Raw genomic sequence first — 57,671 nt, forward strand, 5'->3', positions numbered from 1 at the left:
GGAATCTTCCTGCTGCTCGCCATTGTGCCAACGATCTTTGGACATTATCTCTTCAACTGGCTGCTTCAATATATGAATGCCACGACGGTATCCATGGGCGTACTTGGGGAACCCGTATTCTCTTCATTACTGGCCTGGATGCTGCTCGGTGAATCCCTCAGTGCATTACAGATGTCTGCCGGGGTTGTCATTATATTCGGGGTATGGATCTTCATTCAATATGGCAAAACCAAACCTCAACCCATTCCTGCTGATGCTCCTATCGCTGGCAAAGGGCCTGTTGAACCTACCACGGTATAACGTATTTTTTCTTAATGCATAGTAATAAACGACTCTACCACTCTCATAAGGCGGTGTATTTTGATGAAAAATATTGTATCCATGCGCTGGCTGCTCGCCAGAATGTATGAACCGGATGTAGTTATTGCAGATTGCCGATTCTTGCTCGGTCAGCCGGAGACGGGAAGACAAGCCTATGAAGCTGGACATATTCCAGGAGCTGTCTATCTCGATTTGGAAAAAGATCTGTCCGCTCCTGTGTCTTCGCACGGAGGACGTCACCCACTTCCTGATCCGGCTGTGCTCGCAAGTCGTCTCTCCAAAGCTGGCATCGGCTCCAATAGTCGTATTGTTGCTTATGACGATCAAGGCGGGATGAATGCATCTCGGCTATGGTGGCTGCTTCGCTATATCGGTCATGAACAGGTGTATATCATGGACGAAGGTTTCTCCGCTTGGAAAAACGCCAAATTCCCAGTGACCGCGGATGTGCCAGTTCAGATCCCGGCTTCTTTTGAGGTGAATGTGCAGCCAGCCATGCTGGCAAGTGTTGAGGATGTTCAGCAGGCTTCGGCAAATGGCAGTGCCGTGCTAATTGACTCCCGTGATGCTCGCCGTTATGCGGGTCTGGAGGAACCGATTGATGCCAAGGCTGGACATATTCCGGGTGCGGTGAATTATTTTTGGAAAGATGTGTTGGATTGGGATGGACGTTGGACAGATACTGGGGTGTTAGAAGAGCGTTTCAGTAAGCTGGACAAGGATGGTGCGATTATCGTGTATTGCGGTTCTGGCGTCTCGGCCTGCCCTAACGTGATTGCGCTGGAAGAAGCGGGATATACAAATGTGAAGTTGTATTCAGGGAGCTGGAGCGACTGGATTAGTTATGAGGAGAATCCGGTGGCTACAGGCGATGCGGAAGTGCACAAAGACGTATAGCAGTGTATCGATGTTGAATACATCGCCAGGTGGCTTATCTGCCCCGGCGATGTATTTTTCTATTTTTGGTCAACATCGAGTCAACAATACAACCCTTTAAGTATTTAAAAGTACACAGAAGTAGACATCAAGTGGCAGCTTTTTTTGATTCATGATAACGGAAAAAACCGTGATGGATATCTGTCCACCACGGTTGAATAATGAAATCTATTATTGCTTTTTACTTAACGATACATTAGCTGTTAACGTCTTGTCGATCGTCGTCCAATTTACATAAGCACCTAGTATTTCATTAATAACAGAAACCGGAACTACGGTTTCGCCATTTAAAAGCTTTGGTACGTTACTATTGAACACTAGTTTATCGTTAATTGAATACACATCTGAACCAATTTGAGCACTTATATTTTTCGTACCTAATTTGATTTGCGTTGTACGCGTCTTATTATCCCACACTACTGTACCGCCCAATAGCTCCGAAATTGTTCGAATCGGTACGTAGAATTCATTGTTATGAACAACCGGTTTGATTGTCGTACCACCTACATTCATGGCAACATCAACATATTCAAGGAAATCGGTTTTTCGAATGAGTCCATGAACCCCTTTAGTTCGGTCTACCACCTGAGATACTTCATAATCCGTTGCCGCCGATAGGTACGCATAAGCTACACTCCTATCCATATCAAGCTTATCAGATAAGAATTGAATCGATTCACGTACTGATTCTTTCATGGCTTCATCCAAATCAGGGTCCAGTCCAATTGGAATCCAATAATCCTCTGTTTCAGCAAAAGGTTGCGTGAATTCTCCACTGTGTGGTAGTGATGGATCACCTTTCTTTAACACCGTTAACCGAACCGTCCCCCTTAAGGAAGCTTCCAATGCAGTTAACGCTACTTCTCCATCTCCTTGAGCAAAGTGTGGATCTCCAGTATAGAATAACCCGCCTTTAACTTGAATCGGATAATAAATAGTTGCACCAACACCCAACTCATTAATATCCATATTCCCTCCTGTTTCAATAGGTGGGATAGAACTCACAACTTCACTGGTATTTGGTGCAACCCCCATAACACCTAGAAACGGGTTAATTGGAAAACGCACATTTTTGCCAGCTTTTGTTGGTAATACTCCATACCAATTGCCGTTGATTTCTTCAATAGGCGTAAATATAGATACATTATTATATAGCTCCGGTTTTGTTGCGCTAGCTCCCTCTAGTGGGCCTGTATTTTCTGGAAATTCGTTAGGAAGGGCCCCTTTACCATGGCGGTTAGAAATGACACCATACGGAACTCGAGTTTGCAACGAAAGGACTTCTACTTTAAGAACATCTCCTGGCTCCGCTCCCTCAACTGCTACTGGTCCAGTGATAATATGAGGTCCGTCTTTAACATAATCATGCTTCATCTCAGAAGCCGCAATTACCTTCGCATCATCCAACACTCCATCGGGTGAGATACCGAATTTGCCGAAGTACTCCACTGGATTTCTCCCTTGATCTTCTATCAATCCCTCATGCGATACCGTATCAAATGTTACAGCACTTCCCGATGGTACAGTAAGAATCGGAGAGCTGTCTCGATTAGGCAGTGATCCCCAGCGAATGTTCTCAATCGCAGACGTTACATAATAATCACCTTCTACCTTATCGATAGTTGTTGGTTGCAGCGGCATACTAAAGCCCACTGAAGGTAGAGCAAATGTAAGCATACCTATAATCCCTACTGAAACTCCAAATCTCCTAATCGTTCGGTTAATAAACATTACGCTCCCCCTCTGTACTATGTAATATTTTCTAACACAAATAAACACTAACATATAAATACATTTACAACAATATTTTTTTGTTAACAAACATAACATTATAGGGATAAATATCAAGAATAAACTTATAAACAGAAAAAAACGTGTCAATATACTTATCATAAGAAAGACGTGTAAAACTAAAATACTTCTAGTAACTTGAGGATTCTCCTTCAGAGATTTGAACAAACGAAATTAAGTTGCATGGAAATTATGTATGTCTTTCATGTTTCTGAACCCGCCCCAGGAATACTACTGCACTCCGGTTCAGGCTTAATACCTGTCTGCACGTGATTGCACTGGAAAAAGCGGGATGCTCAAACGTGAAGTTGTATTCCAGAAGCTGTATTGACTGAATTAGTTATGAGGAAAATCCGGTGGCTATCGGGGAAGAGTAGGTACGGATCACAAGTCTGCAGGATCTCAAAAACAAATACACCGCCATGCAGGCTGATGCCTGGGGCGGTGTATTTTCTAGTGCCTGAGCGTCACTCGGGAATATGGGAGAGATAGAGGCATGTTTCATGGGAAGACTGATCCAACCAAATCCTTTCTCGCTCAATGAAACAGGATCTGCAAAAGAAAATGAGGAGAAGCATTCATGAGTCCATGTATCAAGATAATCACCCATATTTTACGATAGCGGGCCCATAAATAACCAAGAAACAGACCTGTAACCCCATGATTTGCAATTACTGTTGCCACATCAATATCCCAATGACCATTTCCTTGAATGGCAACATGCCAAATGGACCATAGTATTGAAACTAGTAGTATGGCGGGCCATCTTCCAAGCAACGCCTCCAATCGGGTTTGTAGCCATACCCGATAAAAAACTTCCTCCAATACGCTATTGATCATAAAACCAATCAACACCAAGAGTAGTAATTCTGTCATATCGGTTGCTACGATTGCTCCTTCTGGTTGTGCAATTGGGGAATAAAACTTTAGATAACCCCAGACCACAATAACGATCAGTGGTGCAATGACGTGTCCGCGAGAGCGAGGCTTTGCCGATATAATGTCTTGTTGCCCGGCAGTCATTTTGCGATAAATCAGCAATAAAATCAACGGGATGAACAATAATGTCGTTAACTTGAACGCCAAATAATATAGCTGGAAATGTAATCCTTGCTGGTCTATCGTTATCAGAGAAACCGTAAATAAAACGCCTGACAGCAATAATACAATCGATTGAACGACCAAGTGCTGTTTCTCCATTTGTTGGAAAATTGAGGAATCATGACTTTGATAAGGAATCATATGGATTAGAAAAATACCAAGGAATGCCGGTAACATACTATGCCATATTGGAATCACTTCCTCATGATCAGCCGTGTACCTTATATTCAAATTTCCGGTCCACACTAACCACAATACAGCAGCAAATATAATGATCATACATAATAAGCCGATTGCCTTTCCCCATGCTGGAAGCATTACTTTGAATTGCTGATTCATTCCAATTGCCTCCTTTGAGTGGCATGTTGCGTTTGCCCCATTTTTTTTAATTCAGTTGAGTTAAATAAATTCTAGCACATCCCTTCTTCATCGTCTATTTATTTCAGTTGAGTTAAATAATATGATATTCTGTGTGTATGCCAAAAATCGTGGACCATGAGAAGATGAAGAATATTATCGCTGAAGCTACTTGGAAAATCATTAGTGAGAAAGGCATTCATCATGCAACGTCAAGAACGATTGCGAAGGAGGCCGGATTATCACAAGGCGCTTTAAGACATTACTTTTCAAAACAAGAGAGTCTATTAGCGTTTGCAATGGAGTTAGTTAAGGAAAAGGTACTTACTCGAATAAAAAATCTGAATGCAAGAGAACTGGCGCCTCAAGAAAGAATTGTTGAATACTTGCTCGAACTAGTCCCGACGGATGAACAAACATTATTGGAAATGGAGGTTTGGTTTGCATTTGTAAGCTATGGAAAAACGCAAAAAGGGTTCGACGCCAATTATGAGGACCTGCAAAACGCAATCAAGAACTGCATCATGTACTTGAAAAATGAAGGTCTTCTGCGTACAACCGATGAAGAGAAGGAACAAGAAAAACTGTATGCCTTTATGAATGGGATGGCTCTCAATTTGTATCTAGAGCCGGATAAGATAAATAGAACACGAAGCAAAGAAATGATACAAGACTATATCAATTGGATTATACGTTAAAGGAAAACTTGATGCATAGATCAGAGAGCTAAGTCAGCTGACCCGCGCCAAGCAAAATACACAAGAAAGTCCGGTGGCTACCGGGGAAAAATAAAGACTAAAGAGCCCACGTTTTGTGTGGGCTTCTTTGTGCTTCCATTATATCCATGTAGCATTTTAGATGCTTACATTTCCGACCTCTGTAACGTTCAGATTCAGCCTATGTTTTCGGCATACTTCGTAAAAATCTTTTGAAACAATGGGTTTGAAGATATTTATATAATCCAGCATAAAAAATTCATGCTTGCCAATTCGCTCTTCATGAAGGCAGATTCGAGATACAACTTTGACGATCTTACGTGGAGGTTGTTGTACAGATGCAGCAATGACCGCTTTGCGCCCATATTCCGAACGTTCATAATCAAAAACATCCAAACGATCAAGCTGATGTGCAGTCCAATAGGTTTTTTCAACCGCACGACCGTCGTGGTAACACACCGTTGTCGGAATAAACTGTGTATTTGTTTTCGTTTCCTCCAACAGCGTTTTAAAACGATCTGATACGTGTCTCGTTCCTGTGATCGTCTCAAAATAATCTACGTTCAGGTTACGCACCGTAGGCACTAACTCAACCTCTGCCGTTGCCCCCTCAGGCAACGGATTCTCTATCGCCAAATAATTCATATCTAATTGGGGAGTGAAGGTTGTTCCGCCACTAATAAACCCTCTACGTGGATATTGAGATTCCAGAAAATAATAGTTCAAAGAATGATGTCTCCTTCCGAATGAAGTGCATTTTAATCAATTATACGGGTCAAATAGCGATAAATAAAACACCAAGACAAGTTAGATTCATCTTTTGTTGGTGTACTTTTTCATTTTTATAGACTACATAGAGGCCCACATCGAACGATGCGGACCTTCGTTAGGGTTATATTGTTTTAATGAATCTAGCACACGCTATTTGCTCTCATTAGCACAGGTTTAAATTCTAACGAATCCCAGAGACGTTATTTCGCCAAATTGGTCCATTTTTAAGGTATTGACACCGTTTTATGACGGATTAGCGTTACTGAGGTTCGTTAAACCTTGTATTCGTTAATAATCCACCATTTAAGATGTGCTAGGTTCGTTAACGCTTGAAACGAGGGGGATCGATAGGAGTGAAGTCGCTCCTGCCTTTGCATAGTTATATGGCGAGTATCCATTATTTTAATAGATGCCTTGTTCCATAATAAAAGATGTTCATTGAAATGTAAGATGGCTTCCCAGCTTCTTAAAATCATTGGTCATATATTAGTCAATAGAGAGTCAATTTGCATGCAAAATAGGGGCCGGATCACCCACTAACGTGAGTACCCGACCCCTTGCTTTGATATACATATGAATATACAGACCTTAATCAACACTTTAACAGATCGAAAAGAAACAGTCTATATTTTTGGGAAAATGTTCTATATATTTAGGTTGCTGGCCGGTAAAATACAGTTGAAACGGAGTTTAAGTCGATGATGTCCAACAACCATCTTACTCGTGAAGAATTACAGGATTATGTGCAACATGTAATTGGCGCCAGTTACCTCATAACGCAGAGCGCAAGAATACATGGAGGTGCACAAAAAGTCATTTACAAAATTGACTGCACGAATGGTTTTACTTGTATGCTGTACGTTTGGGATATTTCCAGCAACTATTTTCAGGAAGAGATCTTGAATGAACCCACTTTCCACAGTTCCTATGGCAGCGAACTTTTCTCTTTGAATACTCGCTTTCTCGCTCAACATGGAATTCGAACACCAATCTTGTATGATCTAAATAACGATAGAGACCAGCACTCTTATGATTTTGCTCTTGTTGAGTATGTGGATGGACAGAAAGCCGAAGCGCTTTTCCAGCACAGAAATCACAAAGATCGGGATGAGTTGTTTCAACGGATCAGGGATATGTTGTCTAATATGCATGGAATCCAAAGAAACGTTTATGGAAACGCCAACGATAACAGTAAAAAAGCTGGGCCTTGCTACCAAGTTCAACGGTTGGATGCCGAAACAGCCTTATCCTATGCATCCAAACACATGACAGATATAAGGAAAAATGACGAAAGGTTGCTTGAGAAACTTTGCGAATTGGAAGCAGCAATTCAACCCAGAGATCTCTATAGTTTCATTCATGGAGAGTTAGGTCCAGATCATATATGGATAGATCATGCTATGCAACCATGCCTTATTGATATTGAGGGCGCAGGATTCTTCGATCTCGAAATGAGCATAGCTTTCTGGAGTTTCGATTTGGAGACTTTTATCATTACTTAAAAAATAACGATCTCGACCCGGAGCGGATGACATTTTATCGATTTTGCCATCATTTGTCCTTGATATCAGGAGGACTGAAACTGCTTCACAGACAATTCCCCGATCAGCAATTCGCTAAAGGGCTTGCAGAGTATCATGCCAGATGTGCAGTTCAAATGCTTTCATGAATATGGATATAAGCCTGGAAGGAGATTTGAGCATGGAGTTTATTCACGAAGATGAAAAACTTGCAGTGAGCGTTATTCAAGCCATTCACACTGGAGATATTCCAACGTTAGAGCAACTGCTGGCAGAGAATCCGGGATTGGCAAAGATAAGAATATTGGAAAGAAAGCCTGACAACGTAGATGCAGACTCCAGTATCTCTCGAACGCTGCTGCACGTGGTGACGGATTGGCCGGGGCACTTCCCTAATGGAGCCGATGCCGTGCGAGTATTGACCAAGTTCGGTGCGGAAGTGAACGCTCCTTTTGTCGGTCCAAACATCGAGACACCTTTGCATTGGGCTGCAAGCTCCAATGATGTTCAAGTGCTTGATGCCCTTCTTGATGCTGGAGCAGACATTGAAGCGCCTGGCGCGGTGATCGCCGGTGGCACGCCGCTGGATGATGCTATTGCTTTTGCACAATGGGATACAGCACGGCGCTTGGTTGAGCGCGGCGCGATCTTTGCCCTTTGGCATGCGGCCGCCCTTGGAGATATTCACGCCATACAAGAACATTTTAAAGGAGCCCAACTCCCGGAACGTTATCCTTGGGGAACAAGCACCTCCCCTTCTCCCCCCGATGCAGTAACCGTTGCCTTCTGGTGTGCTTGCCATGGAGGTCAAAGAGAGACAGCAGAGTACCTGCTTGACCGAGGCGCCGAACTGAACTGGATAGCCAGCTGGGATGGAATGACTCCACTGGACACAGCAAAACGTAATTTTTCATTGAAACTGATCCCGTGGCTTGAAAGTCAAGGTGCCAAATCCGCTAGCGAGATTCACAGGTAGATGAATAGCTTGGCATGGAATTGCCAATCGCCAGCGGCTGCGAATACAGTTATGAGGAGAATCCGGTGGCTACTGGGGAAGTGTAGAAGACTCCAACAAATAAACACAACGAAAAGGACATCGCCACTTGAGCGATGTCCTTTTCGTTGTGTGGTGATTCTAAAACCGTGAGAGGCGACAAGGGTCTAATTCATTTCTTGATTTGCCATCAATAATTTCACTTGCAGCCAGATTCGCAATCAGCGGCGCCAGCGTAATTGCAGAATGCATTACCGTCAGATAAAGTCCATTCATGTGATCATGGAAGCCCACAATCGGATAACCGTCTTCAGGCATGGGTCTCCATCCAACCTTTATGCTCTCCAGTTCCAGTTGATTTCCGTGCTTGAGACTGCGACGCAATGTGTCGTAAGCTCGCTTACCGACCGCCTGTGGTCCGTTTTCCTCCGACTCGTCGATATAATCTTCCGCAGCCAGCAGCGTATAATCTGTCAGTTGACGCGCTTCAAATTGCGCATTGGAGATTAATGTGTGTATCCGTTTATTAGCAGTTTTCATCCGAATCAGAATTGAAGGTGACGAAGTTATTGGCACGTGACAACCTAACGGGTTACAAAGTTCGGGTGTACCTGTTCCTGCGGCCAATACCACAACATCCGACTCCACAAAACCCTTGGATGTATGAACACCAACCAGACGGGAACCCTCTTGCTTCAGCTGTGTAACGTTGGTGTCGAACTGAATCTTTGCTCCGTACTCTTGCGCTTTGCTCAACAACAGCTCCGTTACCGCAATAGGGTCCACCGCACCTTCTTCGCTGACAAACATGGCTTCATCCGGATATTCCTTCAGATTGGGCTCCAATGCCTCAAGCTGCTCCCGGTTTAATTTTTGAAAGTGTTGCTCCCTTAGAGGCGGAGTGTCCCAAGTTAGCGCACCATGCCAATGAATTTTCAGTTCGGACAACTCTTGCTGAAGTGTGTGATACTCTTCCACAGCTGCATCGTACAAATGCCAGTATTCAGGAGCCACTCTATGCGTCGTATGTATCCAGGCAAATGATTTTTCCGTGACTTCACGCGCCGCGGCTGAGTGGCGTTCAATAACAGTTACATCTTGATTTCGTTTGGCTAGATGATAGGCCATACACGCCCCAACAATCCCTGCACCAATGATCACAATTTTTTGTTTATTCAAAACTAACTCTCCCTTGTCACCCTATCCCCCCAAGGAATCGATTTTCCGAGGTTCGGATGGGTGTGCTCCTTTTTCGTCTTCTTCGCTGTACAGCTTCTCCATATGCTGCATATGGCCGGCTCCCCAGTCGCTCATTGTCTGGAGCACAGGTTTCATGAGCTGTCCGTACTCCGTAATCGAGTATTCGACCTTAGGCGGAATTTGAGCATATACTTCGCGATGCACAATATCGTGATACTCCAGTTCTTTTAACTGCTGGGTCAGCATTTTTTTCGAAATATCTGGAATGGCTTTTTGTAATTCGCTGAACCGCATTGTACCGTTGCTCAACAGTCGTAGAAGAATCAAAGATTTCCATTTACCCGTAAGGATATCCAAGGCCGTTCCGAATTTACAATATACCGTCATTCTTATTCCTCACTTTCTGACCATACCCAGGTATACTTTTGGTTACCTGGTTAGGTTTAAGTGCCTACTTCCAGATTGGGCCTTCTCACTTTAGTATAGAGGCAGATATTAAAATCGAGCAAGTGAGGGGATAAGAAAAGATGAATGTAACGTTATGGATCGTACAACTTATATTGGCGCTAGGCTTTGTATATTCAGGATGGATGAAAACCATTCGTATCGAGTCGTCAAAAAAGACCTGGGCCTGGGTCAATGATGTGCCAAAAAGTCTAGTTATTTTGATCGGAATCGCGGAGCTACTCGGAGCGCTGGGCCTTGTTTTGCCTTGGGCGCTGAACATCACTCCGGTGCTTACGCCGATCGCCGCAATCGCTTTGGCTACGGTCACCCTGTTCGGGATGCTGTTTCATGTTTGGCGTAAAGAGTACCGGGAGCTCGGCGTTAATATCTTCTTTATAGTTCTGGCATTGATCATAGCCTTTGGAAGACTATAAACATCGCACTAAGTAAACCTTCGTGGTCCGCTATGGCTCAGACGTCTCGGCTTGCCCTAACGGATGTGATCACACTGGAAGAAGCGGGTCACACCAATATGAAGTTGTATTCCGAAAGTTGGAGCGACTAGATCAATATAAGGAGAATCCAGTGCTACCGGGAAAACATATTGAAAAGTGACAAAAAGCCCGCCAGGAAGGCGGGCGAATATGACCAGATTTATTATTCACTTTCCATCAAGCCCAATTTTATACACATCTCCTTTTGGAAAGGTTAGGAATGCAAGACTGTTTTCAACTTGTCCTAAGAAGCGGTCATAATAATCTAAAGAAGCAAATTTATTCTTCTTACCTGTATAGCGATTATAAACATAAATAATACTTTTAGTATTGCCTACTTTGTCTATCGTATTTTTTCGGTAATAGAACTTATTATTCAAGTATGCTAAAGGAAGAATATAACTATCTGATGCAAATGTCTTTTTTCTGGCTCCATCCAACTCTGCAAAGACACCTCTGGAACTATAGCCTCCATCTATCATCTCAGAAAAAAACAACACATTACCATAAAATTTGTATACTGACACACCTTTTGAGGATAATGATTTAGTTGCGGTACCATCTTTTTTCATACGATAAAACAAATCTGTATGCCGCTCCGTATAGTATACATACTCTTTATTAATCTCAAAATTATAAAAAGGAGATACAGGCAAAATAATCTGTTTCTTCGTACCATCTGTCTTCATTGAGCCATAAGACAAATCATCGTACAAATTACCGTTGTATTCACTTTTCACAAAGTAAATCGTATCTCCAGCAACATCAAAACTTGCAAAATTATCATCTCGGGATACGTAAGCGAATGCCGAACCATCTGTTTTAATCTTAGCGATAGAATAATGATCTTCTTCGTCCTCTACTAAAAAATAAATCCAATCCCCAATAATTTTTTGCTGTGAAGCTTGCTTATTATAAATAGATTTCGTTGTGCTTTTTTTGCCTGTAAACGTTGTAAAATTAATACCCACCATTCTTCCGTTGTCGTTATAACCCTCCCATATTAAAGAATTTCCAGAAGTTCCTGCACCATATGCAGGTACCACTCCAAATAACATGATCATACCTAATAGTGCTATTAACAATCTTTTTCCCATCTTGGCTCTCCCTAAAATATGTATTTTTATACATCTGTTATTATAGATCGTTTTTTACCTGCAACACAATTCATTTAGACTTCGGAATATGTATATCGCATTGCAGCAGCTGTATTTCATTTTTTTTTCAAGAAGCCACTAATATTATTATATAATAACCTCACCACATAAAAGGCTGGCTTCAACAGCTCATGGAAGGAAGACAACTCTCTATTGAAAGCAACCTTGAATGTACAAGAACACATACTCATCTGGAATTGTGCATCGCTCAAAATCATGGATGTACGACATATTGTCATACAGGCCGACGAGTGCGTACGTCCTTACCTGTTCCCTGCCAGCGCCTTTCTGTACGTAACGAATGGCAATGCAACCGTGATCTTAGACGGAAATGAGCATGCTACCAAACCATTTTATATGCTTCATGGGGGCAAAAACACCCGTCTGGACATCATCCTAACGGACGAATCCTTTCATTATTACCTGATTTTCTACAAAGCCTCCTTACCGCTACCTGGCAAGCAGCATACACTTCAACAGCCGGATCAACCATTGCCTTTCCACCTCCAGTACGGTTTTATTCCATATCATCCTGCCATCCTCTACGAAATCACTGAGCGAATGCTGGGCGAGTGGAATAAACCGGGACGCTTGGAGCGACTCCATACCAAAACACTATTCTATCAATTTGTATATGAATTGCTCAGACAAATGGATCAACAGCAGGTAAGCATTGTTAGGCCTAACCTTGCTTCTCAGCTTATTCGCTATATGCAGGAGCACTACGCTAAGCCGCTGACGCGGGAAACCCTCGCTCATACATTCCATTACAGCGTCCCTTATCTGTCCAAGTACTTCCGACGTGAAACTGGCGCAAGTCTAATCGATTACTTAATCGGTATTAGGATGAACAAAGCAGTAACGCTGCTGCAAAAGACCGAGTTATCTCTGCAAGAAGTCGCTGCAAGCGTCGGATATGCTGATGTATCCTATTTTATAAGAATGTTCAAAAAACATACGGGAGTCACACCAAAGCAATTCAAGGATGAGTCCGGACAAGTGACAAAAGGTTCTTATCGTCCTATCCTTAGGCTTCGATCATCCATTGCTTCGCGTAAACTCCGTCGTTATATTGATATCAGAGATGATAATCATTATCAACATAGCGAAAAAGGAGATTTACGGATGTATAGAAGCAAACTACCTGTAGGAATTACCCTACTGTTGTGCCTAACTCTATTGGTTAGCGCATGTTCCAGGCCAGCAAACACGAATGGAAGCACTGGCAGTACGCAAAGTCCAACTGTAGGTGCAGAGAGTAATATCAGTAACACCACAACCGGCTCGGAGATGGCAACCTATTCTGCGGTTAACGGTGAAGTACAAATCCCCAAAAAACCTCAAAGGGTCGTAATGGTTGCAGGAGCCTTTACCGGTCATTTGCTAGCTCTTGGCCTTAAGCCTGTTGGAACTGGTGATGAGTCCTTTAACAGTTATACAGAAGGAAAACTCGATGACGTTGTCAACATCGGTAACGATGTACCCTACGAGAAAATCATGGAGTTGCAGCCGGATTTAATTGTCGTTTGGAATGACCCTGAAACGATCGAAAAGCTGTCCAAAATTGCGCCGACCGTCGCTGTTGAATATGGAATACCTCTACGGGAGCAATTGATGGATTTTGGCAAGATGACTGGTAGAGAAGAGCAAGCGAAGGCCTGGATCGCAGAGTGGGATGCTAAGATCGCTGAATATAAACCACTCGTGGAGCAAGCGGTAGGTGATCGCACGGTTTCGATTTTTGATACGGGAAGTGCCAAAGAATTTTATGCCTACGGGAGCTTTGGTAGAGGTGGAGATATTATTTATGGCGAGTTTGACCTGAAGGCACCGCCGATCATTCAGAAGGAAGCCATCGATAGCGGCAAAGGTTGGGCCAAGTTATCACTTGAATTGTTACCACAATATGCAGGAGATTATATCTTTGTAAGTGGATGGACAGGTGATGAGAGTGGAGATTCCGTTTTTGAAGGTCCTATCTGGGATAACCTCCCTGCTGTCCAGAATAATCACGTTTATCGCGAGGAAAGCCGTGGGTTCGTGTTTAGTGACCCAATTTCGTTGGAAGCCCAACTTAGATTTGTCGTAGACAGCCTAACCAAAACAGAGTGAAATTGATTAGGCCACGGTATGTACGAGGCGAGGAGCAATCCTCGTCTTTTTATGTTTTTGTATAGTCCTTATCTTTCATTTGAAGAGAGTTTGAAAACAAAAGCACACACATAAACAGGGACCTCTCACCATGTTGGCAAGAGTCCCTATCTTTAAACTTGTTATATAGCCCATTTTCCGTTAAGTGATGGTAAGGCCGCCACTTGCATATCCCGCTACCGTTGTAGCCACATCAATTCCGGCTGTTACTGATGCTGAGAACACCATAAGCAGGCGGTCACCGGCAGATACCGGAATACTCAGTCCTGTAGTCACCCCGCTGGATATTGTGCCCAGTGCCAAAATGCCGGTCAGTGGAGGAGCTAAGGTTACCAATGCACCTGGTACAGCTGTAAAGGAGTTATTAGGTGTAGTGGATCGGAATAATTGTGCAGTTAAGGTTACTGTAGATCCAACCAAACTTAGTCCGGCTGTTGTGCTGAAATAAGCGGCCAGTGAAGTAATCGTTCCTGCACGCGATGCTGAGAAAGCAAAGTTAAGCAACGTGCCTGCAGCGCCTGTGAGATCAATAATTCCTCCGTTAACACTTACTCCGGTAGAACTGTTACCAAAACCAACTAAACTGGAAGTATTCAAAAGTCCACCCAAAACTGTAGTCAACACAACAGGAAGTCCTGATGCATAAGGAATAATTGTTCCAGAACCACTCGCACCCGTAGCCCCGGTTGTACCGGTTGTACCGGTTGTACCTGTTGCTCCGGTTACACCTGTTGTACCTGTTGTTCCTGTTGCTCCGGTTACTCCCGTTGTACCTGATGCGCCTGTTGCGCCTGTTGCGCCTGTTGCTCCCGTTACTCCGGTCGTACCTGCTGTGCCTGTTGCTCCCGTTACTCCGGTTGTACCTGCTGTGCCTGTTGCTCCGGTTACTCCCGTTGTACCTGGTGCGCCTGTTTCTCCTGTTGCTCCTGTTGTACCTGCTGTGCCTGTCGCTCCGGTTACACCCGTTGTACCTGCTGTGCCTGTCGCTCCCGTTACTCCAGTTGTACCTGCTGTGCCTGTCGCTCCTGTTACTCCGGTTGTACCTGATGCGCCTGTCGCTCCTGTTACACCCGTTGTACCTGCTGTGCCTGTCGCTCCGGTTACTCCGGTTGTACCTGCTGTGCCTGTCGCTCCCGTTACTCCGGTTGTACCTGCTGTGCCTGTCGCTCCTGTTACACCTGTTGTACCTGCCGTGCCTGTTGCTCCGGTTACTCCCGTTGTACCTGCTGTGCCTGTTGCTCCGGTTACTCCCGTTGTACCTGCTGTGCCTGTTGCTCCGGTTACTCCCGTTGTACCTGCTGTGCCTGTTGCTCCGGTTACTCCCGTTGTACCTGCTGTGCCTTGTGCTCCTGTTGCACCTGTCACTCCAGCTGTCCCTGGTGTGCCTGTCGCCCCCGTAGCCCCAGTTGCGCCTGTAGCTCCGTTGATGCTTGGGGTTTCACCCAGCAATTCGGAAGAAACCAAACGATGGGCTGTTACCAATGCGCCTGTGCTGCTCTTACCCCATACGGATACTTGCACAGGATCATTAACCGTCGCTGTTGTTGTAAAAGTAAACTCGAAGGCATCTAAATTGGCAAAATAGTTGTTGGTTACTATTTGATTAGGTGCGATGTCAAAAGACTCACTGACATACAGAACCCTCATTCCACCACTCATGTAATACCCTTGTATTTGTATGGTTGAGGTACTCACATCACTACGGTTATCAATTTTGACTGTAACTGTCTGAGTCGGCCTTACACCGCTAACAGCATTATTTTCTATTGGCCCTGTTGATAAAAAGCTCATCGCTACATCTCCTCTTTTGGGGATTTCTGATCTCCTAGATGTCATTAACTGTTTTTTCGTGCTCCACCACCCGGTGTGCATCTACCAATTGCCCAGAGGCTTGTTTGCCCCACACTGAAATCCCTACTTCCTCCACACCTTCCACGTCTGTTCCAAAAACAAACTCAAAAGCATCTAAATCTGCAAAATAAGTTCTGGTCACTGCTTCATTAGGAGCAATACTGATCACTTCACTCACATATAGCGTTCTTGTTGTGCTTAGCACATAACCCTGAATGGACACTGTTACAGAATCCATCTCAGTCCGACTTGCCAATCTAATCGTTACCTGTTGGGTCGGTCTAACCCCGGAAACCGGATTGTTTTCAATCGGCCCAGTTGACAAAATAGCCATTTTCCCATCCCACCTTTTATGAACCTCTGACTCTAGCAGTATTTGGCATAAGCTCACTAGATAGTAATATTCAAACACTCAATCAACGGTGTGGACAAAACACAGGGGGCACCCCACCATTATCACTTAACAACCTTCTACGCTCAGGGCTTTAGCTATACAAAAACTGGAATATGTACAACAAAGAGAAGAAATTATGCAATGTCAAAGTTGGTCAGCAAGTAAGAGTAGATTTTGTTATATAACCAGGATCGATTCCAGAAAAAAACGAAAATGACCGTTCCCCCGTTAGATTCCAGGGAAACGGTCACAGCTTAAGACGTCTTTTTCTCGTATCTAATTGTTGGCCGTGTAAAGCTATGCTTGAAAGTGTATTTTTATAGAATACGAGATAGTATTTTTACCATCAAGCCCAATGTTAAACACATAGAATAATGATTTTGGTCATCCTCTACTAAAAAATAGAAAAAGATTGTATTATCTTAAAATTGTGATATGATATCGTCAAGTTAATAAACATTTAAAAGAAAATATGAAAGATAATTACATTTAAAAGTGACCAAATCTCTTTCTTCGCCAAATTTCAGTGTTCTAGCCCATTTTATTGAAAGCGATTACAAAAAGAAACCTGACAGATTATAGCTTTTCTAATCGCACCCCCAGATACAGGCTTACTTCGGGTTATAGCCACTCCCCTTGCTGCCGTGACCACATACCCGGTGCACAGGTTGTCTGGCTTAAACCATACATGACAACATGAAGACTTATCCTAACAGCCAACCTAACCATTATTTCAAGAAGGGGGTGACATGAGGAAAATCTTTTCGTTTTTTCGGCATTTCATCATCTCAGCTATCCTGAATTTCAGCTCACCAACTAATCCAATCTCATGGAGGCGAAACGTATGATTCGTAAACCGCTAGTTTTGTTGTTGTCGTGTCTGCTAATCTTTGTCACCCTGCCCGTTGAATCGAGCCATGCAGCCAATGCAGCCGTTGCCAAACTTCCTGGAAACTCTAATCCCCTCATCGATCATAAACTGGGAGCCGATCCTTATGTGCTCGTCCATAACAATCGGGTCTATGTCTACATGACAGGTGATGCATATCTGTACAACAGTGACGGCTCTGTCCGAGAGAACCAGTACAGCACGATTGGGAAAATTAACGTCATCTCCTCAGCTGACATGGTGAACTGGACAGACCATGGTTCCATCCCGGTAGCGGGTGCGAATAATGCCAATAATGGACAAGGAATTGCCAAATGGGCTACCCAGTCCTGGGCTCCTGCCATGGCGAAGAAAACCATTGCTGGCAAAGAAAAGTTTTTCCTGTACTTTGCCAACTCGGGTGGAGGTATTGGCGTACTCACGGCTGATTCCCCCATTGGACCGTGGTCCGATCCAATTGGTCGTGCCCTCCTGACTCACGGTACACCGGGTATGTCCGGCGTAACATGGCTCTTTGATCCGGCTGTACTTGTCGATGATGATGGCTCTTCTTACTTGTATGCTGGAGGCGGCATCCCGAACGATACCAATGCTGCTTCCATTGCCAATCCCAAAACAGCTCGGGTCATTCGTCTCGGTGCCGACATGACCAGTGTGGTGGGCAGTGCTGTGACTATTGATTCTCCTTATATGTTCGAAGATTCTGGCATCCACAAGTATAACGGCAAATATTATTACTCCTACTGCATCAACTTCGCGGGAACACACCCCACTGCATATCCAAAAGGTGAGATCGGATACATGGTCAGCGACAGCCCGATGGGGCCTTTCACGTATAAAGGACACTTTCTGAAAAATCCCGGCGCGTTCTTCGGCGTAGGCGGCAATAACCACCATGCCGTGTTCCAATTCAACAACGAATGGTATGTGGCGTACCATGCGCAAACGGTAAGCAAGGCATTCCTCGGTGATGGTAAAGGGTACCGTTCCACACATATCAACAAACTGACACATAATGCGGATGGAACAATCCAGGAAGTTCAGGGGAATATGACAGGTGTACCTCAGACCACTAACCTCAACCCGTATGTCCGCGTGGAAGCCGAAACCATTGGCTGGCAAGCAGGAATTAACACTGAACCGAGTCAAGCGAGCGGTGGACCTGTAGCCAATCAGAATGTCACTAATATTCATAACGGGGATTGGATCGCGGTTGGCAATGTTGATTTTGGCTCAGCTGGAGCCTCCAAGTTCAAGGCCAATGTCGCTTCTACCGGAAATGGCAACATCGAGGTTCGACTGGACAGTCCGACAGGCCCACTAGTTGGAACACTTAACGTAAGTTCAACTGGCGGTTCGCAAACTTGGCGCGAGATGGAGACCAATGTTACCAATGCTACAGGGGTACATCGTTTGTATCTGGTGTTTACAGGCTCAGGCAATGGAAATCTGTTCAAACTGGACTACTGGCAGTTCACATCCGGTTCGGGCGGCAACCCTAACCCAAATCCTAATCCCAATCCAAACGTTACGCGTTACGAAGCCGAAAATATGACGCTTGGCGGCCAATACGCTGGCGTAATCAGTTCCCCTTTTAATGGAGTCGCTCTTTACGGGAACAATGATTATGCAGCATACAATCAATATTTTGCATTCCCAACCCATCAATTCTCTGTCCGCGGCGCTTCCAACAATAATAGTACAGCCCGTGTTGATCTGGTCATCGGGGGTGTAACCGCTGGTTCTTTCTACTTCACGGGAACGGAGCCGACCGTTCAAACCCTCACCGGCATCACTCACGCTACAGGCAATCAGGAAATCAAGCTGGTCGTAACAACGGATAATGGCACTTGGGATGCTTACATTGATTATCTGGAGTACTCGCTTTAATTCCTAGGACATGATCAATTGGGAGGATAGAATATGTGGAAAAAAATCAGTGCTCTTCTACTCGCTCTTCCTTTGCTTATAACATCATTCCCTTTGACAAGTCCGGTAGCTTCAGCCGCAACGTTCAGCAATCCGGTTATTTACGCGGATGTTCCTGACAGTGACGTCATTCGGGTAGGCAATGCATTTTATATGACAAGCACAACGATGCATATGAATCCGGGAGTCCCGGTCATGAAGTCTTACGACCTGGTCAACTGGAGCATCGTAAACTATGTATACGATACGCTTGGAAACGGGGATATACAGAATCTGAACAATGGACAAAACGAGTATGGGCGTGGTTCCTGGGCGAGCAGCTTGCGGTACAACAACGGTATATATTATGTGGCCTTTGGCTCGCTTTCCACGGGCAAGACGTATATTTACCAAACCAGCAATATTGAAACAGGGCCATGGACACCTTATACATTGAACAGTTATTACCATGACCCCTCCCTTTTGTTTGACGGGAATCGAACCTTTCTTGTTCATGGCAGTGATAACATCAGTATCGTTGAGCTGACACCTGATGCCAAAGCCGTTAAATCCGGCGGGCTCAATCAGGTCCTGATTCCAAACGCAAGCAGTGTTGCCGGCTCCAACATGATTGTAAAGGCAGAAGGAGCACACATTCAGAAGATCAATGGTATGTACTATGTATTCCTGATTGCCTGGCCTTCGGGTGATGGTCGCATTCAGCTTGCCTATCGTGCAAACACATTGACAGGTCCATACACAGGTAAAGTTGTACTCAGAGACTCGGGAATCGCCCAAGGAGGCATCGTGGATACCGCATCCGGCGCTTGGTACGGCTTGCTGTTTCGTGATAGCGGGGCCATTGGACGCATCCCCTATCTCGTTCCAGTCACATGGTCGGATAACTGGCCTGTGTTTGGGGTGAACGGCAAGGTTCCCCTTAACATGAATATGCCCGTTGAAGGTCAGCCTGCTGCCAAAATCTACGGGTCCGATGAGTTCAACGCAACCACATCAGGCACACCCTCAGTAACGCAACTGTTAGTGAACGGCGGCTTTGAGGAAAGCAGCATTCAGCCGTGGACCAGCAACAATACGGCGAACATCACCGTAACAAATGCCGAAGCATTCAGCGGTACAAAAAGCCTGCTCGTCAGCGGCAGACAGCAGACAGCAGGCGGAGCCAAACAGATGGTTACAGGCAAGCTGGTACCGGGAGGAACATACTCTTTTTCGGCAAAGATCAAATACACTACTGGTCCTGCAACCAAAACGTTCAATCTTAGCATCCAGAACGGTGCAAGTTATACCGGAATTACCATTATGGGCAGTGCGACGTTAACCCGTGGACAGTGGGGTACCATTCAAGGTACGTATACCGTTCCGTCGAATGCAGACCTGTCCCAAAGCTTTATTTTTGTGGAAACACCGTATAACTCGAATCCGGACCCGACCAATGATTTGATGGCGTTTTATGTAGATGACGTCTCCCTGACGAGCAATTCATCTTCCGGTACATCCAGTCTCGCTACTTTCTGGCAGTGGAATCATAACCCTGATGCTGCCAACTGGTCCCTGCTCCAGCGGCCCGGTTTCATGCGGTTAACCGCAGGCAAAATCAGCAAGAACCTGTTAGAAGCCCGCAACACGCTGACACAACGAACCTTTGGTCCAAAAAGCACAGGGATGACCGCTTTGGATACAGCCGGCATGAAGGATGGTGATTATGCTGGACTCGCTGCTTTTCAGGCCAAATATGGTTTTGTCGGCGTAAAAATGACGGGCAGCACCAAATCCATCGTTATGGCTAATGCCAGTTCCGGCACCATGACTGAAGTAGCAACTGTGCCATTAAACCAGAACAGAATCTATCTACGCGTCATCTGTGATTTTACGAACCAAACCGACAAAGCCTACTTTGCTTATAGCCTGAATGGCAGCAACTGGACAACCATTGGCAATACACTTCAAATGTCTTACACCCTGCCACACTTTATGGGATACCGGTTTGCACTATTCAATTATGCAACAAAGTCTACCGGAGGATATGCAGATTTTGATTATTTCCGCGTAGAATAAATGTAGTTTTATTCGGTTATTAATTTTTCACTTATTGATCAGGACCTGGACTTCACTATGTGTGGAGCCAGGTCTTTTTCAGTACATTTTTTATGAAGAGATTCACCTTTTAACTTCAAAAATCCCGGAACTGTTTTATATAGCGCATGTATTCTTCAGCACTTCGGTTAATCTCTTCATCCGTAGCCTGGAACGAGGCACCATAGACTGCATAATGCGGCAGCGCCTGAACCCCTACATGATTCATGCTTGCTACGAAAGGTGCAACAAGTTCCTCTACGCTGTAACCGATGGAACCATCTTTCGCATAATTCTCCTGCTTATCCCCTATGGACATGGCCAGTCCCATCCGCTTTCCCTTCAGTCGATTACCTTTCGATCCGTACGCCCATCCATGAGTGAACACGTCATCAAACCATTTCTTTAGCAGCGGTGGGTAACTGTACCAATATAACGGGAACTGCAACATCATATGATCATGCGTCTCCAACAACTCTTGTTCTCGGGAAACATCAATCTTCCAATCGGGGTAGGCCGAATATAATTCGTGAAGAACAATATCATCTGTATGCTGCAACAACTCCTCCTTCCAGCGACGATTGACTCTTGAACTTTCGATATCGGGATGTGCCAGAATAACAAGTGTTTTCATCATAAGTTCCTTTCTTCCCATCCAGGGTGCTGGTTTCTTTATTGAATATGGACCATTATCAGTCACATCCAGTCAAAAGAAAATACACACAATGAAGTAAGATGGTTACCTCAAAGTGTGTATGGACTTCAATGTCAGATCCGTGAGAAAATAAATAGTTACACCCTATATAACACGTAAAATTTAACTTGAGGTGAATCAGGATGAAACAATACAATCTGGGCATTGAAGCAACACTCGAAATTATAGGTGGCAAGTGGAAGGCGCTGATCATCTGTCTATTGATGTCCGGAGTAAAGAGAACGGGCGAATTAGGGCGTAGCATCCCGGGCATTTCGCAAAAAGTACTGATTCAACAATTGCGCGAGCTGGAGCGGGACGGCCTTGTCACCAGACATGTCTACCAACAGATGCCTCCCAAAGTAGAATATGGACTTACAGAATATGGCGTTACCGCCAATACCATCGTGGATGTCATGTGTGCTTGGGGGAGGGACAATATTGCTCTCAGGCAACAACGGGGCGAAGATATCGTTTTGTTGGAGAACAACGATTCCGTATCTTGATTTCACAGTTGCACATTCCCCATACATTATGTAGGACATATGTCTCTTTTTCCACGAAAACGATTAAAAAACCTTTATATTCCAGACAAAATGATCGATATACAAAATGGGGCACTTGAATATCCCGTGTTGAGCATTGGATTCACATCTCACAAAAGCAACACGGGACACTAAATGATACATACGGTAGCGAGTAAGAGAAGAAGAGAAGCTCTGTCTGGTGAGATGGCAAGGGCTAACAAAGGAGTAGTCATATGAAGGTACGAACGAGTCAAAGAGGAAAAACACGCAACATCCACATGAACTTGCTGTTATCTGTTCTGTTGTTGATTAGCAGCATCCCACTGTGGCCGGTCTCAAAAGTGAACGCCGCAGATGAGGAACATCATCTGTTATCCCTGAACCGGCCTGTGTACAGTTCCTCATCTCTGGGCGGCAATACGGCAGATCTTGTGGTTGACGGCAACAAAAACAGCCGCTGGGAAAGCATATGGCAGCAAGATCCGCAGTGGATCTATGTTGACTTAGGCACGGTGGCCTCCATCTCGGGCATCTCCATCCAGTGGGAAAATGCGTATGCTTCCGCCTTTGATCTGGAAGTATCCAACGACGAGGTCAACTGGCAGTCTGTTTACTCGACAACAAAGGGGCAAGGCGGCCTGACAGAAATTGAGGTCACAGCGGAGGCACGATATGTGCGCTTGTTCAGTCATCAAAGAGCGCAGCCAGCCTATGGCGTCTCTGTATACGAATTCAATGTATATGGGACGGGCGGAGCAAATCCACCTCCCAAACCATTAGCAATGAACCTTGCACTAGGACAACCGGTTACAGCGTCTTCGGAAGAAATTGATGAGCCCAGCCGTTCAGCCGAGGATAAAGCCAAAATGGAAAAAGGGAATTACGAAGCACGGAATGTAACGGATGGCCGTCCGGATACACGCTGGTCTTCCATCTACAAGGATCAGGAATGGATTGTTGTAGACCTTGGACTAATCCGGGAAATCGGGAACGTATCCCTACAATGGGAAAACGCTTTTGGACGTGCATACGATATTCAAGTATCAAATGATGCAGACCAATGGACTACATTATACCGGGAACTGCACAGCGACGGTGGACGGGATGAGATTCCGGTATACGCCGAAGCACGGTATGTGAAATTAGCCGGACTTGGCAGAGGAACAACCAACGGATACTCCCTGTACGCATTCGACGTCTACGAGTATATCGAAGGCGATGCCAAACCTGTGCATACAATTCCGAATATCCCTGAACCGTCCTCGGTAAAGGTGGGTTTCGGCAGTTACGCTGTAAATGACATCACCATGCTGCAGCCGAAAAACCCGAAAAATCGCACGACTAACATCACAGCGCCCCTCCCTTCCAATGACTGGTGGCAGTCTATTCTTGTATCCGATCTGGGGGATGGCAACAGTCTGGTCACACTTCCGCTTAAAAGCAGATATACCAAACAAGGACTTCAACTTCTGAATCCCGGAGCTGGTTACGTTTCGGCTGATGGCGGTTCTATGGACGCTGACGGTGAACCGGATCTGATCATGAGCACCAGCAATATGAACCCGGCGGAGGTAAATACCAAGGTGGCGGGATATGGGGATTATTCCGCAACGATCATCATGAGCGATGATGACACAGCCAAAATGAATACCACGTTTGTGAAAGGTTCCCCTTTCCTGTACAACACCTTCGATAACCCGGATACCATTATTGTTCGTTCTCCCAACATCACACGTCTCTTCGATGATCAGAACCGTGAAATTGTTCTGAATGATGGAGAATCGCTGACGGCCGATCATATCGGTGTTGAAGTAACCAATCAGGACAGAGCGCCCACGCCTCAGACCTTTACAAGAAACTACGGGATCTTTGCACCTGAAGGAACCGTATTTATGAAACTTGGCAATACGCTCAAAATCAAGCTGGGCCAGAGCGAAAACTATCTGTCACTGGCTACCCTGCCGTCCGCGGCAGAACTGTCTTATTATTACCGGCATGCCTACGCCTTTGTAACCGATACAACAGTGGACTACAATTATAATGAGAGCACTTCACTGGTAACGACTACCTTCAACTCGGTAACCCGGACGAAGCGGGCAGGCTTTTCCTCCGAGACACTGATGGCCTTGTTGCCGCACCAATGGAAACTAGCGACTACTCCGGTTACGGAGCTTGCTTACCCTTCCATTCGCGGCATGATGAAAGTAAGTGAAGGCAATACGTTTACGACACAAGATCGATTCTATGGCATTATTCCGCAATTTGTGGAGCCAGATGATCCAACCTACTCGCGTGCACAATTAATCAGCTATCTGGATCAGCTTGACGCGGATACGGCAGGCAATCTGATGAGCGAGGATCCTTACTGGCAAGGGAAAAAGCTTCATCCGCTTGCGCTGGGTGTGCTCATCAGCGACCAGATAGGAGATACGGTACGACGAGACAACTATCTGTCCCTGCTTCGAACCATTTTGACAGATTGGTATACCTATTCGCCGGACGAACCTTTGCACTCGTATTATTTTTATTATTCGGATGAATGGGGAACCATCTTCCCTTACGGTAGCGGATTCGGTGTTAATACCGGATTGACAGATCATCATTTCACCTACGGTTATTACGTTTTTGCATCGGCTGTACTGGCCACATATGACAAAAAATTCTTGCAAGATTACGGCGACATGGTTGAGCTTCTGATTCGGGACTATGCCAATCCTTCACGGACAGATGATCAGTTTCCATGGCTTCGCAATTTTGATCCGTACGCTGGTCACTCCTGGGCAGGTGGTTACGCCGATAATCGCAGTGGGAATAACCAGGAGGCCGCAGGAGAAGCGCTCTTTAGTTGGGTCGGCCAATATATGTGGGGTGAGGTGACAGGCAACAAAGCCTATCGCGACACCGGGATCTGGGGCTTCATGACCGAAGAGAAAGCTGCCGAGCAATACTGGTTTAACTATGACGGGGATAACTGGCTGGAGGATTACCAACACGCTACGATAGGTCATGTGTACGGCAGCGCCTACCTGTATGGAACGTACTTCTCTAATGAGGCGGAGCATATTTACGGTATTCACTGGCTGCCGCCAGCGGAATGGATGACCTATTATGGACGTGATCCGCAGAATACTAAGGCTCTCTACAATGGTCTCATTAAGGACCTGGGTGGTCAGCAGGAGCGCACATGGCAGCATATTATCTGGCCATTCCAGTCCATTGGAGACCCGCAAGGTGCTCTAGCCAAATGGAATACGAGCGAGATGCAGCAAAATGAAGTCTTTAACGCGTACTGGTTCATGCACAGCATGGCTTCTACGGGAACACGCACGATGGATATATGGGCAGATGATCCGGCAGCAACCGTGTATGAAAAAGACGGCGTCTATACAGCGCAAATCTGGAATCCGTCCGACACTGTCAAAACAGTTCATTTCTACAATGCCCATGGCGCTTTGGGTTCGGCTACCGTGTATGCCAAAGCGCAAGTAAAGGTTAACCCGCTGGAACATTCCGTCGTTAAACAGCCGGATGCCTCTCAGGGTGTAGTCTATCTCGATCGGAGCCAATGGACCATTACGGCATCCTCCAGTTCGGAGCCGGTAGAGCGCATGGTGGACGGTGATCTGACTACACGCTGGTCATCCGGACAGATTCAGAAGCCCGGCGATTGGCTGCATATCGATCTGGGTAGCGAACAGACTATGGATACGGTATTCATGAACTCCGGCAACAACGGCGGTGATTATGCTCACGGGTACGAAATCTACGTATCCAAAGATAACGAGAACTGGAGCGAGCCTATCGCAGAGGGAGCAGGAACATCTCCAAGTCTGTCCGTTGATTTGGGCATGCAAACCGCCCGTTATGTCAAAATTGTATTGACTTCCTCTGCAGACAGCTGGTGGTCGATCTCTGAACTAAAGCTTGCCCGATTTGGCAAGCTTGAAGCAACACCAGAGCTCCCACAGCCCGTACCGCCTCCAGATCGCTCTTCATGGATCGTAACCGCCTCCTCTACTCAAGGAGCAGATGTTACAGCCAATATGCTGGACGGAAGTTCAGATACACTATGGACAAACGGTAGGAAGCAAACCAAAGGACAATGGATTACCATTGACCTCGGCCAGAAGAGCTTTTTCGATGCCATAGAATTGGACCCAGGCCATGCGAAAGAAGACTATCCGAGACAGTATCGGATTTATGTCTCGGATGACGGTGAACACTGGGGCACATCCATTGCGGGCGGCGAAGGCACGTCTGGACGCATATCCATCACTTTCCCTGAACAGCAAGCACGTTATGTGAAAATGGTGCAGATCGGGGATTCCGATCAATGGTGGACGATCTCCGAGTTGTTTGTTCATCATAATGGAACGGGCAAACAAAAGAGGCTGCTGCCAGATGGCTGGTCCGTGACAGCTTCCTCCGGAGACGATGCAGCGGCTATACTCGACGGCTCGGACCAAACACGCTGGACCTCCGGTCAGACTCAAACAGGCGGCGAATGGATTCAGCTTGATATGGGAGCCTCGCAGCCAGTGAATCGGATTGTACTGGACAGCGCGCACAGCCGGGAAGACTTTGCTCGCGGTTATGAAATATATACTTCTCTGGATGGAGAGCATTGGGGAAAATCCTTGGCTTCAGGTGAAGGATCAGATGCGCTACTTTCTATCGCTTTTACACCGCATGAGGCACGTTATATTAAGGTCGTACAGACAGGTACCGATTCTCATTGGTGGTCCGTGGCTGAATTAGAGGTCTATACCGCTGATCAGACACCTTGGATATCCGGGGAACAGGATCATCTGCTATCTGCTGAACTGGATCGAACATCATGGACAGCGACTGCCTCCACCTCTGAAGATGTTGCGGCGATGCTCGACGACGATCTGAATTCACGCTGGACCTCTTCATCTGGTCAACATGCCAATCAATGGGTCCAGATTGATCTGGGAAGCAAGCAGAGCTTCAGCCGCTTGACAATGGACTCAGGCAGCAGCAGCAACGATTATGCTCGCAACTTCCAGTTTTTCACTTCTGATGATGGCGAACGTTGGGAAGGGGTTACGGAAGCACTGGGAACAGGACCTGTCATCTCACATACGTTCTCCAGACAAACGGCGCGATACATCAAAATTGCCTTGACCGCGGACACTCCCGAGTGGTGGTGGTCCATCGCCGAGTTAAAACTTTACCATTAATGTCATCATGATCTCTCCAACCATCTCTCTCCCGTCCTTGCGGGGCAGAGGTGGTTTTTCTTGATAAGGATGAAGCATACCTCATGTAAACTTCATGTTCCATATATCACCTTTATAGTAAGATATAGATTAATGTAAATATTATTAATTTCTAATCGATAAGGAGGGCTTTAATTGAAAAATATAATTGTCTTTGGTGCAAGCAAGGGATTGGGCGATGCATTTGTCAGAGGTGTGCCACAATCCGGTGATAAGGTCTGGGTGGTCTCCCGCAGCAAGCCGGAAAGTCTGTCCGTGGAGGATGGCGTCGAGCGAATATGGATTCAGGCTGATCTTTCCGAGCTTCAGGCTGCAGAGCAAGTTGCCAGCCAGCTTCAAGGCGAGACGTTGGATGTGCTTATTTATAACGTGGGGATCTGGGAAAAGGAAGGATTTGAAGAGCACTACACGTTTGATAAGGATGAACCCGCAGATATCAGTCAGCTGATCCATGTGAATGTGACTTCTACAATTGTATGTATACAGGCTTTACTGCCTCAGCTCCGCCAGTCTGAAGCAGGCAAGATCATCCTGATTGGTTCAACAGCCGGTTTGAGCAATGCAGGCAGCAGCCAGGTTTCTTTTGTCGCCTCCAAATTTGCCATACGGGGTATTACGGAGGCTCTAAGAGAACATACGAGGAATGACCGCATCGCGGTGACATGCATCAACCCGGGAGAACTGGCGGCAGAAATTCCGTATGAAGACGGGATGGAACGTGCACTGGCCGAGTATGATGGGACCCGCATTCCCCTGCAGGATATGGTCTCCATCGTTCGATGTATCATCAGCTTGTCCAAAGCGGCCTGCGTAAAAGAGATCAACATGCCTGCATTAACGGATACGAACACCTAGATAGCAATGACATCTACACGCCTCAATCGGTCCGTTCACCGGAGTGCGCTCTGTATACACATGCTGGACAGAAGCCCGTTTACATTAATACATGCGATAAGTGCGCAATACCTATAGAATTCAGACGTTCATGCTCAGGGATATTTTCATATAACAAATGGGATTTTCCGGCCTTGTCCAGGTGATCACGCATAGCTGCAATTCGTCCTTTGTTAACATCAATAAAACGAAAATCGATTTGGCGCAAATGCTCCAAACCGGTTAGTCCAGCAAAAGAATCCGCCTTGAGCGCCGTATTCATCTCTTTCAGTTCAATGGACTCCAAAGCACGGGCTGTCCATAGATGTGTGGTATCCCGCAACGATTTCATATAGTCCAGTTCGAGCTGTCTGAGAGAGGTCAGATGGGAAAAGTCGCATAACTGCTCCAGCTTGGGCAAGGACAGATGCAGATATTCCAGCCCACGCATCTGTTCGAGTCCCTGAATACTCGTCAGTTTGCGAACAGAGCTGAGCTTCAACATCGAGATGGTCGACTGTGTCAATACATCCAGTCCCCCTTTTAACTCACAGTGATCCAGGGACAGATACTGAAGCATAGGCAGTTCCGCCAACACATCAGCACTTTCGACCGTGCAGTTCAGAATGAGCGTATGAAGTTGGAGGCATGCCGCAATGGAAGCAAATCCGTTGAATTTGCCACGCAGTTCAAGAAAGGTCAATCGTTTGTAGTGTTTAATAAAATCGAGCACGGTCGCCTTTGCAGGTGAAATCAATCTTAGAAACTGCAGTTGCTCCATCGCACCCAGTATCGTCAAATCCTGAGCCTGCGAAAGATCAAGCTGCAAGGCAGACACATGTTTCAACTGTGCCAGTCGCCCCAAAAATCCGGATGAATATACCCCTTTAGGGTCCATATGTGATATGTGTAGAATCAGATCCGGCCGGGCAAAGAATACTTTGGCATCGAGCTCGGCAAGGTCCTCGTATGTATCCGCGTCAACGCGAAAATGAACCGTTGCTCTGCGACGCAACAGATGCACCGCCTGGTGCATCTTTTCGGCATTCCATGGAACCCCCTGTATTGAAGCATGCCATAACTCACTCACAGATAATCCCCCTTTTCCATCCATAGTTCCAATTCATTCCATTATAAACAAGATCGCCTGGATGAACCACTACCGATCCCGTTTTTTCATTCCTTTCCTCTTTTTTCATCCCTCCCCTTTCACCCTGCTCATACTCATACCTTTCCTTTCCGTCGCTTTCAGGATTATTCGACAGAAATCTACATAAAACTATAGATTAAGCCGACATATAACTTAGACGTTTTGAGCTTTTTATTAATCATCTGGGGAGATGGAATATGTCGAACATGTTGAACAAGTGGGGGAAAACGGGAGCACGGACATCCAGTATGGCAAATACGTTGTCCATTGTGCTGCTGATCATTATCGTAGTTGTCTTTGCCGTGCTGGGAACATTTATGTTTGCAAGCACACGAAACATTCTGGTGAAACAGCAGGAATCCATGCTCCAGACCAAGACACAAGCCATTGTTAGTGAATTTGATGCACTATTCAAGGAAAAAGGTGCACTGGTCAAGCAAATGTCCACCAACACATTATTTCAGCAATACATAGAAACAACAGCATCTGCTGCGGATGCGAAAAGTTCAACCTACGCTGCGGAAACACAGGCGACACTCGCCGCTATCGTTAAGGCAGAGCCTTCGTTTGCCGATGCCTGGGTCGCGGGCCTGGATGGAAAAGGCTTTTGGATTCAAAATGATGGTGTCGTATCTGCACCGGACTTTGATATCCAATCACGTCCATACTACAAGCCGGTTACCGACGCAGACGGACTTTATTTCTCCGATCCGTACATTGATATTGCAGCAGGCGATGTACTCATGGGTATCTTTTATCCGATCAAAGACGAAAACAACACCACGATCGGCTTTGCGGCAGCGGATATTGCATTCAAGGATATCCCGGCGATTATGGAGAGTTATTCCCTTGGAAGCACGGGCTATTCCATGTTGCTGTCCAAGAGCGGGGAAATTCTGTACCATCCAGATCAAGAGAAGGTATTGAAGGAAAACATCCTGAACAGTACGGGGGACATGGGAGACATCGGCAAGAAAATGCTTGCGGGTGAAAATGGCGTACAACTTATGAACGACAATGGGGAACGTCGATATATCGGCTACGCTACCAGCAAAGATACGGGATGGTCCGTTGGTCTGACCATTTCCGAAGAAGAAGTTCTTGCGGAATTAAAAACATTCACGTGGATTACACTTGGCGGTTTTGCTGCAGCTACCCTTCTGCTTGTGATTATCTGTTACATTACTCTTCGCCGTCTGTTACGCTCCATACCACAGCTGCTGGCCAAGATTAAACAGATTGAACAAGGTGACCTGACTGTCAAACTGGATATCAAATCTAATAATGAAATTGGCCAGATCGCCACAGGCTTGAATTCCATGGTGCAGAAAATTCAGGGCATGCTGCAAATGGTCGGCAGCTCGGCGCAAATCCTGAACCAGTCGTCGAATGATCTGCAAGCCATCTCCTCACGAACGGCTGTGACCATGAATGACACATCAACAGCCATCAACGAGATTGCCAATGCTACGAATTATCAGTCCATCGAAACGGAAAATATCTTACGCAAAACAGGCTCATTATCCAGCCAAATTGATGAAATTGCTACCGATGCGCAGGCTATGGGAACGGTCGTGCAGACATCTGCTGATCAAAGCAGCCAAGGACTTGCTGTCGTGGAACAATTATCGAAATGGTCCGAGGAAAACCACCAGTCCACCCAAGCAATGTCCTCTATTATCCAGGAGATTGACCTGAGTCGGAATGAAATATCCAGTTTTGTGGATACAGTCAAACAGATTGCCTCTCAAACGAACCTGCTCGCCCTGAATGCCTCCATTGAGGCTGCACGTGCTGGCGAACATGGAAGAGGATTTGCCGTCGTTGCCGAAGAGGTCCGCAAACTTGCAGAACAGACGGCTCAGGCAACAGAGGAAATCAACAAAAAGGTGAATGTTATTGAAGAGAAAACAACCCTGTCTGTTGAACATACCATGCGCGGTATGAAGATTGCGGAGGAGAATGCCAAATCCGTAGAAGATACCAAACATGTTTTCTTCAGTATTAACAAAGACTTGAAAGATCTGCAGCAACGTATGATGCAGATTACCACTAATACCGCCAATGTACACAAACACAAAGATGAGATATTCCAGGCACTGGAGATAATCTCCTCCACCACAGAGGAGAACTCGGCATCGACGGAAGAAGTAAGCGCCAGCACGCAGGATCAGCTGGATAGTATCGAACAGGTAGCGGATCTGTCGAAACAGTTGAACCAGCTATCTGGCAAACTGCAAGACGAACTAAGTCAGTTTAAAGTAAAGTCATGATCCGCAAGCTTTCCCCTGCTCTTCTCTTTTAGTCTCTGTCCATTTATTATTAATGAATATGCGTACGAAGAGGATTGGAGGCTGAATCATCATCATGAACTTTGCCAAACGAATGGATCATTTCAACGAAGGAATTTTCACCCGGTTGCTGGAGATCAAACGCCGCAGACTGGAGAACGGTCAGCCCGTTATTGATCTCAGTGTGGGTACGCCGAATATCCCACCTGCGCAGCATATTATAACTGCACTATGCGAGGCCGCTGCTGATCCGGCTAATTATATATATGCTGTGAATGATCAGAGTGAGTTGCTGCAAGCTACAAGCGATTGGTACAAGCAACGCTATCAGGTCGAGTTAGACCCGGCAACACAGATCTGTTCCTTGCTCGGTTCACAGGAAGGGCTGGCACATATATCCCTCTCCATTGTCGATGAAGGTGATCTGGTGTTAGTCCCTGACCCCTGCTATCCAGTCTTTGCGGATGGACCGTTACTGGCAGGTGCAGAACTGTATTATATGCCGCAAAAAGAAGAAAACGGGTATGTTATTCAGCTTCAGGATATACCGGAAGATATCGCTCATCGAGCAAAATTCATGCTGGTCTCCTATCCTAACAATCCGACAACTGCGATGGCACCGGATCAGTTCTATCTTGACCTGATTGCCTTTGCCAAGAAGTATGATATTATCGTGCTTCACGATAATGCGTACAGCGAGCTCGTGTTTGACGGAAAGTCATGTGGAAGCTTCCTCGCATTCCCTGGCGCCATGGACGTCGGTGTGGAATTCAATTCCCTGTCAAAAACGTACGGACTGGCAGGAGCTCGAATCGGCTTCTGTGTGGGCAATGCAACCATGGTCTCCATGCTGAAAAAGCTGAAATCCAATATGGATTACGGGATGTTCCTACCGGTCCAAAAAGCCGCAATTGCCGCCATTACCGGTGATCAATCCGAGGTTGAACGGGTCAGAGCAATCTATGAACAGCGAAGAGACATCCTCTGTGATGGATTCAGCAATCTCGGTTGGCCCATCGCTAAACCTGAAGCAACGATGTTCGTCTGGAGCCGGATTCCGGCGCACTACGACAGCTCGGAGCAATTTGCCATGGATCTGGTTACACATGCAGGAGTCATCGCAACGCCAGGCAGTGCCTTTGGTCCTTCAGGCGAAGGTTACGTTCGCTTCGCCCTCGTTCAGGATAATGAAATATTGCAACAAGCGGTACAATCCGTCGATGACAGCGGGATTCTGAAATCCAGCTAACGGGAGCACAATTCGAATGTGCTCAAACCAAAATCCCCTCAAGGTCCACAGGGAGTAAGAGTTTCACGTTTGATGAACGTGGTCTCTACTTCTTGTAGACGTGAGGGGGATTTTGTCATTTTCAGAGGACTAAACATTCATGAGGTGATGGTGTATGTGTTGTGCCGGCTAGGGGGAATACAAATCATTATCTGTGCAAACACGTTAAACAAGATCGTAAGATCCTGGGCGAATGGTGCCAAGTGACAGCAAAAAGCCTGCTCGGGGAGCAGGCTTCAGGTTTGAACTTTTTATACAGACTTGCGCCAGTTGGAACGATACATCAGATACAGGAAGTACGGCGTTCCGATGATCGCAATGAGTATGCCTGATGGAATCTCTGTCGGTGCCATGACGGTTCTGCCGATTGTATCGGCGAGCACCAGCATGACTGCACCCGCTAATGCGGATAGGAACATGGATCGTCTTAACTTATTCCCCGTCAGTAGCCGTACCATATGTGGTGCAATCAGGCCGATAAAACCAACGGTTCCTACACAAGCAACCGCACCTGCTGCAAGTAATACACCAACTGTCATGGCTAATAAACGTGTACGACGTACTCCGAGACCAAGCCCGGATGCACTATTGTCGTCAAATACCAGCAGTTCGAATCTGCGCGCCAGCCACCAAGCCACCGGTACCAAAATAACTAAAAATAATCCGATAACCCTCACCTGTTCCCAGGTACGAGCATAGGTGCTTCCTGTCAGCCAGATATATCCGCTGCTACCGTATACCGCACCACGGACAATCAGAATCTGAATACCTGCTCCAGCAATGGCAGACATTGCGATCCCTAGCAACACAACCGCCGAAGGGTTCAGTCCTTTCTTCCAGGCGAGGGAGAACACCACCACTGCAGCAATGGCTGCACCGATGATTGCCGCAATTGGCAGCAAGTATATCGGAAGACCCGGCCATAAGATGATGACCATCATCGCTCCAAGCCCTGCACCTGAGGACACACCAACAATTGAAGCATCTGCCAGCGGGTTACGTACCGCCATCTGAATGAGTACACCACTGATTGCCAGTGCAGCTCCTGCACCTGCGGCAACAAGTGTACGCGGAATCCGAAGCTGAATCAGCGCGGAGAACAGTCCATCCGATTGGAACAGACTTGGTAACCAATCGGCCAGGGGAATTCGCATACCGCCAAACATCGTACTGAGCAAGATAAGCACGACCGTTATGACTGAGAATAATACAGCCATCGGGCCAAATGCAAAGCGACGCGCAGCTCCTCCTGTGCTCATTGAAGTTGACATGCCTGATCCGTTTGCAGCCTTCATGCGTGTAAGAACAAGCCAGATGAGCCACGGTGCACCAATGATCGCCATAACAGCACCCGTTGGCAGTTCCATGCTGGAGTTATGCACCATCTTGGCGAGGACATCTGCTCCAACCAGGAGCGCTGCGCCCCATATGAACACACCGGGTAAAAGTAATCGATTAGAACGTACACCACTCAATCGAACCAGATGTGGTGCGACCAGTCCCACGAAGCCAATCGGCCCAATTACACTTACAATCACAGCGGCCAGCAATACAGCAAGAATTAACCCTACTGCACGAGCCAATGTAACCTTTTGTCCCAAGGAAGAGGCTGTTGATTCATCCAACTCCAGCATATCCCACTGTCTGGACAGGATTAACGCGAGAAGGGTAATACCAACCACCCAAGGCAAAGCATAAAACACACCACTCCAGTCATTCTGGACAAGTGTTCCGGAGCCCCAAAGGAACAACCCTTGTGTCTCCATGGAGAAAAAAATATGTAATGCACTCGTAAATGAACCAAGCACCATCGATACAATCATACCGGACAACGCAAGTCGAACCGGGCTTGATGTTCGTCCGCCGCCCATGAAATAAGCCGCAAATGCTGCCAGCAAACCACCTAGTGCTGCGAAAAGAAAAGGCGACTGACTTAACACGCCTGGAAAAGCGATAGCTCCCAGCACCACCACAAAGTACGCTCCTGCATTAATGCCCAGCGTATCTGAAGCAGCCAATGGATTACGAGTAATCGTTTGCAGCAAAGCGCCCGCAACAGCCAGTGCGCCACCCGCAAGAATACCGATCACTGTACGCGGCATGCGCAAGTCCCAAACCATATTGTGCTCTAATGAATCCTGTCTACCTGTAAGAGCGTCCCAAACGACATGCAAAGGAATGGAAGCTTCTCCATAACACAGACTTACAAAAAAAAGCACGATGAGAGCGGTTAGACCGCCCCCATATATGCTTATTGTGCGCCAATTCATAGCTGGCTTAGATCCTTGAACCGAACTCATTTGGTAATCGCCTCGACTACCCCATCAACCAATACTTTGGAGGAGATCGGTCCACCAAATGTCCATGTTGTACTATCAAGTTGATATGTGCGTTTTTCCTTCACAAAGTTCAGTCCGTTCCATACCGAGTTATCTTTCATGGCTGTGCCAAAGACGTCATCGTCTGGTTGTGTAATATAAATGAAGTTACTGTCCTTTACATCGGTTAAGGATTCAATACCTACTGTAGAGAAGCCATAGTTCTCAACTTTATCCGGCTTCCATTCGTTAACCAGTCCGATTTTGTCCAATGTACCAATCACAACCGAGTTATCGGTAAACATACGCAGGCTGACTGCATTTTGATATGTGAACGCTTGTGTCAGTGCAAAGTTGAAGTTTTCTTTCCCCGCAGCAGCCAGTTTTTCTTTGGCTTCTACATAGTGTTGATCGAGATCACTAAGAACTTCTTTTGCTTTGTCTTCTTTACCGAGAGCTGTTGCAATGTTATTAAAGATCTCTGTCATCTTGTCATAATCATAGCCGTCACCATCATACGGATCATATTCAATCGTTGGAGCAATCGCGTTAAGCTGATCGTAGACCGCCGTGTTATTATCTGCATTAGCAATGATGAGATCTGGCTTCAATGCAGCAATAGCTTCCAGATTTGGTTCACTGCGTGTTCCGATATCCGTTACACTGTCATCCAGTGCTGCTTCGGATGTTACCCACACTTTATAGTTAGCGTTATCTGCGTTACCTACTGGTTGAACACCCAAGGCAACAACATCTTCCGTATATGTCCATTCAAGCGTAACGACACGTTCTGCTGGCTTGTCCAGCTTAAGCTCTCCACGTTTATGCTTCACGGTAACAGGACCTGCTGTCTCTTCAGCCGGAGCACTACCCGAGCCACTACCTTGACTTGTATCAGTTGTAGTCGTGGTTTTACCACAACCCGCCAAAACCAGCACAAAGGCCAGCATAATCAACAGTCCATTCAACCCTTTTTTCATATCTCTTTTCTCCCCTGTTAATATGTATTTATATGATAACAATTATCATTATCACTATTGGATTATGCCGTAGGAATGGATTTTTGTCAATGGAAAGTACCTTATTCCCATTCTTTTATGAAATAAAAAAGGAAAGGATAGCTCAAAAGGCATCCTTCCCTTCTATTGATTGCTGTTAACTCAACTGCATCGTAGTGATGCATGTATTATCATTTTCGTATGTAGACAATTGCGTTTCTGCAACCTTTCCATCTCCAACAATACGAATCAGATAGGTTCTGTCTCTAGGCACCCAAAAATCCATAAATCCGTTTGCACCAGACTTCATCACTGCATCTTTCATAAAAGTGTTGCCTTGAGAATCGTGAATGGTAACACTGAATTCCTTATTGCTCATTTCCCCCTGACAACCGGTCAAGCTATGAATTGCACAGGGATGGGTCTGGTCCACATAGGGTGCAATGGAAAGGAAAAATTCATTTTCAGGCAAATCATATGTAATGGTTTTTTCATCTTGATCGGTGACGATTAACTGTTTGGCATTAATGGAGGCAGATTCCGGTGTTTCTTTTCCTGTGCTGATATCTTCCACCAATTTTCGGATGTTGGGCGCATTGGCTGTACCCGCCTCTTCCTTGCCCGTATTGCTTGCAAACAGATAGGTTCCGATTACAATCACAACTACAACACTTGCAATGATCCACATTTGTTTTTTCATTTGGAGTCCATCTCCTCGTCCGTTTTCATCAAGTATAATGGAGAACAAACCATCATGGACTTAAACATCGAGAAATTCACCAGATATTCACATATATGGTTCGCTCATTTCGGGATATGCATATATGATATCTGGTCGATAAGTCTTACAGTTCATTGCGTGAGCGACAATTAATATGCCATAATCCGGTCTGCCATTTCCTCGGCTTGAAGTACCGCAGACAACGGGTCGGATAGAAAATATCTATTCCAGTCAAGGCTAATAATCCGGCAGTGATCTGTCTCGATGGACTTCTGCCATGGTTTGCCTGAAGCTTGATCAAGTCCGTGTCTTGGACCATTATCCAACACCAACAGGTAGTCCTCCAGGTACCCACCTACCGCACTCCGCGCAATATCCAGGTATTCCAGGCCCGGCTCCAATAGTTCCTGGCGAACCTTGCCTGCTGGCTTCAAGTTCAGTAACCCGTAGGCTGCCTTACCTCCACGAGTTCCCGTATTTCCCACAAGGGTAATATGTTCTCCCCAGTTCGGATCAATGACGGTAAATGTCTTCTCTGCGGAGACCTTGCCCGGGATCGTTTGCTGCAAAGTATGTACTCTCCGCCTGTATTCCTTAATCCATGTTTCGGCTTCTGTCTGGCGATTCAGAATACGTCCCATCTCTCGAATCTCCTCCGCGACAGAGCCGTAACCAGTCTCTCCATAGACCACCGTAGGTGCAATTCTGGCATAGGAAGCGTAGGCAGCAGGATTCCAGGTGATAATCAAATCGGGCTCCAGTTCAAGCACTTTTTCGAGCGAGATAAAATTATGATTGCCGATATCCTGTACTTGATCATAGATATAAGGCTCCAGCATTTGGTTACTTTCAATGAGTGAATGCGGCGCTCCAAGAGGCGTCACTCCCAATGCCAGCACTTCTCCCAAATTCCAGTCCACGACAACACGGCTAGGCTTGGTCGGTATCGTAATCTCGCCCATGCTTGTGGCAAGTTTTCGAGTTCTGGCTCTTGGTACCTCGGGCGCTGGGGGCTTCCTCACTTGGACTCCTTGTAGATCTATAATCTTCTGTTTTGGCTGGTTTTTGTCAGCTTCAACTATAGGTACCGTTCGTTCGCTCCATCCCGAATAATGACTTTCCAGAACGGCAAGTGGTTGGAATGTTTGCAGGGCTACATCTGGAGCACTGCACTCTCGACGCTTTCTGTAAAACTCAGGAGATACACCATAATGTTTCTTGAAATAACGACTTAGCGTGTAGCCGTTCTCATAGCCTACTCTCTCCGCGATTTCCTGTAAGGTCCCATTCGTGCTCACCAGTAGTTTTAATGCCTGTTCCATCCGAATCTGTGACAGCACACGGCTGGGACTCGTATTTAATTGAAGCTGAAACAATTGGTTCAGATACCTTGGACTACAATTCAGCATTTCAGCTACCTGTTCTATCTTAAGTGGTTCTCCGTAGTGACGTTTCATATAATGCACCGCCTGATCTACCCGATCCAGCTTAGCATCGTTAAACCTCTGCTCCTGCATTTGTTTCAGCATCTCGGCGAGCCATTGGTAGAACAACGCCTTGGTTTGAATCCGGCCTGCTGACTGTAGTTCATTCCATTGTCTGTACATCAACTGCATAATCTCAATTAATGGTATCGGATCTATTGGTTCAAAACCAAAACTTACTTGCAAAGACTCCACCCCAGTATATGTTTGGGATCGTTCAGTCTTTGGCTTCTCTGACTCTGGTGACGAATACGACAACACATGTATTTCCATCGGCTTCTTAGCCAGACAATCCAGACGCGTTCCTTTGGAGGCGTGCAGAATATATGTCCCTTTGATGTGATGCATTGCCTGACCGAGCCAAATCTTTCCCTTGCCATTCGTAATTAATAAAAAAGCATTCGAGGGAAGCGTCCACGTATTAGGATCTTCAGTGATGTTAACGGTAATGATTCGAATATCCAGTAATCGGATCGTTATATGCTCCCATAATGCCCCGTATTCTTCTATGTTCATCGTCATGGACCTTTCTTTGTGTTTCCTCGTTACTACTTCCAAAGCTTCGCCTCATCATATATGATAATCATTCTCAATTCAACCTGTCGATTGAGTTCTGAAATGGTTATGCTTTCGCTTCCGAATCGGTTATTGTGAAATCGCAAGATTCCCTCTACAGTTATATTAAATGAAAATCATTATCAATTAGAAAGAGGGTTTGTCATGTTGTTTAAGAAAGCTTGGTATCGTATGGCCCTGCCTGTTTTGCTGATCATGGCCATTTTCATTAGTGGTTGTAACCAGAAAGAGACGATGAAACCTGGGGCGACAGATACAGGAAACACCACACCGCAAACAAGAACACTCTCCACGATGATGGGAGACGTTACAGTTCCCCTCAACCCGGAGCGGGTTGTCGTTGACTGGAATATAGGACATGTTCTGGCTGTCGGCGTAACACCTGTTGGTGTGCCGAGCAGCCTGCTGGATTATGGAATGTTCCTGCGTGACAAACTTGTGGATAGCGCGGATTTGGGTAACCATAGTGAGGTTTCACTTGAGAAAATGGTAGAGCTGGAACCGGATCTGATTATCACATGGGACCAGGAGAAATTTCAGACCTATTCCAAAATCGCTCCGACTGTCGTATTCGTACCCGATCAGTATGATTCCATGGAAGCAGAAGTGACAGCCATGGGCGAGATTCTGAACCGCAAAGCAGAAGCCATAACTTGGAACGAATCGTTTAAACAACGGATCGTAGCTGCTCAGGCCAAAATTAAAGGTGTAATTCCAGACGGTGCCACCTTCACCGTTGCCGATTTTAACTTTTTGAAGAACCCAGCCATTATTGGCAACAGCGCCAATCGTGGTGGAAGAGCAGCCTATGAATTGCTTGGACTAACTCCGGCACCCAAGGTGAAGTCAGATCTTCTGGACCTAGGCAAAGAAAATCTGGAAGCTAGCGCGGAGGTCTTTGGAGAGTATGTAGGTGATTACCTGCTGATGATGGTTACAGAAGGCACGAAAGATCACTCCCTGTTGCCTAATGTCTGGGACAATCTGCCTGCGGTGCAGAACGACCATATCTACAAACTGGATATTCATAAATATTTCACTGCTGATCCCTATACCTCCATTCTACAAGCCGAAGAGATCGCAGATCGACTCGCAAGTGGACAGACTGAGCTGAATTAGCGCGAGTTTTCAAATCTAGTGAGACCCGAAACCGAACCTGAACGTGTTCAGCGTAGGCAAGCGCACTGAATCCTGAATGTGTGAGAACGTGCCCTTCAAGTGAGAGCAAGCACTGACGAATCTGAGACGTCTTATTCAACGATTTGAAGCGCCTACAGAAACCTAAAGAACTTGAGACACTCTATATCCGATTAACAAGCCGTTTTCAGTGTTTTTATAAGGGGATTTTGGTAGATAACGTGTCTGATGTTCCTTACAATTTAAGAAGATGAGCTGAAGGCCAAATAAGATGTCCTGAGCTCCTTAGAAAATCATCTATCCATTCGCCAAGATCGGCAGTCTGGAGATTCAAGACCGTTTATCCATCTCAGCGTATCCTTATTGATAATAGTGACATGTTCAAACCAAATAAAACAGCGCCACCTCGTTCTGGTGGGCGCTGTTTGTGTAAACTTTTTTTGAAGCCCGAACAATTTCGAGGAGATCTCGAACTTGTTCGGGCTCTTCAGATTGCCTTCCCTCCGTATAAACCTATCTACGTATTGGAGAGCGCTTTGTTTTTTTCATAAAACCGGGCATTGTGAGAAGATACACCGGCCATATCGGAAGCAGCAGGTTCCAAATACGTCTTGGCACTGTTGACTGCGAGCACCGCATCGTTAAAAGCACCTGCGATCAGCCTGACTTTGCTTCCATAAGTGATGAAATCACCCGCTCCGAATATGCCTGGAATGTTGGTACGCATGCGCTGATCAACGGATACGCCGTAATCTTCCCGCGCCAGTCCCCATTGCACAAGGTTACCGAAATCACGATCATACCCATGGCTTACAACAACTTCATCCACTTCAACAAGTGTGATCTCACCAGTTTCTACATGGGCTAGCTCAACACGATCGATTTTGTCACCTGTACCGTATAAGCGTGAGATGTTAAATGGCGTCATGACGCTCGCTTGAGCTTTCATCTGAGCAACTGGCGACTCGTGTCCGGTAAACTCACGACGTCTGTGTGCTACCGTAACTTCACTTGCGATCTTGCCCATTTCATTCGCCCAGTCGACTGCGGAATCACCGCCACCCGAGATCAGAACACGCTTCCCGGCAAATCGGGACAGGTCGGTTATCGTATAGTGCAGATTTGACAGCTCATACCGATTGGCACCCTCGACATCCAGCTTTTGCACCTGAGTCATGCCTCTGCCCGCACATAACAGGATGGTACGTGTGTAATGACGCTCCCCTGTTTTGGAAATGAGTTCAAATACACCGTCCTCACGTCGTTCAAGCTCAGCAATTTCCTGCCCAAATACAATCGTTGGATCGAACGTTCTCGCCTGTCTTTCCAGCGATTCAATCAGTTTCTCACAGCGAATCGGATCAATCCCGCCTACATCCCAGATCAGCTTCTCCGGGTAAGTACGCATGAATCCACCGAGTTCCTGTTTGGCTTCGATGATCTTGGTACGCATGGCTCTCATGCCACTATAAAAGGAGGCGTACATTCCAGCAGGTCCCCCACCAACGATGGTAATATCGTAGATATCCAATTGTGTCTCCATCGTCATCTATGGCACCAACTTTTCAACAACGTAGTCCATCAATTTTACAGAACCAATCGGACCCACACCGGATACGAATTGGCTTGTCTTCAACGGGAAGACATGATCATTCTTCACAGCCTCCAGATTCGACCACACCTGGCTTGCTTTCAGATCTTCCATGGATTTCTTCGTGTCATAACCTACGAGGGTTCTGTCTTCCAGGAAAATATAATCCGGATTCATCTCGGGCAAGAATTCCAGGGAGAACTGGCTAAACCAATCTGTAGAGTCTTTGATCGCTTCAGGACTATTCAGACCCAGGATATCATAGAAGAAAACACTGCTGCTTCCTCCTTTGGGACCCATGAAACGGTAACGATTGTGCTCAACCCGGAGAACCAATACGGTCTTGTCTCCCAGGGCTGCCGCGATTTTCTCTTTCGCTTGTGAGGCTTTCTCATCGAATTCAGCCAGTACTTTGGCAGATTCTTCATTCTTGTCAAATATGGCAGCCAGCTTTGGCATAGCACGTTTCATTTCACTGTTGGCATCCAGTGCCACCGTAGGAGCGATTTTGGACAATTCATCATATACACCCTGTTCCATACCTTCGCCAGCTGCAAGGATCATATCCGGTGACAACGCAAGCAACTGCTCATAATTATATTGATATTGCTCGACTTCAATGATTTGGACCCCGTGTTCTTTCAAATAATCAGGGCGGTATTCCGCTTCAACTTCTGGAGTTAACAAAACGATTTGGGGTGTAACACCCATTTCAATCAGATACTCGGCATAAATCGAATCAAACACAACCAGATTTTGAGGATGAGTTGGAATCGTTACTTCTCCAAACTGATCCTTCACCACCTTAGTCCCACTTTCAGTCGCTGTTTCTTCTGCAGTACTCGCTGCTCCTTCAGTTGAAGCCCCTGCTGTTCCAGCTGTAGCATTCTCTTCCTTGGTTCCACCGGAACATGCCGCCAACATCATACTGATCACCAACAGCATGATGCCCAACCCTTTAAATCTTCGTGACATGATATACTTCGCCCCTTATGTATATTGATAATGATAATTATTATCAAATAGTATCAAATAAGAAGTGTTGCTTCCATAGCATATCGTGCGTATTCAGTTGGATTATTGTGCTCTCTCATGAAAAGATTCCGCAAAATGGCGAATGATCTGATTAAGAATCAGAGTGTGTCCCGTTATTCCGTGACCGTCTACCCACAGGTGAGTATCTACGTAAAATACCCGATTATTTTTCACAGCCTTCAGCTCGTTCCATTGCGGACTCTCCCATAGTTTCCTCATATTCTCTTCAGCACTGAAGTGCTGCATGATCCGCTTCTCCACAAACAGATAATCGGGATTGGCTTGTGTGAGCAGTTCAAGCGAACAAGGGTTAAACCATGCTGTACCTGAATCCAGTGCTTGCGGCAGTGTTAATCCAAGCTGTTCATATAACAAATGTGATACCCCGTGTGAATGCCCACCCAGATATCGATAACCAAACGCTTCTACCCTCAGCAGCATGACAGTGGACGCGGATTGGATGAAGGGTTGCAACTGTCGCTTAGCTACGCTGATTTCGTGTTTCATCTGCTGATGCAGTCTATAAGCCTCATCTTCTTTATAAAACCAGGCTGCCAATTGATCGAGCATTGGTTCTACATCTTGATGAAGTCCGGTTAGAATCGGTGCAATTGTGCGCAGTTCCCTTTTGACCTCTTCCGTCAATACGTTTCCTATCAACATCTCCGGTTGAAGCTGTCGAACAAGTTCTATCTCCACCTCATACTGTGTTACCTCCAGCATCTCTACTCCATACGCTGTAAATTGTTCATGGTGATGTGGGGACAGCAGGATTGGGGTGACCACTACGGCATGGGGGATGACACCCAGATGAATCATAATTTCTGCACAGATTGGAGAAAGTGACACCATCTTGCGCTGCGTCATCGTCTGCCTATATATCTTAGGTGATACGCCAGTCAGTTGTTTGAAGCGTCGGCTAAAATAATGAGCATCTTCAAATCCAGATTTTTTGGCAATATCCTGTGAGGTTGCATCTGTTAATAACAGTTCTTCCTGCGCACGGTAGATCCGGTAGTGTGCCAGATAATCCAGAGGTGGCTTACCATATCGTTCACTAAATTTGCGGGAATAATGCCATGGACTAATACCGGCGATCTGAGCTAACTGTGTACGTGTAATGACCTGATCATAATGCTGCTGCATGTAGTCAATGGAGCGAAGTATACCGTGTTCTGGCTTCAACTCGTTATCCGGCTGTTTCCGATATAGATTACTTAACAACTCATATAACAAATGCTGATGGCCAACCCTTTCTGCACTCTGATCCTGTGTATGCACTTCACTCCAATGCTGAATGATACTTGCCAGACTTCCACCGGACAGTTGCACTTTCTGATACGCCTCTCCTGATGGTAACCGCCATTCGAACTTCTCAGCTTCCCGTCTATCATGCAGCACCGAATATGTATCGAACTGAACATGCCAGCCTGCCAGATCTAGGTTGCCACCTTCAATGACCTCCATTACGGAGTTCTCTTCAACCGCAATTAATTCTCCATAGGAGACGTGAACTCGGTGTCCATTTATATTCCAGATCGCTTTTCCATCAATGATAAATATCAAGGTGTGACTGAAAAAGTGATGCAGCTCGCCTTTTGTTATCCATGCGTTGCTTAGTGCATTCGTTGACTTCCATTGAGCAATCCATTCCATGTTGTCAGACATAGGTTATCCTTTCAAAGGGATTAGTAATCCAGATTTATAGTTTTCACTATATCAAAATACATGACAACTCCATAACCAACAAGGTATGGCTTGAATAACATGGAGGACAGCGATTATACATTTCATAATTACATTAATCAGAAAAACACAACAAAAAAGCCCGTACCACAAGGCACAGGCTCTTTCTTACAACTTTAATACTACTTTTCAATGCTACGTTTTACGTATTACTCAATGCTGGCTTTCGGTGACCCCTGTCCCCGTTTCTGTCCTTTTCCTGCCATCCAATACGTTAGTCCACCTGAGACACCAAACGCGATAACCACACCAATGCAAGTGTGTAACAGATTCAGGCTACCCTCTTCGATGAAGAGCGGGAGGCTGACCAAGCTCGGATTCCCCACCATAGCAAATGCCTTGACAGATAACAATCCGAAATATAGTCCACCCGCAGCTCCACCCAGCAATGCCGCATAGAAAGAGGATCTTTTTCTCATGTTGACCGCATACAATGCAGGCTCTACAACTCCAAGGAGGGCTGTTCCAGTAGCCCAGAAAGCAAGTCTTCTGGATGTTGGCTCTTTCGAGCGGATTCCGTTTGCAAGCGCAGCCCCCGCTTGTCCAACAATCGCCACTAACATGGCAGCAATCACCATAGAACCACCATTCATAACCATTTCATTAATGATGATGGCAATCAGCCAGTAGTGTAATCCTATAATTAACATCAGTGAGAAGACAGCTCCCAGTAACATCACCGACAACACTGGAGCATTAGCTACTAGTGAATCCAATGCCTCCGGAAGATACTCATCAATCCAGGTTCCGACTGGACCAAGTATCATCAATACTAGCGGAACAAGAATCAGTAACGTCAGGAATGGAGCAACCATCCCTTTGGAGAATTTTGGGCTCCATCGTTCAACGACTCTTTCCAAGAAGGCGGCTGCACAGATCGTTAGAATGACCCAGATGGGCGTAGAGTAAAAAGCAGGCTGAGACACAAGTGGCAAACCCAGGAAATGCACCTCTTTTTCCCCTGACATCAGCATGGTCATCTCCGGATAAAACATGAGTCCGCCAATAGATGCTGCAACATAGATATTGCTCTTCAACCGATAAGCTATGCTGATTGCTACCAATATAGGCAGTACATAAAATACACCGTCTCCAATGATCCTGAAGATCGTAAAGGTCTGGCTGTCCATCAACGCAGAAGAGTCCGCAGAACTGTACGTATCCATTAACGCAATAATGGCGACTATAATTTTAATAACAGCGGCTCCGAGAATCGCAGGCATCAAGGGCCTGAATACATCGGATACAAAATGTAAGATCGAGAATCCGTTTTTCTTCGCGTGTCCCGCTTCCTGCAACGCTGTCCCTGTAGATTCCCAAGCGTTCATACCCAGTAACGTATTGTAGATAAGTGAAGATTCATCTCTTATTACCAGACGGCACTGCTCACCTGTTACCCGAATATCTGCTACAACATCTGCGGAGGCAAGAACCGACATGTTCAATTGTGTACTTTCCTTCAGTGCTAGCGTCGTCGTGCCCTTAACGTGTTCTACGAGCTTGATGTTCTCCTTGCCTCCTGCGAGTTTCAACCAATCTTCAATCTGTGTGTCATGCATTATGTACGATCTCCTCATATTACGGTAAACCCGTGTTTTGTGATGTGTTATGATCTAATATGCCTCTATCTATATACACATTTCCATGAAAAAACTTCAATAGGATAAAAAAACTAATTTCCCTGACATTGCATGTTCATTTATACAAGGTATATGGACCTATGAAAGTCGAAAAAGCAAAAAAGCCTACTCTTATGTAGGCTCTTATCCATCTGTACTTATGAGTCATACTCTTCATACTCACAACCGACATTCGCAGTCATCAGATGGCGATGCACGTAAATATACATCCTCATCCTATGACAGTGCCAACATCGCGTTCATATCTTCTTCTGCCGTTGTAATTAACTTCAGACCAAACATATCTACGAGTACATCCAAGACACCTTCCGATATGAACTCAGGCGGCTTTGGTCCAATTCGAATGTCCTGAATGCCAAGGCTAAACAGGCCAAGCAGGATTGCAACTGCTTTTTGCTCAAACCAGGACAGCACAATGCTGACAGGTAACTCGTTCACGGTACAGCCAAAAGCATCCGCCAAAGCCATTGCAATTTTCACCGTAGAACCGGAATTGTTGCATTGACCCAGATCGATATAACGCGGTATACCCGTGTCTCCAACCGTACCATAATCCACATCGTTGAAGCGGAACTTACCACAGGAAGTCGTCAGAATTACAGTATCATTCGGCAAGGATGTCGCGAGTTCACGATAGTAGTTGCCACCTTTCCCCGGCGCATCACAACCTGCAATAACGAAGAATCGACGGATATGACCGTCTTTTACCGCTTGAATAATCTCGGGCGCAAGCCCAATTACGGTCTCATGATGATATCCTGTCGTTAAGACTTGCTCCGACTGTACATTAGCCGCAGGCAGAGACAATGCACGTTCAATCAGCGGTGAGAAGTCATCATCCATGATCTTAGCCACACCGTCCAGACCCGCCACTTCGTAAGAGTAAAAGCGGTCTGCATATGTGCCTTTGATCGGCATGACACAGTTGGTTGTTGCAAGAATAGCACCCGGGAATTGTTCGAAAAGTCTTCTTTGATCGTACCAGGCTTTGCCGATATTACCCTTTAGATGGGCGTATTTCTTCAACGCCGGATAACCGTGCGCAGGCAACATTTCCGAGTGGGTATAGATGTTGATTCCTTTCCCTTCAGTTTGACGAAGCAACTCCTCCAATGCATACAGATTATGCCCTGTTACCACGATGCACTGTCCTTCAATCTGGTTCTGGCTAACCGTAATCGGTTGCGGTACACCAAAGCGATCCGTGTGCGCACGATCCAACACATCCATAATGCGGATTGCTGCATTACCTACCTTCATCGCCATCTCCAGATGTTCCTGTACATTAAAATTCGAGTTCGTTAATGTCATGTATAATGCCTCATGTGTAATCCGATCCACCTCAGGATCAGAATATCCCAACTGGCGTGCATGTGTCGCATAAGCAGCGATGCCTTTTAACGCAAAAATCATCGTATCCTGCAAACTTGCGATTGTTTCGTTTTTGCCGCATACCCCTACCACGGTACACCCGCCACTCGGCGTCTGTTCGCACTGATAACAAAACATATGGTTTCCCCTCCAAACATAGATTAAACGCAGTTCGTTATGTAATAGCGTAACAGACCCTGATATGAGCTAGTGTGATGGTGCACACAGTTTCTGATCCAACATCTATATATGGTTCTCCAGACTATCATCCAAACTGGAAATAATAACATTCAAAAAAAGGCATATCTCGGATCATTATGAAAAATACTGTGTACAGCTAAAACGTATAAATCCATAATCTTAAAAAAATACGAAAATGAAACGATTCTAGATTTTGCCCGTAAGGGTAATACACAGAGAAATCTAATATTCAAGGAGCTGGTCAATTGCAACATTACAGACACAGTGCGGAGGAAACCCTTCAGGATGTACAGAGTTCCTCCAAGGGACTTACGACCTCCGAAGCTGCCAAGAGAATTGAAACGGAAGGATATAACGAGTTAAAAGGTAAAGATGCAACACCCGTCTGGAAACTGTTCCTCGAAAATTTCAAAGATCCGATGGTCATCGTGCTGCTGATTGCAGCCGCGGTACAGGTTGTACTTGGACATCTGATTGAATCATTGATCATATTCCTGGTTATTTTGCTCAACGCGGTGATCAGTGTAGTGCAGACCAAAAAAGCCGAGAGTTCGCTTGACGCGCTGAAACAAATGTCTGCACCCGAAGCCAAAGTCATTCGTGACGGGCAGAAAAAAACCATTCCAGCGAGGGAACTCGTTCCCGGTGATATTGTTATGCTGGATGCAGGTGATTATGTCCCGGCAGACGGGCGTATCCTGGAATCAGGAAGTCTGAAAATCAACGAAGGCATGTTGACCGGAGAATCCGAAGCTGCGGAGAAACACGCCGATACCATCCCGGATGAGGCTCCAATCGGAGATCGTCGCAATATGGCCTTCAGTGGCTCACTCGTCGTATATGGACGGGGTATGCTTGTCATTACAGGTACGGCTCTCAAAACCGAAATCGGCAAAATTGCCGAATTGATTGAAAATGCCGAAGCCAAGAACACGCCATTACAACGCAAGTTGGAATCATTCAGCAAAAAACTGGGCTTTTTCATCCTAGGCTTGTCGATTCTCATCTTTGGCATTGAAGCGGGTCGTGTATGGTTGACCGAAGGTACGGAGAATATCGGACCATCCATCGTGAATGCACTGATGTTTGCTGTAGCTGTTGCAGTTGCTGCCATTCCTGAGGCGTTATCCTCCATTGTGACTATCGTATTGTCACTCGGAACAAATAAGATGGCCAAACAACATGCGATCATTCGCAGACTGCCTGCCGTTGAGGCGCTCGGCTCTGCCAGTATCATCTGTACGGATAAAACAGGAACACTAACTCAGAATAAGATGACTGTTGTTGATTATTACATTCCCCATGGCACCAAGGACGAATTCCCGGATGATCCTGATCAGTGGTCAGAAGAGGAACGACGTTTGTTACATATTGCAGTGCTCTGCAATGATTCGAATATTAACCAGGAAGGCAAGGAATTGGGTGATCCAACCGAAGTGGCCCTCATTGCCTTCAGCAACCGGGTGAACAAGGATTACAATGAAATCCGTGACCAGTTCCCGCGTGAAGCTGAGCTTCCTTTTGACTCGGATCGAAAGCTCATGAGTACGGTGCATACCTTTGAGGGACAGACGGCTTTGCTGACCAAAGGTGGACCGGATGTGCTTTTCAGTCGCTGTAGTCATGTGTTTATCAACGGTGAGGTTCAGCCCCTCACACCCGAGATTCGCACACAATTTGAAGAAAAAAATGAGGCCTTCTCCAAACGTGCCTTCCGTGTGCTGGCCTACGCGTACAAAAAATTCGATGATAAAAACCAGGTCACCATTGATGACGAGCATGATCTGACACTGGTTGGTTTGACAGCGATGATTGACCCACCGCGTGAAGCGGTATACGGTTCTATTGAAGAGTCCAAAAAAGCGGGCATTCGCACCATCATGATCACCGGAGATCACAAAACGACGGCTCAGGCGATCGGTGTGGATATCGGCCTTGCCGAACCGGATGATCTCGCCATTACCGGAGCCGAACTGGACAAAATGTCTGATGAGGAGCTGGATCAACAACTCGAACATATCTCGGTTTACGCAAGGGTATCTCCTGAAAACAAAATCCGGATTGTGCGTGCTTGGCAGCGTAAAGGCAAAGTGGCAGCCATGACCGGAGATGGAGTTAATGACGCACCCGCGCTGAAACAAGCCGACATCGGCGTAGCGATGGGTAGCGGAACAGATGTCGCCAAGGATGCGGCTGCCATGATTCTGACGGATGATAACTTTGTCTCCATTGTAAATGCGGTCAGTGTTGGACGGATGGTATTTGATAACATCAAAAAAGCCATCGCATACCTGTTTGCCGGTAACCTCGGCGCGATTATCGCCATTTTGTTTGCCTTGATTGTCGGCTGGGTTAATCCATTTACGGCCCTTCAGCTACTGTTCATCAATCTGGTGAACGACTCCCTGCCTGCCATTGCTTTGGGTACAGAGAAACCCGAGCCAGATGTCATGCGGCGTAAACCCCGTGACATTAACGAAGGCATCTTCGCAGGTGGAACCCTGCAGGCCGTGATTACACGTGGTGTCCTGATTGGTGCAGCTGTTATCGTATCCCAATATATTGGACTTGGTATTTCGGAGGAAATCAGTGTGGCTATGGCCTTCACAACCTTGATTCTCGCACGCAGTCTGCAAACATTTGCAGCACGTTCCAATACACAAACCATCTTCCAGGTGGGCTTTACGACCAATAAATTCGTGCTTGGCTCCATTCTGGTATGTCTCTGTCTCTATGCAATCACACTGATTCCTGGTGTTCGCGGTGTCTTCGCCATCCCGGATACATTCGGCTGGAATGAGTTCCTGATTGCAGGCGGACTTGCTCTTGTCGCCGTCATTCTGATGGATGTCATCAAGTGGATTCGCAATCGCGGCAAACAAGTTACTGCGGCGTAAGATCTGCAGTTATAACATGCACAAACAGGCGCCCGTTATCGGAGCGCCTGTTTATTTACAGTTTTTTTTACACAAAGAGAACAGTCCACACACATACTGATGTTTCTAAAACATCCTCGCAAAATGTTTAAGCATTAAGCTGATATCTATATACCAACCAACAGATGGACAGGATAAGGATACATAATCCCCAGGATACCGAGGGGATGGTCGCCGACCAGTTAAACTTTTCTTTCCCTTTTGAACCATTTGTTAATCCGGATGCTATTAAAGCTATTCCAACAATTAAACCGATCTGGGCAAACAACAATAAAAATCCTTCTACCATTTAGATTACTCCCTCACATACTCCGCTATCAATTTGAACATCATTAGCGATTAATAAGTCCGTTTTCTGCGTCTAATTACCCTTGTTTGATGCCAAAAGCGATCCAGCGTCCATCGATATCCTCGATCACAAACTCCTTGTTATTATAGTCTGTATGATTGAGGGCACGTACGATTTTCACATCTGCGTTGATCAATTCCTGTTGAAGCTCTTCCTGGTTCTGGGTAATAAAATATGCATCATATCCATAGCCATATAATTCTCTGTTGGGTATAACTTTCTGTCCATTGCTTTGGGTTAAAATAATCTCGGTAAGATCACGATACAGGCAGATATGAGGTTCCGCGGCATCGAGATATTCGACGACCCGAAAGCCCATCTTTTCTTCATAAAACTGCGCGGTTCGATTCATATCAAGCGTCGGAAATACGCTGTGGGACATTAATAATAAGTGAGTCATGGGTATAATCTCCTTCATTTTAAACATGCTAATTACTTACATATCTAGTTACCTAACCGCTGATCCATCTGCTTATGTATGTTCAATGATCATTTTAGTTAAATTCAGGAAATCCGTCTATTGTTTATTATTAATATCTTTCTATGCTCATCACATCCGAATGAATTAGTATGACATTATTGCCATATGATAAATTTGGGTGTAAAATTATATATTGCTTTTCATCACATTTTCATCAGAGCTCAATCCGAATTCATATTCATACCCAAGACAGGAATGGTACCGTGAAAGATAAAATTGTCATGCCACTCTGGACATGCTGCTTGTTCATCGTTGTGATGAATACCACCATGTTCAATGTTTCTTTGCCAGTCATTATTCAAGATCTGCAGATTACCTCGGACCTGGGGTCTTGGGTCATCTCAAGTTATTCGATTGGTTACGCCCTGTCGACGGTGATCTACAGCCGATTGTCAGACCGTATCCCGGTACGCAAACTGTTAACGGTCGGGCTTCTGATCCTGGGGTTATCTTCATTGCTGGGGTTGTTCGCGCATAACTTTGCAATCCTGTTACTGACACGTATTCTGCAATCTGCGGGTGCAGGAGTTATGGCCGGGCTGGGTCTCGTCATTGCAAGTCGTTACATCCCGGTGGAACGACGCGGAGCTGCCATCGCGCTGATCTCATCAGGTAGCGCCATGGCTTTTGGACTTGGCCCCATTGTCGGCGGACTCATTAGCGAATACTGGGGCTGGAACGGACTTTTTGCCATAACGGTGCTTGTCTTGCTCGCCCTGCCTGTATTGCTCTATTTCCTTCCACGGGAAACAGTCAAAACAGATCAGCCGTTCGATGTTATTGGTGCCATACTAACCGTCATTAATGCCACTACACTTCTCGTCGCGATCACCCAGCAATCCTGGTTATGGTTTGCCGTGGGCGTTATTTCACTTGTTGCACACCTCCTGTATATTCGAAAAGCGAGTCTTCCGTTTGTGAATCCACAAGTATTCCGAACGCCAGGATACACCCGGTTAATCCTTATCGGATTCTGCGTGCTGGTGGTGAATCTGGGCAATCTGTTTTTGATGCCGCTTGTGCTCGCTGATTTATATGGACGCTCTTCGCTCGCCATTGGTTTGCTGATTGCTCCTGGAGCTATTGTTGCAGCATTCTGCACCCGTTTCGTCGGGCGTTGGATCGACCGTTATGGCAATATGCGATTTATGATCATCGGACACACCCTGCTCGCAGCGGTACTTGCTTTATTCATGCTCGGACTGGATCAGTCCGCCCTGATCATTACCAGTGGTTATCTCTTTTTCTCACCGGCACTGTCAGCCTCCATGGCTTCACTGAATAATGAAGCGTCACGTGTGCTGCCCAAAGCGCAAATCGGTTCCGGTATGGGCATGTTACAATTGATTCAGTTCTTCGGTGGTTCGGTGTCTGTAGCCGTGTGTGGGCTGCTGCTACACAGCATTCCGGGAGTCTCGGTCGAGCAAGCTTATCATGTGGTGTATGCTTGTCTGTTGCTCGTCTGCGTTGTTTCACTCGGGTTGACCGTCTGGCATAGCAGAGCTTCACGCTCAGGCATTAAACCTGTTACATTGGACAATTGATAATTGATGTTTAAAGTTCAGAACAAAAAGGCTTGCGCCAAGCGCGAGCCTTTTTTAGTTTGGAACAGAATGCCGTTTTTTTAAAGTAGATCACTCAATGAACTTGAACTTACCGGTTACTTTCCTGATTTCATCCTACAGCAGCATGCCAACTATTTACCGTCCAGTGCGAACTTCCAGGCCTCCATTATGCTAATTGGGGCTTTACTACTGCTCTCGCCGTCACCTTCCTGCGTCCAAAGTGGTGGGTAATACGCAAATACTTGTCCTGTCTGGAGCTGAGACATATCCTCTTGCCAGCCTTTCCAGCGAAAGGTCTGATAGAACTGCTCCAGATCACCATTCGCCAGCCAGTTGATGAATCCTGAATATGCCAGTTCTGTCGATTCCCATTCGAGTGTATCCGGTGCAAAATAATATATGTGTCCCGTGCGGCCATACTTGCCTGTATCCAGTCCGAAGAAACCGCCTGCCGCATCATATGCAACGACCATCATACCTTCCAGCACATCTACCCAAGGTTGCTCACTCACACCATTCCAACTGGTGAGACTCCCCGATGTACTGTCACCACCCGCACCAAGCAGCGTAATCCAACCATGGTCCAGTACAATACCTTCTGTCTCATAAGCAACAGCCCCCAAATAGGATTTGGTGCTTATTTGCAGACGATAGAGGGTATCCTCTCCAGCCTCTTGTTTTGCTGGAACATACACGTATGTATTTTGCCCGCTATTCAGGAGTTCCTTGAGTTCTTCCCATGCGTGATTCTCCCGATCTACTAATTCAGCTATCGTTAATGAATTCATGAGCAGTCTCCTCGCTGATTTTATAAGAGCATATCATGGGTTATTAACCCGTTCAAATCTGCTATAATCTATCTTCAAAGCTAAATTCAAGGGGGAAACGATTTGATTCGCGTAGTTATACTTATGATTCCGATTCTGATGGTGCTTGTATCCGGTTGTCAGAATCATACATCTGCCATGAAGGAACCCGTTTCTGTTCAAAAGTCTGATCCCCAGGTCATCCATTACATATCACCCCAAGGAAACGACTCGAATAAAGGAACGATTCAATCTCCGTGGAAAACGTTGCAGCACGCAGCCGACCATGCTTCGCCAGGAAGCACGATCTATTTGCGTGAAGGTGTCTATCATCAGAAAGTCAAAATCACCAAAAGCGGTAATTCTTCCGCTAATCCAACCCTATTTTCAAGTTATCCTCAGGAGCAGGTTATCATTGATGGTAAGGGTTTATCTGTCCGGGGCATTGAAGGGTTAATTGAAATTGAAAATGCCAGTTATATCACGATTCAGAATCTCGAAATTCGTAATTTCACAACCACACTTGGGGGCCAAGTTCCAACCGGGATCTATGTCCACGGAGCTGGTGAGCATATTCAACTGTTAGGCAACACCATACACGCGATCGCTAGTTACGCAACTCCTGAAGGCCCCGATTTACGGGGCAGGGATGCCCACGGTATTGCCATTTATGGCACAGAGCACCCTCAAGCTTTACGCGATATCATCATCAAGGATAATGAATTGTATGATCTTACACTTGGTTCAAGCGAGTCACTCGCAGTCAACGGTAATGTTGATACCTTTGCCATACAGGACAATATCATCCATGATTCCGATAATATTGGTATTGATCTGATCGGGTACGAGGGTACGTCCGAGGACGACACGTACGATCAGGCTCGGAACGGCATTGTACGAGGTAACGAAGTATACGATATTACGTCCAATAACAACCCCTCCTACGGTAAAGACCTGCCCAATGATACCAACTCGGCGGGCGGCATCTATGTAGATGGCGGGAAAGATCATATCATCGACCAGAACCGGGTATATCGGAGCGATATCGGAATTGAGATTGCCTCAGAGCATGCCGGACGTTCAACCAGCAACATTACCGTGCGTGATAACCTGATTTATTCCAACAGATTGACGGGGATTGCCATGGGAGGTTATGACGAGGAACGAGGAGCTACCGAGGATAGCAAGATTATGTACAATACACTTGTGGGAAATGATACCCTGAATGCAGGCAATGGACAGTTATTCATGCAGTCACGGACAAAGAACAATACGTTCATGCGTAACATTCTCGTATCGGGCAGCTCGGAAGTACTGATATACAACGAATATACTAGCAATACCGGCAATGTGTTTGACCATAATGTCTATTACTCACCAGGTGAGCAGCAAGATGCCCTGTGGGTTTGGAAAAATAAAGCTTATTCCGGCATCGCTGCCTACATCAAGGGATCTGGCAATGACGCACACTCCATATATGTGAACCCGGCATTTATGGATGAACCGAGCGAAGATTTTCGTCCTCAGGCGAACTCTCCGGCTGAGGCGTATGGTTACCTTGCTCCGCGATAAATTAACCCTGAGTCTGCCATCTCAACGTAGTCAATCTTTTTCATGCAAATAAAAGGAGCCTGTGCATGTGGGATCATTTCCCTCATCATACACAGGCTCCTTTTTGCTTTCTTTTAATCTTTTGATGCAATCCAATTCTTAACTTTTTACCATCTGAGCTGCATGTGTCACCCGGTTTCGTCCTCCGGTTTTGGAGGCATACAGGGCGTTGTCCGCTCTTTGGAACAAGGTCTTTTCCGTATCTTCCTCTACTACAGTGGCCGCACCGATACTCACAGTAATGTTATATTCACCCCAGTCGGCTGAAGCAACCTGTGAACGATATCGTTCTGCAATACCGATCGCCTGCTCCTCTTCACAATCTGGAAGAATGACAACAAATTCCTCTCCACCGTAACGTGCAACCACATCCGTACTTCGCGATACCGATTGCAGCAGCCCTGCCAGATTGCCGAGCACCAGATCTCCGATCGGATGTCCGTACGTATCATTAATGCTTTTGAAATGATCAATGTCCACAACCAGAAGGGAGAAATAACGTTGTTTCTCCTGGAACATCATTAAGCTTTCAAGCATTTTTTCCTGGAAAAACCTGCGGTTCTTCAATCCTGTCAACAAGTCGGTGGAGGCCATTGTCTCCAACTGATCATTCACTTTGATTAACGCCTGCTCTTTAATTTTATATTCCTCATGCAGTCGTTCAAGCTCCTTGTTCGCTTCTTGCGTCGCTTGATACAGCTCCTGTAGCTTCGTTTTGGTATGCAAAATATCCTTCTCATGTTCGATTCGCTTACGCATGACTACAACGACACAATCTACCACGCTTTCCCCGTTACGTGTCTGACGAACACCGTTAAGCAGAACAGGAACAGCCTGCTGATCACGGGTACGGAACGTGAAGTACATCTCGTCCACATGTCCATATAACTGGATGTAGGGATAGAAATACGTATGGAAAAACACCTTGTTGCTCACCGACATGGTGGATTCAATATGTTGCCCTATGAGCTCATCGCGTTCATATCCAAGCATCGTAAGCATAGTTTGATTAATCGACTGTAAGACGCCCGAATCAGAGATAGAGAAGTATCCACAGGGAGCCAGATCTAATTGTATATCCATGGAATAACTGCCTTTCTTCCGCGTTTTATGCGCTCGTTAAATAATCCTTAATCATTCGGATGGTTTCTTCCGGTTGACTTAGATGCGGATAATGTCCCTTGGCCGTCATCTGTTGCAATCGGCTATTCTTCAGATGAGCGTGTAAATAATCCCCTACTTCTACCGGGGCAATACTGTCATCCGAGCACTGAAGAATTAATGTTGGCACAGTTGCCTGCTCCAGATCAATACGACAGTCAGATAAAAACGTCACTTCGGCAAATTGTCTCGCAATATGCGGATCTCTGGAGTAGAAGCTTTTCTCCAACTCTTCCGTCAGCTCTTTCCGTTCCGGATTGTTCATCACAATGGGTGCCAGATAACTCGCCCACCCAATAAAATTCATCTGCATCATCTCAAGTAATTCATCGATATCATTCCGATCGAAACCTCCATAATAATTCGGCAGATCATTCACGTAACGTGGGGAGGGCCCTAACATAATAATTTTTTTGAAATATTTGGGGTTCTGAATTGATGCCAGCATACCAATCATACTGCTGACGGAATGCCCGACAAATATGGTGTCCTTTAGCTCAAGCGCTTCCATAATTTCCAGCACATCCTGGGCGTATCCTTGAAGTTTGCTATATTTGACAGCATCATAATAGTTAATTTGAGATTCGCCAGATCCAACATAATCAAACAACACCACACGGTAGTTCTCCATAAAACCTGGAATAATGTAACGCCACATATCCTGATCACATCCAAAACCATGAGCAAATACAATCGTTTGGCTACCCGAGCCAAGTACCTTAACATTATTTCTTACAAGTATATCAACCGTCATTACATATCACCTCTCCGAGGTAGTATTCA

Annotated in this window: 41 protein-coding genes (1 of these 41 running past the window's edge); 18 read left to right on the top strand and 23 right to left on the bottom strand. The window is 45.9% G+C overall.

Annotated features, from left to right (window positions below; all coding sequences use genetic code 11):
* Both MHH92_RS21820 and MHH92_RS21825 read left to right on the top strand, forming a co-directional pair.
* On the top strand, nucleotides 1-300 hold the 3' end of the coding sequence (locus MHH92_RS21820) for a DMT family transporter (RefSeq protein ID WP_340906234.1). It extends 645 nt beyond the left edge of the window; the window shows 300 of its 945 coding nt (coding positions 646-945); its start codon lies off the left edge, out of view; the stop codon is at nucleotides 298-300.
* Between the two features lie 63 nt (nucleotides 301-363).
* Complete coding sequence (locus MHH92_RS21825; protein WP_340906236.1) at nucleotides 364-1,218, top strand: sulfurtransferase; 855 nt, start codon at nucleotides 364-366, stop codon at nucleotides 1,216-1,218.
* Nucleotides 1,219-1,428: 210 nt separating this feature from the next.
* On the opposite strand, the gene MHH92_RS21830 is transcribed toward MHH92_RS21825, so the two are convergent.
* Nucleotides 1,429-2,988 (bottom strand): acetamidase/formamidase family protein, encoded by a 1,560-nt coding sequence (locus tag MHH92_RS21830; RefSeq protein WP_340906238.1) that lies wholly within the window; start codon nucleotides 2,986-2,988, stop codon nucleotides 1,429-1,431.
* Nucleotides 2,989-3,585: 597 nt separating this feature from the next.
* Nucleotides 3,586-4,488: a CPBP family intramembrane glutamic endopeptidase gene (locus MHH92_RS21835; RefSeq protein ID WP_253502258.1), complete on the bottom strand. Its 903-nt coding sequence runs from the start codon at nucleotides 4,486-4,488 to the stop codon at nucleotides 3,586-3,588.
* A 164-nt stretch (nucleotides 4,489-4,652) separates the two neighbouring features.
* Here MHH92_RS21835 and MHH92_RS21840 point away from each other — a divergent pair, with 164 nt between their 5' ends.
* Nucleotides 4,653-5,204, top strand: coding sequence for a TetR/AcrR family transcriptional regulator (locus MHH92_RS21840; RefSeq protein WP_445744680.1), 552 nt, complete (start codon nucleotides 4,653-4,655; stop codon nucleotides 5,202-5,204).
* A 156-nt stretch (nucleotides 5,205-5,360) separates the two neighbouring features.
* On the opposite strand, the gene MHH92_RS21845 is transcribed toward MHH92_RS21840, so the two are convergent.
* Entirely contained in the window at nucleotides 5,361-5,948 is a 588-nt protein-coding gene (locus tag MHH92_RS21845; RefSeq protein ID WP_340906243.1) for an imm11 family protein, read from the bottom strand.
* A 743-nt stretch (nucleotides 5,949-6,691) separates the two neighbouring features.
* On the opposite strand from MHH92_RS21845, the gene MHH92_RS21850 reads away from it, so the two are divergent.
* Nucleotides 6,692-7,495: a phosphotransferase gene (locus tag MHH92_RS21850; RefSeq protein ID WP_340906245.1), complete on the top strand. Its 804-nt coding sequence runs from the start codon at nucleotides 6,692-6,694 to the stop codon at nucleotides 7,493-7,495.
* Between the two features lie 232 nt (nucleotides 7,496-7,727).
* The gene (locus MHH92_RS21855; protein WP_340906247.1) at nucleotides 7,728-8,489 is read left to right on the top strand and encodes an ankyrin repeat domain-containing protein; all 762 of its coding nucleotides are present in this window, start codon (nucleotides 7,728-7,730) and stop codon (nucleotides 8,487-8,489) included.
* Nucleotides 8,490-8,648: 159 nt separating this feature from the next.
* Here MHH92_RS21855 and MHH92_RS21860 read toward each other — a convergent pair whose 3' ends face one another.
* Together MHH92_RS21860 and MHH92_RS21865 are read right to left on the bottom strand one after the other, a co-directional pair.
* Nucleotides 8,649-9,686, bottom strand: a complete 1,038-nt coding sequence (locus MHH92_RS21860; protein WP_340906249.1) for an NAD(P)/FAD-dependent oxidoreductase — start codon at nucleotides 9,684-9,686, stop codon at nucleotides 8,649-8,651.
* 21 nt (nucleotides 9,687-9,707) lie between these two features.
* Nucleotides 9,708-10,094 (bottom strand): winged helix-turn-helix transcriptional regulator, encoded by a 387-nt coding sequence (locus MHH92_RS21865; protein WP_127551824.1) that lies wholly within the window; start codon nucleotides 10,092-10,094, stop codon nucleotides 9,708-9,710.
* A 140-nt stretch (nucleotides 10,095-10,234) separates the two neighbouring features.
* Here MHH92_RS21865 and MHH92_RS21870 point away from each other — a divergent pair, with 140 nt between their 5' ends.
* The gene (locus MHH92_RS21870) at nucleotides 10,235-10,588 is read left to right on the top strand and encodes a DoxX family protein (protein WP_340906252.1); all 354 of its coding nucleotides are present in this window, start codon (nucleotides 10,235-10,237) and stop codon (nucleotides 10,586-10,588) included.
* Between the two features lie 227 nt (nucleotides 10,589-10,815).
* On the opposite strand, the gene MHH92_RS21875 is transcribed toward MHH92_RS21870, so the two are convergent.
* Nucleotides 10,816-11,745, bottom strand: coding sequence for a DUF5050 domain-containing protein (locus tag MHH92_RS21875; RefSeq protein ID WP_340906254.1), 930 nt, complete (start codon nucleotides 11,743-11,745; stop codon nucleotides 10,816-10,818).
* A 213-nt stretch (nucleotides 11,746-11,958) separates the two neighbouring features.
* Here MHH92_RS21875 and MHH92_RS21880 point away from each other — a divergent pair, with 213 nt between their 5' ends.
* Nucleotides 11,959-13,917, top strand: a complete 1,959-nt coding sequence (locus MHH92_RS21880) for an AraC family transcriptional regulator (protein ID WP_340906255.1) — start codon at nucleotides 11,959-11,961, stop codon at nucleotides 13,915-13,917.
* 180 nt (nucleotides 13,918-14,097) lie between these two features.
* On the opposite strand, the gene MHH92_RS21885 is transcribed toward MHH92_RS21880, so the two are convergent.
* A complete protein-coding gene (locus tag MHH92_RS21885) occupies nucleotides 14,098-15,747 on the bottom strand; it encodes an exosporium glycoprotein BclB-related protein (RefSeq protein ID WP_340906257.1) in 1,650 nt (549 codons plus the stop codon).
* Nucleotides 15,748-15,781: 34 nt separating this feature from the next.
* Nucleotides 15,782-16,141 carry a hypothetical protein gene (locus MHH92_RS21890; protein WP_340906260.1) on the bottom strand — a complete coding sequence of 120 codons (360 nt, stop codon included), beginning with the start codon at nucleotides 16,139-16,141 and terminating at the stop codon, nucleotides 15,782-15,784.
* 904 nt (nucleotides 16,142-17,045) lie between these two features.
* Here MHH92_RS21890 and MHH92_RS21895 point away from each other — a divergent pair.
* The gene (locus MHH92_RS21895; protein WP_340906261.1) at nucleotides 17,046-18,980 is read left to right on the top strand and encodes a carbohydrate-binding protein; all 1,935 of its coding nucleotides are present in this window, start codon (nucleotides 17,046-17,048) and stop codon (nucleotides 18,978-18,980) included.
* Between the two features lie 33 nt (nucleotides 18,981-19,013).
* Nucleotides 19,014-21,077 carry a beta-xylosidase family glycoside hydrolase gene (locus MHH92_RS21900; RefSeq protein ID WP_340906263.1) on the top strand — a complete coding sequence of 688 codons (2,064 nt, stop codon included), beginning with the start codon at nucleotides 19,014-19,016 and terminating at the stop codon, nucleotides 21,075-21,077.
* A gap of 115 nt (nucleotides 21,078-21,192) precedes the next feature.
* Here MHH92_RS21900 and MHH92_RS21905 read toward each other — a convergent pair whose 3' ends face one another.
* On the bottom strand, nucleotides 21,193-21,729 hold the full coding sequence (locus tag MHH92_RS21905) for an NAD(P)H-dependent oxidoreductase (RefSeq protein ID WP_307417079.1): 537 nt from the start codon (nucleotides 21,727-21,729) through the stop codon (nucleotides 21,193-21,195).
* Between the two features lie 203 nt (nucleotides 21,730-21,932).
* Between MHH92_RS21905 and MHH92_RS21910 the strand changes: the two genes are divergently transcribed.
* The 3 genes from MHH92_RS21910 to MHH92_RS21920 all read left to right on the top strand — a co-directional run bounded on the left by MHH92_RS21910 (nucleotide 21,933) and on the right by MHH92_RS21920 (nucleotide 28,414).
* The gene (locus tag MHH92_RS21910) at nucleotides 21,933-22,295 is read left to right on the top strand and encodes a winged helix-turn-helix transcriptional regulator (protein WP_340906264.1); all 363 of its coding nucleotides are present in this window, start codon (nucleotides 21,933-21,935) and stop codon (nucleotides 22,293-22,295) included.
* A gap of 254 nt (nucleotides 22,296-22,549) precedes the next feature.
* Complete coding sequence (locus MHH92_RS21915) at nucleotides 22,550-27,520, top strand: discoidin domain-containing protein (RefSeq protein WP_340906265.1); 4,971 nt, start codon at nucleotides 22,550-22,552, stop codon at nucleotides 27,518-27,520.
* A 174-nt stretch (nucleotides 27,521-27,694) separates the two neighbouring features.
* Nucleotides 27,695-28,414 carry an SDR family oxidoreductase gene (locus MHH92_RS21920; RefSeq protein ID WP_036617480.1) on the top strand — a complete coding sequence of 240 codons (720 nt, stop codon included), beginning with the start codon at nucleotides 27,695-27,697 and terminating at the stop codon, nucleotides 28,412-28,414.
* Between the two features lie 79 nt (nucleotides 28,415-28,493).
* On the opposite strand, the gene MHH92_RS21925 is transcribed toward MHH92_RS21920, so the two are convergent.
* Entirely contained in the window at nucleotides 28,494-29,522 is a 1,029-nt protein-coding gene (locus MHH92_RS21925) for a hypothetical protein (protein ID WP_340906268.1), read from the bottom strand.
* Between the two features lie 257 nt (nucleotides 29,523-29,779).
* Here MHH92_RS21925 and MHH92_RS21930 point away from each other — a divergent pair, with 257 nt between their 5' ends.
* Nucleotides 29,780-31,855: a methyl-accepting chemotaxis protein gene (locus MHH92_RS21930; RefSeq protein WP_339194887.1), complete on the top strand. Its 2,076-nt coding sequence runs from the start codon at nucleotides 29,780-29,782 to the stop codon at nucleotides 31,853-31,855.
* A 94-nt stretch (nucleotides 31,856-31,949) separates the two neighbouring features.
* A complete protein-coding gene (locus MHH92_RS21935; RefSeq protein WP_036617475.1) occupies nucleotides 31,950-33,122 on the top strand; it encodes an aminotransferase class I/II-fold pyridoxal phosphate-dependent enzyme in 1,173 nt (390 codons plus the stop codon).
* Between the two features lie 290 nt (nucleotides 33,123-33,412).
* Here MHH92_RS21935 and MHH92_RS21940 read toward each other — a convergent pair whose 3' ends face one another.
* The 4 genes from MHH92_RS21940 to MHH92_RS21955 all read right to left on the bottom strand — a co-directional run bounded on the left by MHH92_RS21940 (nucleotide 33,413) and on the right by MHH92_RS21955 (nucleotide 39,198).
* Entirely contained in the window at nucleotides 33,413-35,461 is a 2,049-nt protein-coding gene (locus tag MHH92_RS21940) for an iron ABC transporter permease (protein ID WP_076252758.1), read from the bottom strand.
* The gene (locus tag MHH92_RS21945) at nucleotides 35,458-36,459 is read right to left on the bottom strand and encodes an ABC transporter substrate-binding protein (protein WP_036617469.1); all 1,002 of its coding nucleotides are present in this window, start codon (nucleotides 36,457-36,459) and stop codon (nucleotides 35,458-35,460) included. Before MHH92_RS21945 ends, MHH92_RS21940 begins: the two co-directional genes overlap by 4 nt.
* 175 nt (nucleotides 36,460-36,634) lie before the next feature.
* Nucleotides 36,635-37,177, bottom strand: coding sequence for a CueP family metal-binding protein (locus MHH92_RS21950; RefSeq protein ID WP_340028767.1), 543 nt, complete (start codon nucleotides 37,175-37,177; stop codon nucleotides 36,635-36,637).
* Between the two features lie 170 nt (nucleotides 37,178-37,347).
* A complete protein-coding gene (locus MHH92_RS21955) occupies nucleotides 37,348-39,198 on the bottom strand; it encodes an AraC family transcriptional regulator (RefSeq protein WP_340906273.1) in 1,851 nt (616 codons plus the stop codon).
* 204 nt (nucleotides 39,199-39,402) lie between these two features.
* Between MHH92_RS21955 and MHH92_RS21960 the strand changes: the two genes are divergently transcribed.
* On the top strand, nucleotides 39,403-40,377 hold the full coding sequence (locus tag MHH92_RS21960; RefSeq protein ID WP_340906274.1) for an ABC transporter substrate-binding protein: 975 nt from the start codon (nucleotides 39,403-39,405) through the stop codon (nucleotides 40,375-40,377).
* A gap of 535 nt (nucleotides 40,378-40,912) precedes the next feature.
* Here the strand turns inward: MHH92_RS21960 and MHH92_RS21965 are convergent.
* The 5 genes from MHH92_RS21965 to hcp all read right to left on the bottom strand — a co-directional run bounded on the left by MHH92_RS21965 (nucleotide 40,913) and on the right by hcp (nucleotide 47,916).
* Nucleotides 40,913-41,938, bottom strand: a complete 1,026-nt coding sequence (locus MHH92_RS21965) for an NAD(P)/FAD-dependent oxidoreductase (protein WP_340907738.1) — start codon at nucleotides 41,936-41,938, stop codon at nucleotides 40,913-40,915.
* Nucleotides 41,939-41,944: 6 nt separating this feature from the next.
* Nucleotides 41,945-42,961 carry an ABC transporter substrate-binding protein gene (locus tag MHH92_RS21970; RefSeq protein WP_340906276.1) on the bottom strand — a complete coding sequence of 339 codons (1,017 nt, stop codon included), beginning with the start codon at nucleotides 42,959-42,961 and terminating at the stop codon, nucleotides 41,945-41,947.
* 102 nt (nucleotides 42,962-43,063) lie between these two features.
* A complete protein-coding gene (locus tag MHH92_RS21975) occupies nucleotides 43,064-44,689 on the bottom strand; it encodes a helix-turn-helix domain-containing protein (RefSeq protein WP_340906278.1) in 1,626 nt (541 codons plus the stop codon).
* 227 nt (nucleotides 44,690-44,916) lie between these two features.
* Nucleotides 44,917-46,326: a PTS transporter subunit EIIC gene (locus tag MHH92_RS21980; RefSeq protein ID WP_338706707.1), complete on the bottom strand. Its 1,410-nt coding sequence runs from the start codon at nucleotides 46,324-46,326 to the stop codon at nucleotides 44,917-44,919.
* Between the two features lie 297 nt (nucleotides 46,327-46,623).
* Nucleotides 46,624-47,916 (bottom strand): hydroxylamine reductase, encoded by a 1,293-nt coding sequence (gene hcp / locus MHH92_RS21985; RefSeq protein ID WP_338706709.1) that lies wholly within the window; start codon nucleotides 47,914-47,916, stop codon nucleotides 46,624-46,626.
* Nucleotides 47,917-48,224: 308 nt separating this feature from the next.
* Here hcp and MHH92_RS21990 point away from each other — a divergent pair, with 308 nt between their 5' ends.
* Entirely contained in the window at nucleotides 48,225-50,876 is a 2,652-nt protein-coding gene (locus MHH92_RS21990; RefSeq protein WP_076318795.1) for a cation-translocating P-type ATPase, read from the top strand.
* A gap of 404 nt (nucleotides 50,877-51,280) precedes the next feature.
* Here the strand turns inward: MHH92_RS21990 and MHH92_RS21995 are convergent, their stop codons facing one another.
* Nucleotides 51,281-51,664: a VOC family protein gene (locus MHH92_RS21995; RefSeq protein ID WP_036617444.1), complete on the bottom strand. Its 384-nt coding sequence runs from the start codon at nucleotides 51,662-51,664 to the stop codon at nucleotides 51,281-51,283.
* 284 nt (nucleotides 51,665-51,948) lie between these two features.
* Here MHH92_RS21995 and MHH92_RS22000 point away from each other — a divergent pair, with 284 nt between their 5' ends.
* On the top strand, nucleotides 51,949-53,289 hold the full coding sequence (locus MHH92_RS22000; RefSeq protein ID WP_340906282.1) for an MFS transporter: 1,341 nt from the start codon (nucleotides 51,949-51,951) through the stop codon (nucleotides 53,287-53,289).
* Between the two features lie 152 nt (nucleotides 53,290-53,441).
* Here MHH92_RS22000 and MHH92_RS22005 read toward each other — a convergent pair whose 3' ends face one another.
* Nucleotides 53,442-54,098, bottom strand: a complete 657-nt coding sequence (locus MHH92_RS22005; RefSeq protein ID WP_340906283.1) for a DUF2625 domain-containing protein — start codon at nucleotides 54,096-54,098, stop codon at nucleotides 53,442-53,444.
* A 177-nt stretch (nucleotides 54,099-54,275) separates the two neighbouring features.
* Between MHH92_RS22005 and MHH92_RS22010 the strand changes: the two genes are divergently transcribed.
* A complete protein-coding gene (locus MHH92_RS22010; RefSeq protein WP_445744713.1) occupies nucleotides 54,276-55,688 on the top strand; it encodes a DUF5123 domain-containing protein in 1,413 nt (470 codons plus the stop codon).
* Nucleotides 55,689-55,826: 138 nt separating this feature from the next.
* On the opposite strand, the gene MHH92_RS22015 is transcribed toward MHH92_RS22010, so the two are convergent.
* Both MHH92_RS22015 and MHH92_RS22020 read right to left on the bottom strand, forming a co-directional pair.
* Nucleotides 55,827-56,810 (bottom strand): sensor domain-containing diguanylate cyclase, encoded by a 984-nt coding sequence (locus MHH92_RS22015; RefSeq protein ID WP_340906287.1) that lies wholly within the window; start codon nucleotides 56,808-56,810, stop codon nucleotides 55,827-55,829.
* Between the two features lie 25 nt (nucleotides 56,811-56,835).
* Nucleotides 56,836-57,642 carry an alpha/beta fold hydrolase gene (locus MHH92_RS22020; RefSeq protein WP_340906289.1) on the bottom strand — a complete coding sequence of 269 codons (807 nt, stop codon included), beginning with the start codon at nucleotides 57,640-57,642 and terminating at the stop codon, nucleotides 56,836-56,838.
* Nucleotides 57,643-57,671 lie beyond the last annotated feature (29 nt).

The sequence above is a fragment of the Paenibacillus sp. FSL M7-1414 genome (assembly GCF_038003195.1).
GTDB lineage: Bacteria > Bacillota > Bacilli > Paenibacillales > Paenibacillaceae > Paenibacillus > Paenibacillus amylolyticus.

Bases quoted from the DNA above. Each gene is read 5' to 3' on its own strand.
- MHH92_RS21905 (WP_307417079.1), bottom strand. From the start codon at position 21,729: ATGAAAACACTTGTTATTCTGGCACATCCCGATATCGAAAGTTCAAGA.
- MHH92_RS21935 (WP_036617475.1), top strand. From the start codon at position 31,950: ATGAACTTTGCCAAACGAATGGATCATTTCAACGAAGGAATTTTCACC.
- MHH92_RS21995 (WP_036617444.1), bottom strand. From the start codon at position 51,664: ATGACTCACTTATTATTAATGTCCCACAGCGTATTTCCGACGCTTGAT.
- MHH92_RS21835 (WP_253502258.1), bottom strand. From the start codon at position 4,488: ATGAATCAGCAATTCAAAGTAATGCTTCCAGCATGGGGAAAGGCAATC.
- MHH92_RS21830 (WP_340906238.1), bottom strand. From the start codon at position 2,988: ATGTTTATTAACCGAACGATTAGGAGATTTGGAGTTTCAGTAGGGATT.
- MHH92_RS21885 (WP_340906257.1), bottom strand. From the start codon at position 15,747: ATGAGCTTTTTATCAACAGGGCCAATAGAAAATAATGCTGTTAGCGGT.
- MHH92_RS21895 (WP_340906261.1), top strand. From the start codon at position 17,046: ATGATTCGTAAACCGCTAGTTTTGTTGTTGTCGTGTCTGCTAATCTTT.
- hcp (WP_338706709.1), bottom strand. From the start codon at position 47,916: ATGTTTTGTTATCAGTGCGAACAGACGCCGAGTGGCGGGTGTACCGTG.
- MHH92_RS21900 (WP_340906263.1), top strand. From the start codon at position 19,014: ATGTGGAAAAAAATCAGTGCTCTTCTACTCGCTCTTCCTTTGCTTATA.
- MHH92_RS21970 (WP_340906276.1), bottom strand. From the start codon at position 42,961: ATGTCACGAAGATTTAAAGGGTTGGGCATCATGCTGTTGGTGATCAGT.
- MHH92_RS21950 (WP_340028767.1), bottom strand. From the start codon at position 37,177: ATGAAAAAACAAATGTGGATCATTGCAAGTGTTGTAGTTGTGATTGTA.
- MHH92_RS21955 (WP_340906273.1), bottom strand. From the start codon at position 39,198: ATGAACATAGAAGAATACGGGGCATTATGGGAGCATATAACGATCCGA.
- MHH92_RS21890 (WP_340906260.1), bottom strand. From the start codon at position 16,141: ATGGCTATTTTGTCAACTGGGCCGATTGAAAACAATCCGGTTTCCGGG.
- MHH92_RS22005 (WP_340906283.1), bottom strand. From the start codon at position 54,098: ATGAATTCATTAACGATAGCTGAATTAGTAGATCGGGAGAATCACGCA.
- MHH92_RS21945 (WP_036617469.1), bottom strand. From the start codon at position 36,459: ATGAAAAAAGGGTTGAATGGACTGTTGATTATGCTGGCCTTTGTGCTG.
- MHH92_RS21910 (WP_340906264.1), top strand. From the start codon at position 21,933: ATGAAACAATACAATCTGGGCATTGAAGCAACACTCGAAATTATAGGT.
- MHH92_RS22020 (WP_340906289.1), bottom strand. From the start codon at position 57,642: ATGACGGTTGATATACTTGTAAGAAATAATGTTAAGGTACTTGGCTCG.
- MHH92_RS21960 (WP_340906274.1), top strand. From the start codon at position 39,403: ATGTTGTTTAAGAAAGCTTGGTATCGTATGGCCCTGCCTGTTTTGCTG.
- MHH92_RS21940 (WP_076252758.1), bottom strand. From the start codon at position 35,461: ATGAGTTCGGTTCAAGGATCTAAGCCAGCTATGAATTGGCGCACAATA.
- MHH92_RS21840 (WP_445744680.1), top strand. From the start codon at position 4,653: ATGAAGAATATTATCGCTGAAGCTACTTGGAAAATCATTAGTGAGAAA.
- MHH92_RS21850 (WP_340906245.1), top strand. From the start codon at position 6,692: ATGATGTCCAACAACCATCTTACTCGTGAAGAATTACAGGATTATGTG.
- MHH92_RS21975 (WP_340906278.1), bottom strand. From the start codon at position 44,689: ATGTCTGACAACATGGAATGGATTGCTCAATGGAAGTCAACGAATGCA.
- MHH92_RS21875 (WP_340906254.1), bottom strand. From the start codon at position 11,745: ATGGGAAAAAGATTGTTAATAGCACTATTAGGTATGATCATGTTATTT.
- MHH92_RS21930 (WP_339194887.1), top strand. From the start codon at position 29,780: ATGTCGAACATGTTGAACAAGTGGGGGAAAACGGGAGCACGGACATCC.
- MHH92_RS21965 (WP_340907738.1), bottom strand. From the start codon at position 41,938: ATGGAGACACAATTGGATATCTACGATATTACCATCGTTGGTGGGGGA.
- MHH92_RS22015 (WP_340906287.1), bottom strand. From the start codon at position 56,810: ATGGATATACAATTAGATCTGGCTCCCTGTGGATACTTCTCTATCTCT.
- MHH92_RS21865 (WP_127551824.1), bottom strand. From the start codon at position 10,094: ATGACGGTATATTGTAAATTCGGAACGGCCTTGGATATCCTTACGGGT.
- MHH92_RS22010 (WP_445744713.1), top strand. From the start codon at position 54,276: ATGAAGGAACCCGTTTCTGTTCAAAAGTCTGATCCCCAGGTCATCCAT.
- MHH92_RS21870 (WP_340906252.1), top strand. From the start codon at position 10,235: ATGAATGTAACGTTATGGATCGTACAACTTATATTGGCGCTAGGCTTT.
- MHH92_RS21980 (WP_338706707.1), bottom strand. From the start codon at position 46,326: ATGCATGACACACAGATTGAAGATTGGTTGAAACTCGCAGGAGGCAAG.
- MHH92_RS21825 (WP_340906236.1), top strand. From the start codon at position 364: ATGAAAAATATTGTATCCATGCGCTGGCTGCTCGCCAGAATGTATGAA.
- MHH92_RS21915 (WP_340906265.1), top strand. From the start codon at position 22,550: ATGAAGGTACGAACGAGTCAAAGAGGAAAAACACGCAACATCCACATG.